The organism is Clostridium sp. AF02-29 (genome assembly GCF_934835585.1).
Lineage (GTDB): Bacteria > Bacillota > Clostridia > Lachnospirales > Lachnospiraceae > Otoolea > Otoolea fessa.
On sequence record NZ_CAKVZK010000002.1, the window covers coordinates 1 to 57,671 of the forward strand.

Sequence of the window (57,671 nt, forward strand, 5' to 3'; positions counted from 1 at the left end):
TGTCGCAAGCGACCGCGCTCGGCGCGAGAATGTGCCAAGGCACATTCTTTTTTATCGGATGCTATAAAAAACCAGAAAATATACCGCCATCAGGATCACTAGAAATCCCGCATTTGCAATCGTGAACCAGCGGAAGTAGATTCCTTTTTTCTCTGGGCAGGAGCGGACGATATATTTGTAAGAAATAAGACTCGCCATGGATGCGATCAGGGTGCCGAGACCGCCGAGGTTAGTTCCGATCAGAAGGGAAACTCCTTTTTCGGTAAATCCGGACAACAGGATGGCGGTCGGAACGTTGCTGATTACCTGGCTGGCCAGAACGGAGACTATCACTTCGTGTCCCGTGATCATACTGGAAAGCAGGGAGCTTACCGCAGGAATGTGTTTCAGATTCCCGATGAAGATGAAGAATCCGATAAAAGTCAGGATGAGAGAGTAATCTACCTGACAGAAGATCTTCGGGTCTGCCAGACAGCCAATCGCCAGAATGCAGATAAACAGGATTGGAAGCGGCAGAAGACCGGCTACGGTGCAAAGGCACAGGAAAAACATTCCCAGACAGCAGAAAAGGCAGCGTTTAGGAAAGGTCTCATCGGAGGTTGTATCTCTACCGGCTGTATCGAGTGAGATAGTCTCCCTTGGTGTAAACATTGTGACGAGCAGCAGCAAAACCAATGAAAGCAGCGAAAATGGACCGATGCTCCGGATGAATGTATCAAGTGAAAGCTCAAAGTGGGAATACAGATACAGGTTCTGGGGATTCCCCACCGGAGTTGTCATGCTGCCGAGATTGGCTGCCAGTGTCTGGCAGACGACAACCGGAACGATCCGGTCTTTGCGGTTTACCATCCGCAGTAGTTCCAGAGCAAATGGAACGAAGGTAATTAAGGCCACATCGTTGGTGATCAGCATGCTGGAAAAGAAACACAGAAGAATCAGAAGCTGTTCCAGCTGCCTGAGTGAATGGATTCGAAGCAGCAGTAATTCCCCGAGCTGTCGAAAGAAACCGATGTTTTGGAGACCTGTGGTTGCTGTCATCAGGCCAAAGAGCAGGATCAGTGTGTGCAGATCCAGATATCCCAGGTATCCGGCAGACGGTGGTATGATAAACATGGAAAGGACAGCCAGAGCCAGGGCGATGGTTAAAACAGTATCCTTTTTGAGAAAAGAACTTACTTTTTGTATCATGGTAAAATACTCCCTTGAAAAAGAAAAAGTGTAACTGTGGCCAGTAACGAAAATAGCGGAAACCCTCGTGAAAAGGTTTCCGCTATAAAATAAAAAGAGCGCGAGACGGGACTCGAACCCGCGGCCTCGACCTTGGCAAGGTCGCGCTCCACCAACTGAGCCACTCGCGCATTTCTGAAGCATCGCTTCAACGAGTTATATAATATCATAGGTCGGTTAATTTGGCAAGCGTTTTTTTAAAAAAAATCAAAAAATATAGAAAATTCATTACTGTTCACGGGTAGGCACTTTTGAAACCGGGAGAACCGTATGAAACTGATCAAGTTTTCATATTTTCCACTGGATGTGTTCCCACGGTCTGCACAAACCCGATGATCTGTCCGGACAGGAGTACCGTGAGGATGGAATATACCATGCGGTTTAACGGAATGTAGCTCAGTGAAAGCACCAGTACAGCAAAATCGGACAGGAGGTAGATCCACTGGATTTTGATGTGCGTCACGTGGGAAAGGCTCATCGCAAGCGCATCGTCTCCGCCCGGGGCACCGCCGATCCGCACGCAGAGCCCGGCACCGACGCCGACGAAGACCGCGCCGATCAGGGATGCGGCAAGCGGCATATCGGCAAGCTGCGGCCACAGGGGCGGAAACTGCTCACAGATGCGGTAAGACAGGGAGAAGCTGGCGCTGGAAAGAATGGAGTAGGCGATGAACTGCCTCCCCAGAAGTTTCCATCCCATCGCGTAGCAGGCGAGGTTCATGATGAAGCCGGACACGGATGGGGAGATATGGAACCAGTGATCAAGCAGAAGCGTCATTCCTAAGACACCGCCCTCGGTGACACCGGAAAAGGAATGGACGTGGTACAGGCCAAATGCCAGAAATGCACTTCCAAACAGTGCAATCAGGCAGGATTTTAGTTTTAAATCGAGGGAATGGAATAATTTCAGCAAAATAACAGGCTCCTTGTGAATGATTTACATATAAATAAAGGTTTTTCTATTCTAGTATGGAAACGGATTTGTGTCAAGATGGGCGGACTCTCTGCAGAAATGATGCAAAACGGGAGAAAGCAAAAAAAACATGTGGATTTACGGTTTCCATGAGCGTGAACAGCAGCCGTGTGAAATGTGAAAACGAAAAAATCCGGGTGGATTCATAGACAAAAATGTGGGATGTGCGTATACTGGAAGATAGGAAGACGGAAAGGGGAATGAAAACATGGTAGAAAATCATCCGGACATCCGGAAGCAGGAATACCGCGGAATTGCCTGCCTGGTGCTGTCTGCGTTCTGTTTTGCGCTGATGAGTATGTTTGTACATTTGGCGGGCGATCTGCCGTCGATGCAGAAGAGTTTTTTTCGCAATCTTGTGGCGGCGCTGTCAGCGGTTGTTTTGCTTTTGCGGGCGGGAGAGCCGTTTCGTATCCGCAGGGAAAATCTGCCGTATTTTCTGATGCGGTCAATTTTCGGCACGATGGGAGTGCTGTGTAACTTTTATGCGGTGGATCATCTGGTGCTGGCGGACGCATCGATTCTAAATAAAATGTCGCCGTTTTTTACAGTGCTGTTCAGCTGGCTGATCTTAAAGGAAAAAGTTATGCCAATTCAGCTTTCGCTGATCTTCGGTGCGTTTCTCGGCAGTATATTTGTGGTAAAGCCGACATTCTCCAATCTGGCACTTGTGCCGTCGCTGCTGGGCTTTTTCGGCGGCATCTGCGCGGGCGCGGCGTACACGATGGTGCGGAAACTGGGAGAGGCAGGAGAAAAGGGACCGGTGATCGTGCTGTTTTTCTCGGTATTTTCCTGTGTGGTTGTGCTGCCGTGGCTGATTTTTGACTATCATCCGATGACCTGGCAGCAGATGGGGATCCTGCTTTTGGCGGGCTGCGCGGCGGCAGGCGGACAGTTTGCGATCACGGCGGCATACCGCTATGCCCCGGCGAGCCGTATTTCCATCTACGATTATTCGCAGCTGATCTTCTCGACGATGCTCGGTTTCTTCATTTTCGGGCAGGTGCCGGACGGCTGGAGTTTTCTCGGATATGGAATTATCTGTCTGATGGCAATTTCCATGTTTGTATATAATAACCGGAAAAGAAAGAATACTCAAAAGCAGGCACTTTTGGAATCGAAAGAGCTGTCAGATGTAATAAAAATGTAAGGGAAAGTACCCGCCGATATGGTTTACAAGCGATGCCAAATTATATATACTGAAGATAAAGTCGGAGTGGTTTTCGTGTTCAGAAACGTGAATTTCAGGAACAAAAGCTGGGTTGCCGACACAGCTCGAAAATGGGTTATAGATAGGGCAGAAAGTTATATAGGGAAATACGACATAAGCCCGACAGCAGACAGGAGGAAACAGGGATGAAAAAATTAGCAACCGCACTTGTGAGTGCAGCAGCCATTATGACGATGTCAACAACCGCATTTGCAGCCGAAAATCCGGCGGAGGTATTTGACCGGGTGATGGAGAAGAACAATACGATTCAGTCCGCGGAGATTCAGAGCGGCGTCCATTCGGTCATACTTGCAAAGGATGTCATTCCGGACGGTCAGATGAAAGTTGATATGGCGATGCATGCAGAGATGGATATGCAGGATACCACCGATCTCAAGTACCTGGCACAGGTCGCTTCCTCGATTCTGGGACAGGACAGCTATTCACAGGTTTTTTATACGGACGGCTACTATTACGTAGATGCCAACGGTGTCAAACTGAAATACCCGATGCCATTAGAGCAGATCATATCCTCCGTCCAGACCGGAGTCAACACCAGCAATATGGAATCCAGCTATATGAAGGGCATTTCCTTAAACGAGGTCAATGGAAAACGTGTGCTGGCATATGAGGCAAATCCAAAGAAGCTAAACAAGAACGTCAAAGAAGCCCTCGGAACCGTGATGAACACACTCGGCACCGATATCAATCTGGACATGAACATCCAGGAAATGAAAGGCGCTTACGTGCTGGATGACAACGATTACATTATCTATATGACAAACTATATCGTATACAACATGGAAGTCCTCGACCAGCCGATGACCTGCATTACTCTGATGGAGACCGAAGTCCAGAACCCGGGCGAGCCGGTCGTAGTGACACTTCCATCCACGGATGGCTATGAAGACTTAATCGGTTTATACGATGGAGTCATTGAAAGCGAAGTAGAATAAAAAAACAGACAAAAACAAAAATAGACAATCAAAAGCCAGCCGAGCAAAGCAAAGGCTGGCAGGTAAAAGCGATCCATAACATAACAAGAGGAAAGTGGCGTCCGGGAATCTGTAGAGCCAGCGTTCCCGGACGCCTCTTTCCGCATCACGACAATCAATCAATCTATTACTGCATCTCATCCTCAATCATCCGATATCCAATCCCAATCTCTGTAAACACATACTGCGGTTCTGCTGGATTCTGTTCCAGTTTCCTTCGAATATGTGCCATATTCACGCGCAGAATACTGTTATCATCGTCCGCATACGGCCCCCAGATATTCGAAATAATCGTATCATACGTCATGACCCTGCCGGAATTCTGCGCCAGCAGGGAGATAATCTTAAACTCGATCTGCGTCAGATGGACATCCTTTCCATCAACCGATACCAGATGTTTTTCAAAATCGATCGTCAGTCCCTTTGCATGGAATGGGCGCTTATAAAGCGGAGAATCCGTGTTTAGGCGGTTGCTGTGGCGCAGGGCAGTCCGGATGCGCGCGAGAAGCTCGGAGGTGCCGATCGGCTTGGTCAGATAATCATCCGCGCCGAGGTCGAGCGCACGTACCTTTTCCTGTTCCTGCGTGCGGGCGGAGAGGACGATGATCGGGACGCTGGACCAGGTGCGGACCTGGCGGATGATCTCCATGCCGTCCATGTCTGGAAGCCCCAGGTCGAGGAGAATCAGATCCGGGCACTGGGACGTGATGATCGGAAGTGCTTCTTTTCCCGTGTGTGCGGTGGAAATGCGGTAATCCTGTGCGGACAGGGAGGTGGAGATGAAGTCGCAGATGTTTTTTTCATCTTCTACTAATAAAATAGAAAGTTTATGTGTCATGTTATTTGTCCTCCTTTGGAAGGGTAAAGTAAAATTCGGCACCGCGCGTGTGGTTGATTGCCTTGATTTCGCCGCCGTGGGCGAGAATGATCGTTTTACAGATGGAAAGCCCGATTCCCATGCCCTTTCGTCCATCCGGCGAAGTGCTGGTCGTCGAAGAAGAGCCGTCAAAGATGGTTGCCAGCTTCTCCGGCGGGATGCCGACGCCGTAATCGCGCACGTGGAAAACCGCATAGTCGGAAAGTGATTCCACATAGCACTCGATCGGCTCGGTGCTTTCAGCATGGACAACGGCATTTTCCAGCAGGTTGATGAGAACCTGTTCGATGAGGACGGCGTCCATCGGGACCATCAGGAATTCCTCCGGCACGCGCACATGGATATTGGCGTCTGGAAGTCTCTTTTTTAAGCGGATCATCGCCTCGGAGAGAACTTCCTCGACCGGTTCCGAGGTCTTAGTTACCTTTGCCGTCTCATTGTTGATACGCGTGACGGAGAGCAGGTTTTCAACCATGTTTAAGAGCCAGTTAGAGTCCTCAAGAATATGGCGCACCAGTGCATTTTTCTCAACCTCCGGGAGACTGCTGCCATTTTCCAGATATACGGTACTGGAACCGATGATGCTGGTAAGCGGGGTGCGGAGGTCGTGGGAGATTGCCCGCAGCAGGTTCGCCCGCATCTTTTCTTTTTCTGCTTCCATCAGCATCTTTTCACGTTCCGCCAGCACGCGTGCCTGCGTTTTCATGTTGCTTGTGATGGCGCTTGTAATGCTGGAAATTGAAAACATTGCCACGAAGGTAATCGGATAGCCGGCCATCGTGAAATCCAGCGCGAAATACGGATACGTGAACAGAAAATTGACGCAGACGACGCCGACAAAGGAGGAGAACAGGCCGAAGCTGTATCCGTCCGTAAAACGCGCTACCAAAAAGACCGCCAGAATGTAGGTCAGCGCGATGTTGGCAGTCGGGTTTTTGAGCGCATGAAAAAAGCAGAACGCGATGGTCGTGGCGGTACCCATGAAAAACAAGGTAAGTCCCCAGCTTTGTATGTATGTCGGAAGCGCACAGAATTTTTCGACGATCGGGCGGGTCCGGAACCAATTTTTTAAGGCGTCAATTTTGGATGGATGTGTTTCGCCGCCATTGGAAATGCTGGTATCCGGAGAGCTGGATTCGGCTGAGCCTTGAAGGCTGCTGGTTGATTCTGTTTTCGGGAAGGTTTCATTGGAAGTTCCAGGAACAGAAGGTTTGCTTGAATGTTTCATTAAATAAAGAAAGTCTCCTTTCAAAAAATTCATTTGGATGCTTCTATTATACAATGTTTCTTCTGAAAAATAGAGAGGAAGACTGTTAAAAAGTTGAAAAAATCGTGAAAATTTGGGATAAAAACAGAAAGACGGTGGACGGAGGAGAAAAATCGCGTTACTGGGCACACATGTGTGTGAACAGGAACATGATTATTGAGAATCTGGTTGGATAAGGGCGATTTCATTGCATTTTCAGCGTCAGTGTGTTAAACTCCAAACAGTCTCCCGATTGAGGGAAGCAGGCTGACCCGCCTGTTAGAGAGTGACAAACGGGCTGCCGGAGTGCAGGGCGAAAGGAATGAAAATAAGATGAAAAAATTAGGAAGAAATGATCTGTGCTGGTGTGGAAGTGGAAAGAAGTACAAACATTGCCATGAGGCATTTGATGAGAAGCTGATGGAGGCGGCGGATGCCGGACACCAGATTCCGGATCACGACATGATCAAGACCCCGGAGCAGATCGAGGGGATCCGCGAGAGCTGCAAGATCAATGTGGCAGTTCTGGATTATGTGGCTGAGCATATCAAGGCTGGCGTCACAACCGAGGAGATCGATCAGTGGGTATATAATGAGACGACCCGCATGGGCGGAATCCCGGCGCCGCTTGGCTATGAAGGATTCCCGAAGAGCGTGTGCACATCCATCAATGATCAGGTCTGCCACGGCATTCCGTCAGCGGATGTCGTATTAAAGGATGGCGATATCATCAACGTGGATGTTTCGACCATTTATCACGGCTATTATGCGGATTCTTCCCGTATGTTCTGCATCGGAAATGTCAGCCCGGAACATAAAAAACTGGTGGACGTTGTCAAAGAGTGCGTGGAATTAGGTCTGGAGCAGGTAAAACCGTGGGGCTTCATGGGCGATATGGCGGAAGCGGTCCAGAAGCATGCGGAAGAAAATGGTTATTCTGTGGTTCGAGAGATCGGCGGTCACGGCGTTGGTATCGAGTTCCATGAGGATCCGTGGGTTGGCTATATTGGTCAGAGAGGCACCGGTATGATGTTTGCTCCGGGTATGATGTTCACGATCGAGCCGATGATCAACGAGGGAACCGAGGAGGTATTCGTGGATGGCGACGACGACTGGAGTGTATACACGAAGGATGGAAAAGCATCCGCCCAGTGGGAGATCCAGGTGCTGGTAACTGAGGATGGTCATGAGGTGCTTTCCTGGTAGCTTGCAGAGTACATAAAAAGAGACGGCGTCAAACCGTCTCTTTTTTGTACCCAAGGTGGGCGTTCTTCACAGCCGAAGGGGGATAAAAAACTGTGAAGAAATATCTATATAAAGGAAATTGTTGTTAGTCGAGCCAGATAACAATTGCGCGCATTTCTTAGTGCCATCTGCCTCATTGATGTTATGCCATTATAATACTGGATAATTGTGTCCATATTTTGACCAATATCTAAAATAAATCTAAACGAGTATTACATAATTCGAAACTTTTTCGGAACTGTTTATGAGGCTGGCGCGCTTGAATTTTTCTTGTCGATTTCTTGGATGGGGTATATAATAAATCTGGTGATTAAAGGGGGGCGGCCTGACTGAATAGAAACCGCGTCCAGAACAAAGCAATTAAGAAGAAAGTGGCAGGAATTATATGGAAAATTTTTTATTTGCATTTAATACAGTCCTTCCGTTTCTGCTCTATATCGCATTTGGATATGGAGTCAGGATGTCGGGGCTGGCGGATGAGGATTTTATGAAGCGCCTGAATAAGGTGATCTTTCAGGCATTCTTTCCGATTCTGATGTTTAACAACCTGTATTCCATTCCGGAGAGAATGACATTAAATCTGCGTCTGGTGGCAGCCGCCATTATCAGCGTGCTGCTTTTGCAGGCGGTTCTGCTTGCTGTGGTTCCGCGTCTGGTAAAGGAAAATGAGCGGCGCGGCGTTATCATCCAGGCGATTTACCGCAGCAATTTCGTCCTGTTCGGCATTCCGCTGGCAACCAGCGTGTTCGGTGAGGAGGGAACACTGCTGGCGACGATGATGGTGGCGATCGTGATTCCGGTCTACAACATAACGGCGGTCGTGATTCTGGAATTGTTCCGGGGCGGCAAGGTCCCGGTTTCCGTTTTGATTAAGAATATCCTGAAAAATCCGATGATCCGCGGCGCACTCATGGGCTTTATCTTCCATATGTTAGGGATTAAATTTCCGGTTTCCGTGGAAGGACCGATCAAGCAGTTTGCCAATCTGACAACGCCGCTGGCCCTGTTCGTACTGGGCGGAACGCTGCATTTCAATGCGATCGGCGGCAATCTGAAATATGTGGTTCCGTCGATGACCGTCAAGATGGTGATCCTGCCGGCAGTGATTCTGGCGGTTGCGACGCTGCTCGGCTTTTCCGGTGTGGAACGTTTTGTTTACTTTGAAATGTACGCGACTCCGGTTGCGACGGCGTCCTATGCGATGGCGCAGAACATGGGCGGCGACGGCGAGCTGGCGGGACAGTTTGTCGTGCTGAGCACGGTCGCCTCGGTTGTGACGATCTTTTTGTGGGTCTATTTCCTTAATTCGATCGGATGGCTCGTATAAAAATAAATATATAATAGGGGACTGCCAGACAGTGGTTTGTGGAAGAGCAACAATTGTCTGGCAGCTTTTTTTGTGTAAACAAACACTGTTTTTCATGAGAACCGAAATTTTTTTTCATAAATTAAGATGTATGTATAATCTTTTCAAGATTAAAACATTTAATAGACAAAACTGATTGAAAAAGTTATAATAGTATACAAATGCGAGAAAACTTATTTATTTTCCATGTGCTTTTGATGCTTCGAATCAGCGAATTGTATGGAATGGGAGGATGTGAAACATAATAAGGATATTGCATTATTTCTGAAAAAAATTAGGGGAAAAGGTGGTGGTTCAATGATCAAGGAGACGATCCAGGCGGTCGAGGACGCAGAGGCGAAGGCATCGGAACTGGTCGCGCAGGCTTCGGAGGATGCACGTCGCGTTAAGGCGGAGGCGGAGGCAGAAGCGGATCGAATGCTCGCAGATGCACAGAAAAGGGGGAAAGAAGCAGCTGCGAAGCAGGAAGAAGAACTGACTCTCAGAGGGGAGGAGTACGTAAAACAGGCACTGGCAGAAGCCGAGGCGGAGTGTCAGACGCTCAGAGAGACGGCGGACAGACGGAAACCGGAGGTGGTTGACCGGCTCATAGCGGAACTGGTCTAATGAATGGAGGGATGTAGATATGGCAGTATTGCAGATGCAAAAGCTATGTATCTGTGCCCTGAAGAAGGACCGTAAGTCCCTGATGGAGTTTCTGCAGGCTGCCGGAGTGCTGGAGCTGACAGCGGAGGCGGAGCCGGACGAGGTATTTAAGCGGATGGACACGCTGGAGGATCGACAGAAGTTTGAGCGGAATGCGGCGACGGCGGACCGAGCATTGGAAGTGCTTGCCGCGGTGGTTCCGGAGGAAACATCGATGCTTGCTGGGCTTGCCGGAAAGCCGCTTGCAAAGGCAGGCGCGTACCGGGAGACGGAGGCGAACGCAGAGGCGCTTTTAGGTCAGGCGGAACGCATTTTGAACCTGCAAAAGCAGATCACGGAGGAAAAGACTGCGGCGCTTAGACTGCTGGCGGAGGCGGAAAGCCTGAAACCGTGGCAGAAGCTGGAGATTCCACTTGCGTATCAGGAGACGAAACGGTGTGCTATCTTAGTCGGCGCGGTCGGCGGAGGCGCTTATACGCAGGAAGAAATTTACGCTTCGGTGGCAAAACAGGAGCCGCAGCTTGAAAAATGGGAGCTGGAGGTTGTCGGAAGCGACGCCGACCAGACCTGCATTGCGGTAATTTGCCTGAAAGAGGACGAGGAGAAGCTGGAGACAGCACTCCGGTCGATTGGATTTGCCCGTCCGGCGCGTCCGGTGGAGGAAGTTCCAGCAGCTTACGCTAAGAAACTCAAAGCGCAGGCGGCAGAGCATGAGGGACGCGCGGCAGCGACGGAAGAAGAACTGAAACAGTGCGCTTCGGCGCGGGAAGATTTGAAATTGTTATCCGACTATTACCGCCTGAGGGCACAGAAGTATGAGGCGCTCGGCGAGATCTTACAGTCGGAAAAAACGTGTATGATCACGGGATTTATCCCGAAGCGCGATGCGAAAGGACTGGAGGAGAAGCTGAATAGCCGGTTTGAACTTGCAGTGGAAAGTTCGGATGTGCCGGAGGATGAGGAAGCACCGGTGCTTCTCTCCAACGGAACCTTCGCGGCGTCGGCGGAGGGCGTGACCGCATCCTTTGGCTTACCGGCGAAGGGGGAGATGGACCCGACCGGCATCATGGCAGCGTGCTATGTATTTTTGTTTGGTCTGATGCTTTCAGATGCGGCATACGGATTTATTGTATTTTTGATGTGCTTCCTGGCACTTAAGAAATTTCCAAGGATGGAAGAAAACCTGCGGAAATCACTGCGGCTCTTTATGTACTGTGGACTTTCGACCCTGTTCTGGGGCGTCATGTTCGGCGGTTATTTCGGAGATGCGGTGGACATCGTGAGCCGGACGTATTTTGGACATACGGTGACAATACCGGCGCTCTGGTTTGTCCCGCTAAATGACCCGATGAAGCTTTTGGTTTATTCGATGTTATTTGGCGTGATTCATCTATTTCTGGGGCTGGGACTGAAAGGATATATGCTCTTAAAGGATGGCAAGGTTGTGGATTTTATCTGCGACGTGGTACTCTGGTACCTCCTGCTTCTGGGGCTGATTCTGATGCTGCTTCCGACGGAACTGTTTGGTTCCATCGCGCAGATGAATATCGTATTCCCGCCGGTGCTTAATTCGCTGGCAAAGGGAATGGCGATCGTGGGCGCGCTGGGAATTCTGGTGATGTCGGCACGCGACAAGAAGAATCCGATCCTGCGGCTGGCGCTTGGCGCATATGATTTGTACAATATTACCGGATGGGTGTCGGATGTGCTTTCCTACTCGCGCCTTCTGGCGCTCGGACTGGCAACCGGCGTTATCGCATCGGTTATCAACCAGATGGGAAGTATGGTTGGAAATAATGTATTTGGTGTGATTGTATTTATACTGGTATTCTGCTTCGGACACCTGTTTAACCTGGCGATCAACCTGCTCGGCGCGTATGTGCATACCTGCCGTCTGCAGTACGTCGAGTTTTTCGGAAAGTTCTATGAGGGTGGCGGAAAGGCCTTCCGTCCGTTTAAGCAGATAACAAAATACGTGGAAATCAAGGAGGATTAAATATGAGCGGAATTGTATTTGCATTGTTGGGAGTTGCAGTGGCGGTTATTCTTGCAGGTATGGGTTCAGCCTACGGCGTAGGCGTGGCAGGTCAGGCAGCAGCCGGAGTCGTAACCGAGGATCCGGATAAATTCGCGAAGGTGCTTCTGCTCCAGCTGCTTCCGGGTACCCAGGGTATCTACGGTCTGCTGGTTGGTTTCATCGCTCTTTCTAAGATTGGTCTTCTTGGCGGCGGCGCTGACATGAGCATGTCGATCTCCCAGGGACTCTTATATCTGGCAGCATGCCTTCCGATCGGCGTGGTTGGTCTGGTATCGGCGAGACATCAGGGAAGAACGTCGGTTGCTTCCATCGGTATCGTAGCGAAGAAACCGGAACAGTTTGGTAAAGCGATGCTGTTCCCGGCGATGGTTGAGACCTATGCGATTCTGGCACTTCTGGTTTCGATTCTGGCAATCAATGCACTGTAATCTGGCACGGCGGAAAGAATCAAAATCAGTTAAGGAGTGAAGCGTATGAATGGATTAGATAAGATTATTGCTCAGATCCTTGACGATGCAAAACAGGAATCGCTTGCGATTCGGGAAAAAGCAGCCGGTGAAGCGGAGACGACTCTTGCGGCAGCCGGTGAAAAGGTAAAAAAGCTGGAGGAAGAGCAGGCGAAATCGGCGGCGCAGCGTGAAAAAAGCTATGAGGAACGGCTTCGTTCTTCGGCGGCGCTAAAGAAGCGCCAGGCGATCCTTGCGGCAAAGCAGGCGATCATCGAGGAAATGCTTGCGGCGGCATATAAGGAGCTGCTGGCAAAGCCGGATGAGGCGTATTTTGCATGGATGGAGCAGCTTCTTTCCCGGTTCGTGACGGATCGGGCAGGAGAAATCTATGTTTCAAAACGTGATTTAGAGCGGATGCCGGATGATTTTCCGGCAAAGATAGAGAAGACGGCGCAGGAAAAGGGCGGAAGTCTGGTACTGAAAAAAGAACCGAGGGAGATCGACGGGGGCTTTGTTCTGGTGTATGGCGGTGTCGAGGAAAATTGTTCTGCCGGGGCGTTGTTTGCGTCGCAGCGGGATGAGCTGGCGGACAAGGTACATGCGATGCTGTTTGGATAACGGCGGGAGAAGGTAAGGAGGGCTTATATGTCTGATACAAAATATGCCTACGCGGTCGCCCGGATCCGGGCACTGGAAAATGGGCTTTTTTCCTCCGCACAGATTGAACAGCTGCTGTCCGTAAAAAGCTACGAGGGGGCACTGCGTTTCCTGACCGAACACGGCTGGGGGGATGCAGACACACCGCTCAGCGCGGAGGCGATCCTGACCCGGGAGAAGACGAAAACCTGGGAGACGGTCCGCGACCTTTTGAAGGGCGACGACGCGATCCTGGCAGTGCTTTCCTACGGGGATCTCTACCACAATTTAAAGGCGGCGATCAAGGATGCGGCGGCGCCGGGCAGCCACGGCAATGTCTATTTTGACGACTGTGAGGTGGACGGCGTGCGGATGGCGAAGATCGTGGCGGAGAAGGACTGGCAGGCGCTTCCGGCACATATGCGGGAGGCGGCGAAGGAAGCCAGCGAGACATTTCTGCATACGAGCGACGGGCAGCTCTGCGATATCATCGTTGACCGGGCGGCGCTCGCAGCTATCTATGAGTGCGGAAAGAATGCGTCCGACGCGATCATCCGCGATTATGCCGAGACGACGGTCGCGGTGGCGGATATCAAGATAGCGGTGCGATCCCAGAAGACAGGAAAACATCTGGATTTTATGCGGCGCGCGATGGCACCGTGCGATAGCTTGAATATCGAGCGCCTGTCACAGGCGGCTCTTGGCGGCGCCGGCGCGATCTGCGAGTATCTGGAAGGAACCCGCTATGCGGGCGGCGCGCAGGCATTAAAGGAATCGCCGTCGGCGTTTGAGCGGTGGTGTGACAATCAGTTGATCGAGACGATCAAGCCGCAGAAATATAACCCGTTTACGGCGGGACCGCTGGTTGCCTATGTGCTGGCGAAGGAAAATGAGATTAAAACGGTCCGTATCATCCTGACCGCCCGTCTGAACGGTCTTGAGGAGGAACAGATTCGGGAAAGGATAAGGGAGATGTATGTATAAGGTTGCAGTAGTCGGAGATTACGACAGCATCTACGGATTTGCGGCGCTGGGACTGGAGACATTTCCGGTGTCCGATGTAAAAGAGACGGAGAAAGTATTTCTGGAACTGGCTTCTGGTTCCTACGCGGTGATCTATATCACCGAGGCGGCGGCTGCCGGGATTGAGGCAGCTATCGACCGCTACCGGGAACAGCCGCTTCCGTCCGTGATCCTGATTCCGGGGATTTCCGGGAATACGGGAAAAGGCGTGGAGTCGGTCAAGCATTCGGTGGAACAGGCAGTTGGATCGGATATTCTGTTTGGAGATGCATGATAGAAAGGTGGGTGAAACCTTCCAATGAGCAAAGGAACGATAAAGAAGGTAGCAGGACCGCTGGTTATCGCCAGCGGGATGCGGGATGCCAATATGTTTGACGTCGTCCGCGTCAGCGACGAACGTCTGATTGGCGAGATCATAGAGATTCACGGAGATGAAGCGTCGATTCAGGTATATGAGGAGACTTCCGGTTTAGGACCTGGCGAGCCGGTAGAGTCGATGGATGTGCCGCTTTCGGTTGAACTGGGACCGGGACTCCTGACGAGTATCTACGATGGAATCCAGCGGCCGCTGGACGATATCATGAAGGAGACGGGCAGCAACAACTTAAAGCGCGGCGTTGAGGTTCCGTCTTTAAAGCGTGATAAGAAATGGCAGTTTGTGCCGACCGTGAAAGCGGGCGACAGCGTGGAAGCAGGCGACATCATCGGTACCGTGCAGGAGACGCTGATCATTGAGCATAAGATTATGGTGCCGTATGGTGTAAAAGGTACCGTCAAAGAGATCAAGAGCGGTGAATTTACGGTGGAGGAAACTGTAGCGGTCATTGAGACGGAAAACGGCGAAAAAGAGCTTACAATGATGCAGAAATGGCCGGTTCGGCGCGGACGTCCGTACCAGACGAAGCTGCCGCCGGTAAAACCGCTGATTACCGGACAGCGTGTCGTTGACGCATTCTTCCCGATCGCCAAGGGCGGCGTGGCAGCCGTACCGGGACCGTTCGGAAGCGGCAAGACCGTCATCCAGCACCAGCTGGCGAAATGGGCGGAAGCGGACATTGTTGTTTACATCGGCTGCGGTGAGCGCGGCAACGAGATGACGGATGTTTTAAATGAGTTCCCGGAGTTAAAGGATCCAAAGACCGGGCACTCCCTGATGCAGCGGACCGTGCTGATTGCCAATACTTCGGATATGCCGGTAGCAGCCCGCGAGGCATCGATTTACACGGGTATCACGATCGCAGAGTATTTCCGCGACATGGGTTATTCGGTGGCACTGATGGCGGATTCCACCTCCCGATGGGCGGAGGCGCTGCGAGAGATGTCGGGACGTCTGGAAGAGATGCCGGGCGAGGAAGGTTATCCGGCCTACTTAGGAAGCCGTCTGGCACAGTTCTATGAGCGTGCCGGTCATGTCATCTGCCTTGGCAGGGACGGACGCGAGGGCGCGCTGTCCGCAATCGGAGCCGTATCCCCGCCAGGCGGCGATATTTCCGAGCCGGTTTCCCAGGCGACGCTGCGTATCGTCAAGGTATTCTGGGGACTCGATTCAGCGCTGGCATACAAGCGCCATTTCCCGGCGATCAACTGGCTGACCAGCTATTCCCTGTATGTGGACAATCTGGGAAAATGGTTTGATGAGAATGTATCGGATGAGTGGATGAGCTGCCGCCAGGGTCTTATGAGCCTTCTGCAGGAAGAGGCAGAGCTGGAGGAGATCGTAAAGATGGTCGGCATGGATGCACTGTCCCCGATCGACCGCCTGAAAATGGAAGCGGCGCGCTCGATCCGTGAGGATTTCCTGCATCAGAACTCCTTCCATGAGATTGACACGTATACACCACTGCAGAAACAGTTCCGCATGATGAAGCTGGTGCTGGCGTTCTATGAGCAGTCGAAGAAAGCGCTGGAAAGCGGCGCTTCCATCCAGAATCTCATCAAGATGCCGGTGCGCGAGCAGATCGGACGTTTTAAATATACGAAGGCAGAAGACGTGGAGAAAGAGTATCAGGCGGTCCTCGATGAACTTGCGAAAGAGGTTGCCGATGCGGCTGGAAAGGGGGCATTCTAAATGCCGAAAGAATATAGAACCATACAGGAGGTTGCAGGTCCTCTGATGCTGGTGCAGGGCGTGGAAAATGTTACCTATGACGAGTTGGGTGAGATCGAGCTGGCGAGCGGCGAAAAGAGACGCTGCAAGGTGCTGGAGATCGACGGCGGCAATGCGCTGGTACAGCTTTTTGAGAGTTCCACGGGTATCAACCTTTCAAATAGTAAGGTGCGTTTTTTAGGCAGAACGATGGAACTTGGCGTATCGGAGGATATGCTGGGACGCGTCTTTGACGGTCTGGGCAATCCAATCGACGGCGGTCCGGAGATCCTGCCGGAGGAACGCCGCGATATCAATGGTCTGCCGATGAACCCGGCGGCGAGAAGCTATCCGCAGGAGTTTATCCAGACGGGTGTTTCCGCGATCGATGGTCTGAATACACTGGTCCGCGGTCAGAAACTGCCGATTTTCTCGGCGTCCGGTCTGCCGCATGCGAATCTGGCAGCCCAGATTGCGAGACAGGCGAAGGTGCGCGGCACGGACGAACCGTTTGCCGTTGTCTTTGCGGCGATGGGTATCACCTTTGAGGAAGCGCATTTCTTTACCGAGAGCTTTAAGGAGACGGGCGCGATCGACCGTACCGTCCTGTTTATCAACCTGGCAAACGATCCGGCGGTTGAGCGTATCGCGACCCCGCGTATGGCGCTGACGGCTGCCGAGTATCTGGCATTTGAGAAAAATATGCACGTTCTCGTTATCCTGACGGATATCACGAACTACGCGGATGCGCTGCGAGAGATTTCGGCTGCCCGCAAGGAAGTTCCGGGACGCCGTGGTTATCCGGGTTATATGTACACGGATCTTGCATCCCTGTATGAGAGAGCCGGACGCCAGAGAGGCAAGAATGGTTCGATCACGATGATTCCGATCTTAACCATGCCAGAGGATGACAAGACGCACCCGATCCCGGACTTAACCGGATATATTACCGAGGGACAGATTATCTTAAGCCGTGATCTGTACCGCAAGGGCATCACACCGCCGATTGACGTACTTCCGTCGCTGTCCCGTCTGAAAGATAAGGGAATCGGCGAGGGCAAGACGCGTGCCGACCATTCTAACACCTTAAACCAGCTCTTTGCGGCGTATGCGCGCGGCAAGGAAGCGAAGGAACTCATGGTGATCCTGGGCGAGGCGGCATTGTCCGATGTTGACTTAATCTATGCAAAATTTGCGGACGCCTTTGAAAAAGAATATGTTTCCCAGGGCTACAATACGGACCGCGATATCGAGGAGACGCTGCGGATTGGCTGGAAACTGCTTTCCATCCTGCCGAGAAGCGAGCTGAAACGTATCGATGAGAAGTATCTGGATCTGTATTATGGGAAAGAGTAAAAATGCCTGTGCATGGCGGATGCGCTTGAAAACGAAGGTGGCGTGTCATAACGCGGCTGCGGGAGCTGGCGGATCTGTCGTGACAAAGTGATTGCAGGAGAGAGGTGGTACGCATGGCATCGACACAGGTCAACCCGACCCGAATGGAGCTTACGAGGCTGAAAAAGAAGCTGGCGACAGCCACGCGGGGACATAAACTGCTGAAGGATAAGCGGGATGAGCTGATGCGCCAGTTCCTGGATCTGGTCCGGGAAAATATGGCGCTGCGCCAGAAAGTGGAGGCGGGCATCCGGAGTGCAAATGTGAATTTCGTCATCGCTAAAGCCGGGATGTCCGAGCAGGCGTTAAATACCGCGCTTGCCGCGCCGAAACAGGCGGTTTATCTGGAAGCAGACAAGAAAAACGTAATGAGCGTCGATATTCCGGTGTTCCATTATAAGACCCGGACGGCGGATGAGAACGATATTTACTCGTATGGATTTGCGTTTACTTCGAGCGATCTGGACGGGGCAGTCAAGTCGCTGGCGGACATTCTGCCGGATATGCTGCGGCTGTCCGAGACAGAGAAAGCCTGCCAGCTCATGGCAGCCGAGATCGAGAAAACGCGCCGGAGAGTCAATGCGCTGGAACACGTAATTATTCCGGAGGCGCGCAAAAATATCAAATATATCACGATGAAGCTGGATGAAAATGAGAGAAGCACGCAGATCCGCCTGATGAAGGTGAAGGATATGATGCTGGAGGAGAAGCATCATTATAAGGAGAAGCGGGAGCTTTGTTCGTGATGATGAAAATGCCTCTTCTGGCGGCTTTAGGGCTGTCAGGGGAGGTTTTTTGCACATAGTTGTGAAAATGACGGGACGAGCCCACGAGGTTCGAACCGCCCTTTCGATATACCTTTGTTCGCTTGCTTTCACTATAGATGTTCGCCCATGACGGACTGCGTCCGCCCTGTTCGGACACCTGTGTTCAAGATGCGTACAAAGATATATGAAAGGCGGTTCGGACCTCGCGGGCTCGTCCCTGTGTATTGGAAAAATAAAAGAGACAGAAAAAAGTAAAGTATTTATTGGAAATATTTGGTAGAATAGGAGGAAATGAGGGGAGGAATTTTGCATGGCAAAGCAGGTACAGAGGGTGATCGGCTGGGTGGCAGCATTTCTTTTGGCGGTGGGGATGTTGTTCCTGCCGGTTTCGAAGGCGTATGCGGGTCCGGTATCGGGCGGCAGTCCTGGAAGTGGAGAGATGAGAGGTGTCTGGGTTTCGTATCTGGACTGGAATGGATGGGCGAAGGATGAGGCTGGATATAAGAAAGCGATGGATCAGACACTGGACCTCTGTGTACAGAAGGGGTTAAATGCGGTTTTCCTACAGGTTCGCCCGGATGGAGATGCGATGTATCCGTCACAGTATTTCCCGTGGTCGAAATTTGCCTCTGGAAAACAGGGAAAGAATCCGGGGTATGATCCGCTGGCATATGCGGTGCAGGCGGCGCATCAGCGGGGCTTGCAGCTTCATGCGTGGATCAATCCGTACCGTATCACGGGGTATCTGAACCGTTATTCGGATCTGTGTGCGTCAAATCCGGCGATCGCGTGGGCGAAGGACGGGGACAGTTCGAATGACCGGTGGGTATTGTGCCAGAATGGTGAGTATTATTACAATCCGGCGATTCCGCAGGTGCGCCAGCTGATTATTGACGGTGTGAAAGAGATCGTGACGAATTATGAGGTGGACGGCATCCATTTTGATGATTATTTCTATCCGAATCTCGATGACAGCAAGGCGGAAACATGGTTTGATTATCCGGAGTACCAGGCGGGCGGCACATCGCTGAGTGTGGCGGCGTGGAGACGGAATAATGTCAATGAGCTGGTAAGGGGCGTTTACAGTGCGGTCAAGTCGATCCGTCCGCAGGCATTGTTCGGTATCAGCCCGGAGGGATATTTACAGAACCTCCGAAAAGATACCCGCCAGTTTACAGATGTGGATGCGTGGATGACCCAGAGCGGCTATGTGGATTACCTGATGCCGCAGATTTACTGGGGATTTGAGGCGAAGCAGAACGGCCAGGCAGCGGGCTATGCGTTTGCAAACTGCCTGAATGAGTGGGTGACGCTGAAAAAGAAGGGCAATGTGAAGCTGTATGTCGGTCTGGCGCTCTATAAGACCGGAACAGATGCAGTGGACGGCAACGAGGTGCCGGAGTGGCAGCGGTATCATGATATCATGAAGCGCGAGGTGCAGGCCGGACGGGCAACCGGACAGGTGAGCGGTTACTGCTTCTATGATTTATCGTCCCTGACGCGTGCGGCGGCAGCGGAGGAAGTGGCGAATGTGACGGCGCTGTTCCATTAAGTGCTCCATGATAGTTACTGTTCACGCATACGTGCCCAGTAACGGAATTTGCCGTGGCTTCGCATTTAATTGTGGAAATGGAAACCCCTGTGGATGATTGCAACCACAGGGGTTCTGTGCTATACTGGACATACGATTGCAGTAAAAATGTTGTTGTTTACATAATGTTCAGATGGCAGCAAATATACGGACGAGGAGAGGGCAGATGAAAAAAACAGCACTTGTCATTATGGCAGCCGGAATCGGAAGCCGTTTTGGCGGAGGGATCAAACAGCTGGAGCCGGTGGGTCCGAATGGGGAGATCATTATGGATTACTCCATCCATGACGCGCTGGAAGCTGGATTTGACCGGATTATCTTTGTGATCCGTCATGATTTGGAAGAGGACTTCAAAGAAGTGATCGGGAACCGGATTGAGAAGATTGCGCCGGTGACATACGCATTCCAGGAGCTTTCGGATGTACCGGAGGGATTCAGTGTCCCGGCAGACCGGAAAAAACCGTGGGGAACTGGACAGGCGATTTTGAGCATACGCGGACTGGTCGAAGAGCCATTCCTGGTGATCAATGCGGATGATTATTATGGAAAAGAAGTGTTTCGAAAGATTCATACATACATGGTGGAACAGATGGACGTGAACGCACCGGTGTATGATATCTGCATGGGCGGCTTTATTCTGGCAAATACGCTCAGCGAGAACGGCGGCGTGACACGCGGCGTCTGTGAGGTGGGCGAGGGAGAGATTTTAAAACGCGTAACCGAAACCTACAATATCCAGAAGACAGCGGACGGCATGACGGCGACGGACAAAGAGGGGAATCCGGTTTCGGTACAGGAGAACCAGCATGTATCGATGAATATGTGGGGACTCACACCGGGCTTTGTGGAGGAGCTGGAAAAAGGATTTCCAGAGTTTCTTGCGGGTCTGAAAGAGGGCGACGTGAAGTCGGAGTACCTGCTTCCGACGATCATCGATCAGATGATCCACGACGGGCGCGCAAGGGTGAAACTTCTGGAGACGCACGACTGCTGGTTTGGTGTGACCTACCGTGAGGATAAGGAGAGCGTGACGGAGTCGATCCGGGCGCTGATCCGTGAGGGCGTGTACCCGGAAAAACTGTTTTGATAATTTGAGGAACAGTTTAAAGAAACAGAATTATTTAAAAAGATAAAACATCATGAGAACGATACTGCGAAATGGAACAGCTGATTCGGCTGTGCAGAGGATAACGTGAAAAACGGTACGTGAGAATAACATGATACGCATAAATCCTGCATAGGATACCATGTAAGCCTTGAATTAAGGGGGAATGGCAGTCCGATGCAGGATTTTGCATATTTTAAGAGTCTTTATCCGGCTGCATGTAAGCAGATGCAGCTTTGCGTGGAAGCGGTCTGTGATGAGCTGGAGTATGAGGGGAGTCCCATCTATGATGAATATCCGGATCGGATCTTTCTGGAAAAACTGACAAAACGGGCACTGGAAAAATGGCAGAAAGTTTATCCGGCTGGAACGGAAAGGACGGATACACTGACGACCTATATGAAGGCGGCGGACGTGGGCACCGTATCCACAGAAGAAGGAACGGCGATGGTGGAAAATTCCCTGAAAATAGATTCTCCTGGTGGAGAAAGAGAAGAGAATCTGGCGGGAACCAGCATACAGCCGCATCTTCCTGGAAATGATGTATGGTATGGACCACTTCGGGGCGAACAGAAGGGCGGAAACGCTGGATATATGGTGTGGGAGGCGGATGAGCCGAATCTGACCGCGCAGGAGCGCCGTCCATGGAGTCCGCCGCCGGGACCGCGTCCGGGAGGACCGGGAAATCCATGGGGACCGCCGCCCCCGCCGCCGGGACCGCGCCCGGGAGGACCGGGAAATCCGTGGGGCCCGCCGCCCCCGCCGCCGGGACCGCGTCCGGGGAGACCGGGGAATCCGTGGGGAGCGCCGCTTCAGGATTTTCTTCAGGTTTTATTAATGAATGAGCTGCAGGAGCGAAGACGGTGTCGGAAGTGCTGAAATGGCAATTTTCAGGTGTAAATTTTCTGAATTAAAATGCGGTAACACCCAGTTGTGACAACGAATTTTACCGATTTGGAAATACTGTTCACGGGTAGGCACTTTTGGAACCGAAAGTGCCGTAAGAAAACGTGGTGGCAGCAGGAATTTGCCGTATTTAAATGCGAAGCCACGGCAAATTCCGTTACTGGGCACGTATGCGTGAACAGTAACACAATCGGAGTTCTTACAAATCATAGAAATTCTGGAATTTGGAGCCTGCTTGTGTTATACTGAAACAAAGGCTGCCGCCGGGACAGATGGGTGCCTGCGGCAGTTTTTGGCGTGCATGACAAAACGGAAACAGTTCGGCGGGTAGATTTTCCTGTACCTGTGAAGATACGGAACTGGTATGGTGGAGCGATAAAAGGAATTGATTTGATATATGAAGAAAAACCTGAAAAAGATACTGATTTTACTGATCTTATTTGTGCTGGCAGCAGTCGGTTATTTTACCTGGTCCTGGATGCAGCTGCGGGAGGATGGGGCAGTCTATACCTCGATTGAGGACGCGAACCTTCCAGTCGCTTATGTGAATATTCTGGGGCGGCGGATGAACGAGCTGGACGGTTTCGTGGAGGACAGCCAGAAAGCGGCTGGACGCGGGGATCTGACGCTGCTTCCGGCAGACCGGAAACTGTCGGTGACGATCGACAAGCTGGACTCCCAGATTACGGGGATGCAGTATGAGATCCGCAGTCTGGACGGCGAACGTCTGGTAGAACGGACAACGCTTGACCACTGGGAACAGTCAGGGGAAGAGGTTTCTGCGGAGCTTCCGATCCAGAACCTTCTGACGGAGGAAAGCGAATACCGCTTAACGATTGCGATCGCGACGGAAAAGCACCCGGCGATCTATTTTTACACGCGCGTGATGTGGCAGCAGGAGAGCCGTGTGCAGGAGATGGTCGATCTGGCGGTGTCCTTTTCTGAAAAGACGTTTGATTATGATTCAGCGAGGGAGCTGACGACCTATCTGGAGACGGATCCGAATGCGGACAACAGTTCGTTGGGACATGTGACGTTAAAAAGTGATTTCAGCCAGCTGACCTGGAAAGGGCTTTCGATGGAGCGGGTCAGCGAACCGGAAATTCATCTGCGGGAGCTGCAGGGCATCATTGGGACGATCGATTTAAAGTATGCTGTAAGTGAGATGAAGGATGGCAAGGCGGCTGCTTATTACGATGTGATCGAGAGCTTCACGATGAAGCTGGGCGCACAGCGCATCTACATGATGAATTATGACCGCCGCGCGGACCAGATTTTTACGGGGGAGAGCAGCGCCTATTCTGGCGACCGGATTCAGCTGGGGGTTTCGGATGCGGAGGATCTGCAGTCAATGCAGGATGAAGCGGGGAAATACCGTGCCTTTGTGGCAAACCGGGCGCTCTGGATTTATGATACAGGAAAAAAAGAGAGCACAAAGGTATTTGCGTTCCGCAAGAGCGAGAATGATACGAGGGTCAATTATGATACCTACGGAATCAAGATTCTGGATGTGAGCGAGGCAGGCCAGATTGATTTTGCCGTGTACGGCTATATGAGCCGCGGTAACCACGAGGGAACGACGGGAATCGCGCTGTACCGCTATGAGAGTGCGGGAAATGCCCTGACAGAGCGGCTGTATCTGCCGGCATCGACCGATTACGGCAACCTGCGCCAGGATATCAACCAGCTGTGCTACTTAAGCGGCGGGCAGACGTTGTATGTGCTGATGAACCATGCGGTTTACAGTGTCGATCTGACGGGAAAAGAGTACATGGTGGTGGCAGATGGCCTGACGGAGGAAAATTTTGCAGTCAGCACGGATGCCTCCCGGATTGCGTGGCAGGATGGGGCGGATATTTACCGTTCGACCAAGCTGCATGTCATGAATCTGGAGACGGGCAAGAAGGATGAGATTTCCTTCCCGGATCAGACCGTGATCCGGCTGATCGGATTTGTCGGAACCGACTTAGTCTACGGGCTTGCCCATCCGAACGAGCAGCTTACGATGGACGGACGCGTGACGGGGCTTCCGCTGTATGCGGTCGAGATCGTTGGCAGCAATATGGAGATGGAGACCCGCTATGAGAAGCCGGGCGTCAGCCTGGTGGATGTGCGGATTCAGGACAGCCGGGTTCATCTGTCACGGATGCGCCAGATAGGAAGCGGCTATCAGCCGATGGACGAGGACACGCTGGTCTGTAATGAGGAAGTGTCGAAAGATCCACTGGATGGAATCGCTACGTTAAATGACAGTGCAAAGGGGCGTCTCTACTGCGTCAAGCTGGATGCAGGCAAGACGGCACGGAGCACGAAGGTGCATGTTCCGAAGCAGGTGGCAGCAGAAGAAAATGATGTGATTGTGCTTCAGAACAATGGCGCGGCTGCACAGCGGATTTACAGTGCCTACAGCGAGGGACGCCTGAAAGGCTCGTATGCGGAATTTTCCAGCGCGGTGCAGGCAGCTTACGATGGCATGGGACTCGTAACGGATGAAAATGACCGGGTTGTCTGGGTGAGAGCAAACCGGAGCGACGCGAAGACGATCCGAGACGTCCAGAATATGGCGGGAACCGTCAGCCGCTATCTGTCGGATATGGCGGACGGAAAGACGACCTCCTCGGATGGCACAGAGTTAATCGACGCACGCGGGCTGACGCTGAACCAGATTCTCTACTTTGTCTACGCGGGCATGCCGGTGGTGGCATATCTGGGAGACGGAAGCTATGGTCTGATCTGTGGATACGACGCGTACAACATCTCCTGTCTCTGGTATCCGGGCACGGAATTTGCCTACACGGATAAGATGGGACTCAACGATGCAGCGGCATTTTTCGAGGGAAACGGAGGCAATGATTTCATTTGTTTCCTTTCCAATTAAGGGAAAAACGGAAATTACTGTTCACGGGTAGGCACTTTTGGAACCGAAAGTGCCGTAAGAAAACGTGGTGGCAGCAGGAATTTGCCGTATTAAAATGCGAAGCCACGGCAAATTCCATTATTGGGCACATATGCGTGAACCATAATAAACGGAAAGCCAGTGCTTTACAAATTGAGATGTTATGATATAATCATGTAGATAACATGATATAAATTTAAGAAAATATTAAAGATTTGAGGCGCCGTCTGGCGCGTGTAAGTATCGTAAGATAATAGATTTTGAGGTGCAGAATGGAACAATTTATTATGAAGGGCGGAAATCCGCTGGTAGGCGAAGTGACTATCAGCGGAGCGAAGAATGCGGCGCTGGGAATCTTGGCGGCATCGATTCTGACTGACGAGGATGTTTTAATAGAAAATCTGCCGGACGTGCGTGATATCAACGTGTTTCTGGAGGCTGTTTCGGAGATTGGCGCGATGGTAGACCGGATTGACCGGCACACTGTCCGCATCAATGCGAAGGGGATTCATGCGATCCATGTGGATGACGAGTACATCCGCCGGATCCGAGCTTCCTACTATTTTATTGGCGCCCTGCTTGGCAAGTATAAAAGCGCACAGGTTCCGCTTCCGGGCGGATGCAACATCGGCAGCCGTCCGATCGACCAGCATTTAAAGGGCTTCCGTGCCCTCGGTGCGAAGGTACAGGTGGAAAATGGCGCGGTGCTCGCACATGCGATTGATTTAGTTGGTACCCATATTTATCTGGATATGGTGTCGGTCGGCGCGACGATCAATATCATGATGGCAGCGACGCTGGCAGAGGGCGAGACGATCATCGAGAATCCGGCGAAAGAACCGCATGTCGTCGATGTGGCGAACTTCTTAAACAGCATGGGAGCCAATGTCAAGGGTGCCGGAACCGACGTGATCCGCATCCGCGGCGTCCACAAGCTGCATGGAACCGAATATTCGATCATCCCGGACCAGATCGAGGCAGGTACATTTATGTGTGCGGCAGCGATCACCCGCGGCGACGTGATGGTACAGAATGTCATTCCGAAGCATCTGGAAGCAATTTCTGCGAAGCTTATCGAGATGGGCTGTGAGGTGACGGAGTTTGATGAGGCGGTTCGTGTTGTGGGACGCCCGAGCCATGTGCATACCGATATCAAGACACTTCCGTATCCGGGATTTCCGACTGATATGCAGCCGCAGATCACCGTGACACTGGCACTGGCAGAGGGAACCAGTGTGGTGACCGAGAGTATTTTTGAAAACCGTTTTAAATATGTGGACGAACTTGCCCGCATGGGTGGACGTATCAAGGTTGAGGGCAATACCGCGATTATTACCGGCGTGAAGAAGCTGACCGGAGCACAGGTGGAGGCACCAGATCTGCGCGCAGGCGCTGCCCTGGTCATTGCGGGGCTGGCAGCGGAAGGATATACGACTGTCGATGAGATCGGTTATATCCAGAGAGGCTATGAGCATTTTGAGAAGAAGCTGCAGGGACTTGGCGCGGTGATCGAGAAAGTCGATTCCGAGAAAGAGGCGCAGAAGTTCAGACTCAAAGTGGGCTGATAAAAAAGAATGCGGTGTCACATATTGCTTGACAGACACCGCGGAGTATGTTATCGTACTGTTGAAACTTTTAACAATTAAAAAGTTCGTATATATCCCTTATTCAGAGTGATGGAGATACAAAGGATCTATGAAGTCACGGCAACCCCGTTACATGGGACTGAAAATTGGTCTCAGCAGGGAACGGAAGGTGCCAGCCTGAGCGAGGAACCGGGAGATCGGTTTATCGAGCAATAAGAGGAGTTGATCGAGATAATCAAGTCCGTGTTGCTGCGGACTTTTTTTATGTCTTACGACAAACTTATCAAAGGAGGAAATATGGAGAGATTACTTTTTACATCTGAATCAGTAACCGAAGGACATCCGGATAAAATGTGTGATCAGATTTCCGATGCGATTCTGGACGCGCTCTTAGAGCAGGATCCGATGAGCCGTGTGGCTTGTGAGACGGCGACGACAACCGGTCTGGTTATGGTTATGGGCGAGATCACAACGAAAGGCTATGTGGACATCCAGAAGGTAGTCCGCAATACCGTTCGTGAGATCGGTTATGACCGTGCGAAATACGGTTTTGACTGTGATACCTGCGGCGTGATCGTGGCACTGGATGAGCAGTCCCCGGATATCGCGATGGGAGTTGATAAAGCGCTGGAGGCAAAAGAGAACAAGATGACCGACGAGGAGCTGGAGGCAATCGGTGCCGGCGATCAGGGTATGATGTTTGGTTATGCGACCAACGAAACGGATGAATATATGCCATATCCGATTTATCTGGCACACAAACTGGCACGCCAGCTGACCAAGGTCCGCAAAGACGGAACCCTGCGCTACCTGCGCCCGGACGGCAAGACACAGGTAACCGTAGAGTACGATGAGAACGGCAAACCATCCCGTCTGGATGCAGTGGTTCTTTCCACCCAGCATGACGAGGAAGTAACCCAGGAGCAGATCCATAAGGATATTAAAAAATATGTATTTGACGAGATTCTGCCGGCAGAGATGGTTGATGAGAATACAAAATTCTTTATCAATCCGACCGGACGTTTCGTTATCGGCGGTCCGCACGGAGACAGCGGCCTGACCGGACGTAAGATCATTGTGGACACCTACGGCGGCATGGCGCGTCACGGCGGCGGCGCATTCTCCGGAAAAGACTGCACAAAAGTGGATCGTTCTGCTGCATACGCAGCCCGCTATGTTGCGAAAAACATCGTAGCAGCCGGACTGGCAGACAGATGTGAGATTCAGCTTTCCTATGCGATCGGTGTTGCACAGCCGACCTCCATCATGGTAGATACATTCGGAACCAGCAAGTTGCGTGAGGATCAGCTGGTTGAGATGATCCGCAAGCACTTTGACCTGCGTCCGGCTGGCATCATCAAGATGCTTGACCTGCGCCGCCCGATCTACAAACAGACGGCTGCATACGGACATTTCGGCCGCGACGATCTGGATCTTCCGTGGGAGAAGCTGGATAAGGTGGATGAATTAAAGGCGTATCTGTAAGAGTTGGAAACACTGCAGGGATATCTGCCCGTAAAAAATCATAAGATCAGAACGAGGGGGCTGCCGCTTTTGCGGCAGTCTCTTTTATTACACAAAAAGGCACATGCTTTTTTATTTATAATACTTTTAGAGACGTAATCTGCAAAATATGATACACTATTTGTGGAAGATATCAGGAGCAAAAGCGCAGAAGTCCGACGCAGTTTTGCGGGAGAATTTTTGTAGGGGCAATCTGGTATCAGACCGGGCAATGACTGGAGGAAATAGGATGAAGATACGCACACGTCTGGCGATTGCTTTTGTGACGATTACGGTCGTTCCGATTGTGCTCATATTTGTGGCGGCGTTCGGACTCGTAAACTATCAGGAGCATCTGTTTCAGAAAACATACGGGCTGTCGGAGCAGATCGATCTGCTCTCCGGCAATCAGACACAGGTGTTTAACCGGCTGACGCAGGGAATACAGGAGGAGATCCGCGAGGCGGTCGGGGAAAATACAGATTTATTTGAAGAACCGGCTTATTTGAGCAAGGTCAATGAAGAACTGCGCGATAAATATTCGTATCTGGTCATCCGCAAGGGCAAGGACATCACATTCTGCGGAAGCGAGGATGGACGAGAGCTCTGCGAACGGCTGGCGCCGTACGGTGATCAGGGAAGTATGGCAGGCAGTATTTACATGGATGGCGAGGAACAGCATCTGGTCAAACAGATCGATTTCCGGTTTTCAGATGATTCACAGGGCAGTGTGTTCATCGTGACGAACGTCGGGAATTATGTGCCGGAGATCAAGGCGCTGCTCGGAGAGATGCTGCTTCTCGGCGTGCTGATCATCAGTTTTATGGGCGGTCTGCTGATCATGTGGATCTACCGTTCTCTGCTGCGTCCGCTGCACAAGCTGCAGGAGGCGACCAAGCAGATCCGGGATGGAAATCTGGACTTTACGCTCGATGTGGATGATGAAGATGAGATCGGAATGCTCTGCCAGGATTTCGAGGAGATGCGTCTGCGTCTCAAGGAATCGCAGGAAGAAAAACTCCAGTACGACAAGGAGAGCAAAGAGCTGATCAGCAATATTTCCCATGATCTGAAGACTCCGATCACGGCGATCAAGGGGTATGTGGAAGGTATTCAGGATGGCGTGGCTTCTTCACCTGAGAAATTGAATAAATATATTCGGACGATTTATAATAAAGCAAACGATATGGATCGATTGATTGACGAGTTGACATTCTATTCGAAGATTGATACGAACAAGATTCCGTACAACTTTTCAAAGATCAATGTGGCGGAATATTTTGGTGATTGTGTTGAGGAAGTTGGTCTGGATATGGAGACGCGTGGCATCGAGCTGGGATATTTCAACTATGTGGACGAGGATGTGGTCGTGATCGCGGACGCGGAGCAGATGAAGCGAGTGATCAACAACATTATCGGAAATTCGCTCAAATATCTGGACAAGAAAAAGGGTATTTTAAATATCCGCATCAAGGATGACGGCGATTTTATCCAGGTCATCATCGAGGACAACGGAAAGGGAATCGCGGCGAAAGATCTGCCGTATATTTTCGACCGTTTCTACCGGACGGATTCGTCGAGAAATTCGTCCAAGGGCGGCAGCGGCATCGGGCTTTCGATCGTAAAGAAGATTATCGAAGATCACGGCGGACGCATCTGGGCGACCAGCAAGGAAGGCATCGGAACGGAGATCCATTTCGTTTTGCGCAAGTATGTCGGGGCATAGTGATTTGAAGTTTGGTCGTTTAAATAAAAACAGCAGGAGGAATTCACAGATGAGCAGAATATTAATCGTAGAAGACGAGGAGAGTATTGCAGAGCTGGAAAAAGATTATCTGGAGCTTTCTGGTTTTGAGGTTGAGATAGAAAATAATGGAGAAACGGGACTGAAACGTGGCATGGAGGAAGATTTTGACCTTCTGATTCTTGATCTGATGCTGCCGGGGGTCGATGGCTTCGAGATCTGCAAGAAGATCCGGGAAGTAAAAAACACACCGATCATCATGGTATCTGCGAAAAAGGACGATATTGACAAGATCCGCGGTCTGGGACTGGGCGCGGACGATTATATCACGAAACCATTCAGTCCGAGCGAGATGGTGGCGCGTGTCAAGGCGCATCTGGCGCGTTATGAGCGCCTGATCGGCAGCGGTATGCCGGAAAACGAGATCATCGAGATCCGGGGACTCAAGATTGATAAGACTGCCCGTCGCGTTTACATCAACGGCGAGGAGAAGAACTTCACGACGAAGGAATTTGACCTGCTGACTTTTTTAGCACAGAACCCGAACCATGTATTTACCAAGGAAGAACTCTTCCGCGAGATCTGGGATATGGAGTCGTTGGGAGATATCGCGACGGTTACCGTGCATATTAAGAAGATCCGTGAGAAGATCGAGTTCAACACGGCAAAACCGCAGTATATTGAGACGATATGGGGCGTTGGATACCGGTTTAAAGTCTGATGACTGGGTAAGCCACATAAAAACGACCCTTGGGAAACGCAAACAGGAGCGCTTTCCAAGGGCCGTTTTATATTTCATAAGAAATTGCGTCCTATGAAATATAAAAGTTATTGTTCACGGGTAGGCACTTTTGGAACCGAAAGTGCCGTAAGAAAACGTGGTGGCAGCAGGAATTTGCCGTATTTAAATGCGAAGCCACGGCAAATTCCGTTACTGGGCACGTATGCGTGAACAGTAACATATAAAACGCTCCGCGAGGATGCGCACTCGCGCGAAGCAGAAACATGTCGCAAGCGACCGCGCGAGACGCCCGAATGTGCCAAGGCACATTCTTTTTCATCCCAACAGGATTTGGTTTGCCCGCTTCAGATCGTTCTCGTCCGGGATACGGATGTCGGACAGGGAATAGGGAATGCCAAGCGTTTCCCATTTATAGATGCCGAGTGTGTGGTAGGGGAGAATTTCTACCTTTTCCACATTTGAAAGTGTGTCCAGAAATGCACGGATTCCATGCAGGTTGGCCGGATCATCGGTAATGCCGGGGACTAAAACATGCCGGACCCACATGGGCTTAAGAATCTGGTCTAAAAACCGGGCAAAGGAAAGAATGGATTCGTTGGAGTGCCCAGTCAGAAGACGATGTTTTTCCGGATCGATGTGTTTCAGATCCAGAATAACAAGATCGGTGTGCTCTAAAAGCGTGGTCAGGCGGGAAAAGAAAGGTTCGGCGGTGGTAAATGGCTGTCCCGCGGTGTCCAGTGTGGTGTGAATGTGCTGTTCTTTGGCAAGCTGGAAAAATTCACATAAAAAGTCAGCTTGAAGGAGCGGTTCTCCGCCGCTGACGGTGATGCCGCCGCCCCCGCGCCAGTAACTCCGGTAGCGGAGTGCCTGGCGAAGAAGTGCTTCCGGGGTGATTTCCTGCGAACCGGTGTGTTTAGATGGACAAGAAACACCTTTGGAAAGAGCGGATGCGCCGGAAGTGCGGGTGGAGGCGTCCGGGAGGGGAAGTCCCTTTGGCAGTACCCATGTATCCGGATTGTGACAGTAGCGGCAGCGCATGAGACAGCCCTGCATGAATACCACGAAGCGGACACCGGGACCGTCTACGGAGCCGAAGGTATCGATGGAATGAATATAACCGGTATGCATCGTTACAGCACCTCGTGGCAGGTACGGGCGATCACGTCGAGCTGCTGTTCTCTGGTCAGATTGATAAATTTAACGGCATATCCGGAAACACGGATGGTGAAGTTGGCATATTCCGGTTTCTCCGGGTGTTCCATCGCGTCTTTCAGTTTTTCGATTCCAAAGACATTTACATTTAAATGATGCGCGCCCTGATCAAAATATCCGTCCAGGACGTGAACCAGGTTGTTTTTCCGTTCTGTCTCGGAGTGACCGAGCGCCCCCGGTGCAATCGTTTCTGTGTTGGAGATGCCGTCGAGCGCATATTCATATGGAAGCTTTGCGACCGAGTTTAAAGAAGCGAGCAGACCGTTCTGCTCTGCGCCGTAGGAAGGAGTTGCGCCCGGGGCAAACGGGGTGAATGCCGGCCGTCCGTCCGGAAGTGCGCCGGTTGCCCTGCCATATACAACATTGGAGGTGATCGTGAGGATCGAGGTGGTTGCCTCGGAATTCCGGTAGGTGTGGTATTTTTTTACTTTATGTAAAAAGGTTTTTAACAGCCATACGGCAATCTCATCGGCGCGGTCGTCATCATTTCCGTAGCGTGGGAAATCGCCTTCTGTCTCAAACTTGCGGGCGATGCCGTATTCATCACGGATGACCTTCACTTTTGCATACCGGATCGCGGAGAGAGAATCGACCACGTGGGAGAAACCGGCGATTCCGGTGGCAAAGGTACGCCGGACATCCGTGTCGATCAACGCCATCTCAGCGGACTCATAGTAATATTTATCGTGCATATAGTGAATCAAATTGAGGATATTCACATAAATGCCCGCCAGCCAGTCCAGCATCTGATCGTATTTATGCATGACTTCCTGATAATCGAGGTATTCGGATGTGATCGGCGCATACGCCGGACCAACCTGCATCGGACGTCCGTCTTTGGTAGTGTATTTCTCGTCTCTGCCTCCGTTGATGGCATAGAGAAGGCATTTGGCAAGATTGGCACGGGCGCCGAACAGCTGTATTTCCTTGCCTGTCTGGGTGGCGGAGACGCAGCAGCAGATGCTGTAGTCGTCCCCCCAGATCGGACGCATGACATCGTCGTTTTCATACTGGATCGAGGATGTGTTGATGGAGATTTTGGCAGCATATTTCTTAAATGCCTCTGGCAGGCGGGAAGAGTAAAGAACGGTCAGGTTTGGTTCCGGGGACGGTCCCATATTTTCCAGCGTATGTAAAAAGCGGAAATCGTTTTTCGTTACCATCGGACGCCCGTCTTGTCCCAGACCGGCAACCTCCAGCGTCGCCCAGACCGGATCGCCGGAGAAAAGTTGGTTGTAGGATGGGATCCGGGCAAATTTTACCATGCGGAATTTCATTGTCATATGGTCGATTAATTCCTGCGCCTCGGCTTCGGTCAGTGTTTGTTCGGTTAAATCCCGGTTGATGTAGATATCAAGGAAGGTGGAAATGCGTCCGACACTCATGGCGGCACCGTTCTGGGTCTTAACGGCAGCGAGGTAACCGAAGTAGAGCCACTGGACGGCTTCTTTGGCATTGGAAGCCGGACGGGAGATATCAAAACCATAGATGGCAGCCATCTCCTGAATGCCCTTTAGAGCGCGGATCTGCTCGGCGATCTCTTCCCGCTGGCGGATGATGTCATCAAACATGGCGCCATTTCCACAGCGTTCCAGATCCTTTTTCTTTTCCTGAATTAGGAAATCGATTCCGTACAGGGCGATCCGGCGGTAGTCGCCTACGATCCGGCCGCGTCCATAGGTATCCGGAAGCCCGGTGACGATATGGCAGTGGCGGGCGGTTTTCATTTCCGGGGTATATGCATCGAAGACGGCCTGGTTGTGGGTTTTATGGTATTCGGTAAAGATTTTATGAAATTTTGGATTGACATGGTAGCCGTAGATTTCGGCGGCTTCCTCCGCCATCTTGATTCCGCCGAACGGCATAAAAGCCCGCTTGAGTGGTTTGTCGGTCTGAAGTCCGACGATGCGTTCCAGATCTTTAAGCTCCGGATCGATATATCCCGGACCATAGGCGGTCAGGCTGGATACGATTTCAGTTTCGCATTCGAGCACACCGCCCTTTTCGTGCTCTTCCTTCTGAAGCTTTTGAAGGCGTTCCCAGAGCAGATGAGTGGCACTGGTCGGGGCAGCGAGAAAGCTTTCATCGCCATCATATTGCGTATAGTTGTTCTGGATGAAATCGCGGACGTTCACTTCGCCGGTCCATTTGGAGCCCAGAAAACCTCTCCAGGCCGTTTGAAAGATAGGTGTGTTTTGGAATGTTTGATACATAGCAGACATGTGTTTCCCTCCTGGTTGAAAAATTTCGATCCCAGCAGAGACAGTGAGAGTGAAAAAAAGTAAAAAAAATACCCACGGTCTGTGCTGTGACGCCCAGACGGTCGGCAATTTCCAGTCATACTTCATGTGGTTGATCCACTTATCCGTCAGTTGTATGACTGCTATGTTTAAGATATATCAGAACCGAAGAGGAATGTCAAGCTATATTTTGGGGAAGAGGTAACGGTTCAAATCCGTAGCTGTTCACAGTAACAAAAAGAGTGCCGGAAAGAGTGGACATTTGGCAAATGACTTGATAAAATGAGTGAAGTTTTAGGGTAGATAGGAATGAAAAAGGGATAAAAAGTTGCTGGGCACGATGCTTGAACAGTAATGATGAAACCTGAATTTGACAGAAATGACAGAAGAGAGGAAGGAAATGCTGGAAAAATTTTGTGTCGGGCTGGTGCGGATTTTGTTGGGAGGAATTCTTTTTTTCCTGACACTGCTCAGCGCGGTTGTGACCTGCCGGGTCTATGGAGGTTCTGAGATTGTACAGTATGGAAGGGACAGTCTGTTTCTGCACCTGTTTTTTGGTGCGGGAGTGATTGGACTGACGGTGTTTTACAGGCGGAGAAAGGAACGAAAGTGCCGGAAGAACCAGTGGCTTCTTTTAGCGGCTGCTGCTTATCTTTTTTGGATTCTCCTTGTCCCGTCCTGGGGCGGTTCTGACTCCCATCAGTGTATGGCGTCTGCGCAGGGACTTCTGCAGGGCGATTTCAGCGCCTGGGAGCCGGTGGCGTATTCATATGGGACAGCGGAAGGACCGCTTGGGTATGCGTACACTTATCCGTCTCAGAATGGGCTGATTCTCTATATGGCAGTGCTGGCATTTTTCTTTGGAGATGCGGCGTATGTAGTTTTCCAGATTTTAAATATCGGATTTTTTATTCTGGGAATCGTGAGCCTGCAGCGGATGACGGTCCGGGGAAACGAAAGGTGCAGCTTGCTTTTGTGGATGGCGTGCTGTCTGCCATTTTCTTTCTATATCCTCTTTGTGTACGGCACGATGCCAGGATTTGGACTTTCGTGTCTGGCGATGGAACGTCTGGTGCGGTATGTGGAAGAGGGGCGGGGAAGAGACTTCTGGATTGGCGCGGCAGCAGTAGCGGCGGCGGTGATCCTCAAGTCGAATTATGAGATTGTGCTGGTGGCGCTGTTTTTGTATCTGGCATCCTCGGGAGTCTTTCGAAGGAAAGCACGCCTGCTGGTGGCAGCGGTGCTTCTGATTACAGCGTATGTGATTGGAAACCGGGGGATTCAGACAGGAATTTCTTCCGTGACCGGACGCACGGTATCGGACGGTGCGCCGATGATTGCCTGGGTGCAGATGGGACTGGAGGAGAGCAAACGTGGACCGGGCTGGTACAATGGCTATCAGGTAAAACTCTTTCAGAAGGCAGATGGGGATGCGGATCTGGCGGCCGCATGGGCGCAGGCAGATTTGCGGAAAACGATTTCAGATATGGCAGAGGAACCGGCGAAAGCCGCAGATTTCTTTGTTCGGAAGATCGAGTCAATCTGGGCGGAACCGACCTTTCAGAGTCTCTGGATCCAGGAGGTGGGAAATACCTCCTGGGCGGAGGGAACCCCGCCATGGGAGCTTTTCAAGGAAGAAGGGGGTCTGAACCGGCTCTATGTTTTTGCGGCGAATCTGGTGCAGACGTTTGTGTATGCGATGGCATGTGTATGGGTGATTGTCGGGATGAGTGCCAAAGGAAGCCGAAGTAAGCATGTCCTGATGAAGCGAACATGGGAAAAGAGGATAGAAGCAGAAAAGGCAGAAAAAACTGTGAAAGCTGTGAAAAAACAGGGAATGGAAATGGTCTGGGAGAGGCAGGAACGTGGAGAACCGGACAGATGGGGGATGCTGCTTCCGGGAATCGTGTTTATTGGGGGATTCCTGTTCCATCTGGTCTGGGAGGCGAAGGGGCAGTATTCGGTGGTGTATTTTATGCTGCTGCTGCCGTATGCGTATCTGGGGATGGAAAGAGTGGCGGATGTGTTTTTAGACGTGACAGGTGCCGGGAAAGAATGATGCTTTGAGATAAAAAAGATACTGGGAACAGCCTGAAATAAGCCGTTTTCAGTATCTTTTTTATGGTTTAAAAGAGCTATGATTTCTAAAAATCCATTAAAAATTGCAATGATAAATCCGCTCCGCCGCCTGATAGAACACGGTTTCCCAGTATTTTTCCGGAATCAGCCGTTTCGTAATTTCAATGTAATCTTCATAGTTGGCGAGCGGCCAGTCGGTGCCGAACATGAGCTTATCATAGTCGCGGATGTAGGCAAGCCAGGTTTTCAGGGTGCTGATATACCCGCTCTGCTCTTCCAGAAACTCCGGAATGTCAAATTTGCCCTCTAAAAGCCCAGAGAGGTCGGCGGCGACATTTTCATTTTTCTCGACAACGGCGGCGGCATCCATCAGCCACGGGTTGCCGAAGTGGCACATGACGAACTGGACATCCGGATGGCGGACGGCGGCTTCATCGAGGGTCAGCGGATGGCTGTATTTGATGAATGCTTTGGAACCGGCGGTCTGTCCGGTGTGGATGGCAACCGGCTTTTTATACGCCTTGGCGAGGTCGTAGATCGGTTCGAAGCGCTCGTCGGTAACGTAGATGGAATCATATCCCGGATAGAGTTTGATGCCGACGCAGGTATTCCGTTTTAAGTTTTCTTCGACAAGATCGCATGTCTTCTGAATCTTTTCCGGCGTCAGTTTTCGTGCTTCGACGCCGACGCAATAGCGCAGAAAATCCGGGTATGTGTGATTATCCGGGTGAACGCCGCGGTTTCCCATGACGATGCCGCCGACGATATTATATTTCTGAAAGCATTCCCGCAGATGCTCTTCATTATTGATATGACCGGCTTCGATGGCAATCTCATCGAAATGCGGGTAACCGGGACAAAAGTGCAAATGTGAATCAATGATTTTCATAATGATAACAGGCGCCTGTATCAAAAACCTTTTGGAAAAAGAACGGCGCTGTCCTCCTTTCTGCTGTGATGTATGTCTGGAAGTTTTGAGAAAATCCGGTGCAACAAAACTTCGGGTGTATATAAATAAGAAATGCAGTGACAGTCCGGCAGGTTCATAGAGCATGCAGCAACTGTATGAAATCAACTGTTAGTGTAGTCCCAAATGGGGTGGATGTCAAATTTTTCTCCATCTGTTTGACATCCACACTATGATCTGGTATAGTGATAGCTATGCGTATTGCAAAGGGGCAAACTGCCTCTTTCTTTTTTTGTAAATATTCCGGAAGAATGAAAAAAAGATAACTAATATGATATATGAAATGTATCTCCGGAATGTGCAGACCGTTAATCAGACAATGAAAGGAATAGAATGGAAACAATCAGATTTGAAGATTTAGAGTTAGATGCAAAGATCATGCGCGCGATCACCGATATGGGATTCGAGGCGGCTTCTCCGATTCAGGGCCAGGCGATTCCGCTGGAACTGCAGGGACTGGATATCATCGGACAGGCACAGACCGGTACCGGTAAGACGGCTGCGTTTGGTATTCCGCTGTTACAGAAGATCGATCCGAAGAATAAGAAGCCGCAGGCGATCATTCTCTGCCCGACCCGTGAACTTGCCATCCAGGTATCTGAGGAGATCCGCCGCCTGGCAAAATACATGCACGGTGTCAAGGTTCTGCCGATCTACGGCGGACAGGAGATCGGACGTCAGATCCGTTCCCTCAAGGATGGTGTGCAGGTTATCATCGGTACGCCGGGGCGTGTGATGGATCACATGCGCCGCAAAACCGTCAAGATGGATCAGATCCACACGGTTGTTCTTGACGAGGCGGACGAGATGCTGAACATGGGCTTTTTAGAGGATATGGAAACCATCTTAAGCGCACTGCCGGAGGAGAGACAGACGCTGATGTTCTCAGCGACGATGCCGCAGGCGATTCAGCGGATCGCGGCGAACTTCCAGAAAGATCCGCAGATTGTGCGCGTGGTCAAGAAAGAGCTGACCGTTCCGAAGGTAACCCAGTATTATTATGAAGTAAAACCGAAGAACAAGCTGGAGGTTATGTGCCGTCTGCTGGATCTCTATGATCCGAAGCTTTCAGTGGTATTTTGCAACACGAAAAAGCAGGTCGATGAGCTGGTACAGGGCTTACAGGGACGCGGCTATTTTGCAGAAGGGCTTCACGGCGATTTGAAACAGGAGCAGCGTGACCGTGTCATGCGTGCATTCCGTACCGGACGGACGGACATTCTGGTGGCAACCGATGTGGCAGCCCGCGGTATCGACGTCGATGATGTTGAGGCGGTATTCAACTATGATGTACCGCAGGATGACGAGTATTATGTACATCGCATCGGACGTACCGGCCGTGCCGGACGCGAGGGCAAGGCGTTTAACCTCGTAGTTGGCAAAGAGGTTTACAAGCTGCGCGAGATCCAGCGCTATTGCAAGACCCGCATCATTCCGCAGGCGATTCCGTCTCTGGACGATGTGACCTCCATCAAGGCAGATAAGATTCTCGACCAGGTGGGCGAGGTGCTGCAGGACAGCGATCTGAGCAAGGTGATCGATATTGTAGAAAAACGTGTGCTGGAAGAGGACTACACGACGCTCGATCTGGCAGCAGCGCTGCTCAAAATGATGATGGGCGAAGAGGGCGAGGAGCTCTTAGAGGAGAACCGCCCGCTGCGTGAGCTGGAGGATCTCGAGGATGAGAGCCGCCGCAGCCGTGGTGGAAGAAACGGCAGAGGAAGCCGTGGCAGAAATGAGGACGTAGCGCGTCTCTTCATCAACATCGGAAAGAACCAGGGCATCCGTCCGGGCGATATCCTCGGTGCGATCGCCGGAGAATCCGGCATGCCGGGACGTATGGTCGGAAGTATCGATATGTTCGATAATTACACATTCGTCGAGGTGCCGAGAGAGCATGCGGACGTTGTACTGCAGGCGATGCGCGGTGCGAAGATCAAGGGCAAGAACGTGCATATGGAGAAGGCGAACCGGAAATAAATAGAATGAAAATAAATAGAAGAAAATAAAGATTGATTTTTGAATGGAAATAGCATATACTATAGAAAAGTAAAGAAATTTACTTGATAAGTGCTCTGCTACTTTGAGTGCAGGCCGTTAATTTAAGTGCTTCGCTGCTTTGAATGCGAGCCATTAATTTAAGTGCTTCGCTGCTTTGAATGCGATTCGTTAATTTTCAGGGAGATAATTTGGTTATCTCCCTGTTTTTCTATATGCGGAGGATAAACGTGGACTTTTACCGTATTGATGAGAAGTACTGTAAATTTTTACAGGAATATGAGAAAGAAAAAAGAGGACTGACAAAGGTTCCGAATATTCGATATACAGATCGAAATAAATTTGCATTTGGAGCAGTTATGCAAATTCATAATATAAATTATTATGTATCGGTTTCGTCTTTTGACAAAAAACAAGAGGCAAATATTTTGATTCGAGTACCAGGAGATAAAAAAGAAATTAAAGGTTCTCTTCGTTTTAATTATATGATTCCGGTTCCGGAAGAATGTATTGAAAAATTGATTATCCGGGAAGTTGAAGATGAAAAGTATCAGCAATTGTTGGATAAAGAGTATCAATTTTGTAAAAAGAATGCATTGCAGATTCAGAAGAAAGCAAAAAAAATTTATGAGATGGTAATATCGAACCGAAAACAAGTGCTTACGGACAATAGTTGTGCGTTCCTTGTTTTGGAGTCGGGATATAGAGAGTACGTTGATAGGTATCTAAAAGAATTATAAACAAGAAAATATCAAAATTTGCATTATGTAAAAAGGCATCTTTGAGGCGTTTTGTTTCTCTCAAAGATGTCTTTCCTTTTTGTTCTTGCAAATCGAACTCGAAAAAGAAAATATGTAACAAAAATGTAAGAAAAATTAAATTGAAAGAATATAATTGATATAATACAATGATTGTACCACAATAGAGGGCGCTGTGAAAGGCAGGAAGATTAAATCTGGTAGGACTTTTACCTCAAAAGGGGGTATGTATATGAAACGAATATATTATATCTTCTTCGTTTTAACCATGTGTTTTCTGTCTGCCTGTTCTGTTCGTGAAAAAAGCCGGATCGTGAGATTACGCAGGTGATGGAAAGATTCAGAGCATTGGGGAAATAGAAGATGGGATGCTGTGGAAGATGCAGTGAGAGGAAGCGGGAAATGAAAATCTGCGGAAAGGAGCTGTCATGAAAGCATATACGATATCGAATGGTTTTCGTCAGGGAAGAGAAGCGGCGTTTGGGGCGCTGTTGATGGAGTTGTGCATTGGCGGTGAAAGGATTGCCTCTTTTTTAGGAATACGAACCTGGTATGAATCCGTGGGAACATTTCGGATCATCCTTTGTATTTTGATTTTTGTATATTTTTATATTCTAAAAAAACCGAGGCTTTTGGATACGCCGGAATGGTACGAACTGGTGAAAAAAGATAAGGTAATTTACGTGATGTGGATGATCAATATGGTTGTGCTTGTCAGTGGGATAGGAACGTAACAAAAAGGTGTAAATTAAAACTGCGCCAATTCATTTTAATTTAGATTCCTAACGAAATCATAATTAAAATGAATTGGCGCAGTTTCTGTTATTTACAGCGCACTCTTACAGCTCCGCTGTAATAAAAATATCATAAATCGCTTTCACAGCCGCCTCGAAATCTGCGTTCTTCACGCCGATGATGATGTTGAGTTCACTGGAACCCTGGTCGATCATCTTGACGTTGATGCGGGCATGTGCCAGGGCGGAGAAGATGCGTCCGGCAGTGCCGCGGGTGGACTTCATGCCGCGTCCTACGACGGCGATGAGTGCTAAATCGGACTCAAGCTCGATGGAATCCGGCTGTACCGCGCGGTGGATGTTGGAGATAACGAACTGTTCATGCTGTTCGAATTCGGACTGGTGTACGAAGATGGTCATCGTATCGATTCCGGACGGCATATGCTCGAAGGAAATACCGCAGTCCTCGAAGACACCCAGAACTTTTCTCCCAAACCCAATTTCGGAGTTCATCATCGCTTTCTCGATGGTAACAGAGCAGAAACCAGTCTTTCCGGCGATACCGGTGATGGTGTATTTCGGCTTCCGGCAGGTATTCTCGACGATGAGTGTACCCGGATCCTCCGGCTTGTTGGTGTTGCGGATGTTGATCGGGATGCCCTCGCGGCGTACCGGGAAGATGGCATCCTCATGAAGGACGCTGGCACCCATGTAAGCCAGTTCACGCAGTTCTTTGTAGGTGATGGTCTCGATCGGAACCGGATTTTCCACGATGCGCGGGTCGGTTACCAGGAAACCGGATACATCGGTCCAGTTCTCGTAGAGGTCTGCGTGAATCGCGCGGGCTACGATGGAGCCAGTGATATCCGAACCACCGCGGGAGAAGGTGTGGATCGTGCCGTCCGGATTGGAGCCGTAGAAGCCCGGGATAACGGCGCGCTCAGTGTGCGCGAGGCGTTCGGACAGCTCTTCATTGGTTTTTTCGGACAGGAATGTACCATTCTCGTCAAAGAAGATTACCTCGGCTGCATCGATGAACTCATAGCCCAGGTAATGGGACATGATGATACCGTTTAAATACTCACCGCGGGAAGCTGCGTAATCGCTGCCTTTTTTTGCGATAAAGTTTTCCTCGATGGTCTTGAACTCATAATCGAGGTTTAAATTCAACTCCAGACCGTCGATGATCTGCTCATAGCGCTCTTTGATGGCGGAGAGAAGCTTGCCGTAGCTTGCGCCGGTGGAAGCTGCCTCGTAGCAGGCATAGAGCATATCGGTTACTTTGGTGTCATTTTTGTTGCGTTTGCCCGGAGCAGACGGTACAACGTAGCGTCTGGATTTATCAGCACGGATAATATCTCCGACTTTTTTGAACTGTTTTGCGCTGGCGAGGGAACTTCCGCCAAACTTTACTACTTTCTTCATGATGTTCTTTGTTCCTTCCTAAAGTAAATATTGGGTTAATTCAGTTTCTGGATCTTCGGAAAATACTGGAACAGTACCTTGGCAACCAGTTTGTCGCGCTTGACGTATTTGTGCATCCAGCGGCGGGCGTCGTTGGAATAGTTCCGGTTGTCGCCCAGCATGAAATAGCAGCCATCCGGCACTTCGTAGTGCTGCGGTTCCTCCGGTTCCATCGGTTCATGCAGATACGGCTCGTCGAGCGGTGTATCGGAATCATTTAAGTATACCTTGCCGTCCACGATGTCGATCGTGTCGCCCGGCATACCGATGATACGTTTGACATAGTACGTTTTGATGCCTTTCGCTTCATCATCCGGATAAATGAAAATGGCGATGTCACCCCGCTGCGGAGCTCCGAATTTGTAGCTTAACCGTGAGCCGATGACGCGGTCGCCAGCCATGATGGTCGTTTCCATCGAGCTGGTCGGGACTTCGCTGTTGGCGATGATGAAATGGTTGACGCAGAATGCGATAATAGCGGCGGCAACCAGGACCTGAATCCAGCTTATGACCTCGTCCTTGAGATTGAAGCCTTCCTTGCGGCTCTTGCCCTTCTTGGATTTTGCAGCATTTCCGGTACCTGAAGCGTTGTCGTTCTCTTCGGGCGTATCTTCCGAATCGTGTTCCGAAGAGTTCTGGCCCGGCTGGTTGATGCCGATTTTTCCGGCGCGGAGTTCATCGAGCATCTCATCCAGTTCCTGCTCGGAACGCCCGGAGAAATGGCTTCGGGACGAAATATGGTCTCTATCTTGATCTTCCATATATATCTCCTCTCTCTGCTGTTGCTGTCTGTGTGACGTTATCTTATGGCACTTTCAGTTCCAAAGGTGTCTGCTACGGCAGTAACGTTTGTGCAACGCATGAGCAGTAATAGGCTACTGTAATATGGTAACCTTCTGCCATAATAGTGTATATGAGATGCCTTGATTTATCAAGTTTTTTCACGAAATTTCGGGAAAATTCATAAATGTTTTGAAGTGTATGATTGTATTATTGGGCGCGGGATGCTAAAATGAAGCTAAAACCAAAAACCACAAAGGAACGCAAGGGGGCGTATGTATGGATAAAACATTATACGATCTGATGGACTGGGCTGGAATTGAAGAAATTGTCTATTCGGAAGCGGCAAACCCGCACCGGATGCTGGGAGCCCATATGACGCCGGAGGGAATGCTGGTACAGGCGTTTATTCCGACGGCGCGCGATATTACGGTCAAACTTTCGGCAACCGGCAAGCAATACCAGATGGAGATGGCGGACGAGACTGGCTTTTTTGCGGCGCTGATTCCGCGCAAGACTCTGGCGGATTATACCCTCCTTGTGTTTTATGATAATGGTACGTTAAGCGAGATACACGATCCGTATTCCTTTGCACCGCAGTTTACGGAATCGGATTTGAAGAAATTCGAGGCGGGCGTCCACTACAGCATTTATAATAAGATGGGCGCGCATCCGATGACGGTCAAAGGTGTGAGCGGCGTCTATTTTGCAGTCTGGGCGCCGGAAGCGATGCGCGTGAGTGTCGTCGGTGATTTCAACCTGTGGGATGGCAGACGCAGCCAGATGCGGCGGTTGGGAGATTCGGGCGTGTTTGAGATTTTTATCCCGGAGCTAAAAAAGGGCGCTGTTTATAAATATGAAATTAAGTTCAAGAACGGCGACCCGGCGCTGAAGGCGGATCCGTATGCGAACTATGCGGAACTTAGACCGAACACGGCATCCATCGTCTGGGATCTGGACGAATATAAATGGAACGATCAGGACTGGATGAAGAAACGGGCGGCGCTCGACACGAAGACGGCGCCGATGTCGATCTATGAGGTACATCTCGGTTCCTGGATGCGAAAACCGACCGAGGTGGATAAGAGAGGACGCGAGATTGTCGGATCGGAGTTTTACAATTACCGTGAGATCGCGGTCAAGCTGGCGGAATATGTGAAGGAAATGGGGTATACCCATGTGGAACTTCTGCCGGTCATGGAACATCCGCTGGATGCTTCGTGGGGCTATCAGGTGACGGGATATTACGCACCGACCAGCCGCTTCGGCACACCGGATGATTTCATGTATTTTATGGATTACCTGCACGGACAGGGGATTGGCGTTATTCTTGACTGGGTTCCGGCACATTTCCCGCGTGATGCATGGGGCATGGCGCAGTTTGACGGAAGCTGCCTCTATGAGCACAAGGATCCGAGACAGGGGGCGCATCCGCACTGGGGTACGCTGATCTACAACTACGGCAGACCGGGGGTTTCAAACTTCCTGATTGCGAATGCGATGTTCTGGGCGGACCGCTATCACGCGGACGGCATCCGGTTTGATGCGGTGGCGTCGATGCTGTATCTGGATTATGGCAAGAATCCGGGTGAATGGATTGCCAATATGTACGGCGGTCATGAGAATCTGGAGGCGGTCGAGTTCTTAAAGCATCTGAACTCTGTCTTCAGGGGACGCAAGGACGGCGCGATTCTGATTGCCGAGGAATCGACGGCATGGCCGAAGGTTACCGGTGACGTGAAGAACGGCGGTCTTGGCTTTGATTATAAATGGAACATGGGCTGGATGAACGATTTTCTGGGCTATATGGAGCAGGATCCATATTTCCGGTGCCACCACTACAATGAGCTGACCTTCAGCATGATTTACGCCTACAGTGAAAATTTCGTCCTCGTCTTCTCACACGACGAGGTGGTTCACGGAAAAGGTTCCCTGGTCAATAAGATGCCGGGACAGACGTTTGAGGACAAGTTTGCGAACCTGCGGGCGGCATACGGTTTTATGATGGGACATCCGGGCAAGAAACTCCTCTTCATGGGACAGGATTTCGCCCAGATGGATGAGTGGAATGAGAATGCATCGATCGAGTGGGAACTGCTGCAGTATCCGATCCACAGCCAGATGAAGGAGTATGTGAAGGAGTTAAATCACCTTTATACCAGCCATCCGGCACTCTATCAGAAAGATTATCAGACGGAAGGCTTCGAGTGGATCAACTGCATGGATGCAGCGGACAATATCATTGCATTTCTCCGGCGCGGCGCGGATGAGACACTGCTCTTTGTCTGCAACTTTGCCCCGCAGCTGCATGAGAAGCTGACGGTCGGCGTACCGTTTAAGGGAAAATACAAAGAGATTTTCAACAGCGATGCGGAGAAATTCGGCGGAAGCGGAAAGGTCAATCCGCGTATGAAGTCCTCGAAGGCAGAGGAATGTGATGGAAAGGAAAATTCCATCACGATCCAGCTGGCGCCGCTTGGCATCAGCGTATTCAGCTGCACGCCGATGGAGCCGGAGAAGAAAGAAAAACCGGCGAAGACGAAAAAGACGACCCACAGTACTAAGAGTGTAAAAGAAAAGGCTGAAACCGATCTCCAGAGCATGATGGCGGATGCAGCGGCGGCATTCAATGGAAAAGCAGGGGGGACAGCTGCTGCGGCAGCAGAACGCTTGGCGGGTATTTCAGATAAGCTGGCAGAGGCGAAGGCGGGGCTTTCCTCCAAGATTATCAGTCTGTCCTCGATTGCGAGACGACAGGCGGGATTGGAAGAAGGTCTGGATAAAAAGGTGGGAAAAGAGTAAGTACAGGAAGGAATGAAATAGATGGCAACAGCGGCAGAGCTGACAGGCGAGGAGATCGCGGCGGTAGCAGAGTCACTATCGGATCCGGCAAATTTGAACGTGGATACGATGGCTGCGATCATGCACCGGATTGGCCCGGGGCTTATGGCATTGGGACAGAAGGTACTGGTGGCGATCATCATTTTCCTGATTGGACGTAAGATCATCTCGATGATCGAGAAGATGCTGTCCCGCTCGATGGAGCATGCCGGTATGGATGTGGGTGTGACTCGTTTCCTGCGGGCGCTGACCCAGTTTGTGATGAATGTATTCCTGCTTTTTATGATTGCAGGGCAGCTTGGCATGGACAGCGCCTCGATTGTGGCGGTTCTTGGCGCGGCAGGTCTTGCGCTGAGTTTGGCGCTCCAGCAGAGCCTTGGAAACTTTGCGGGCGGACTCTTGATTTTAATTATGAAACCGTTCCGGGTGGGTGATTATATCATTTCCCCGTCCGGGGAAGGAAAGGTTTCGATGGTCGGGCTGGTTTACACGACTATCCTGACAACCGATAATAAAACAATCACCATTCCGAATGGCACCCTTTCAAACTCAACCGTGACCAACGTGACGGCGATGGACAAGCGGATGCTGGAACTCAAGGTCGGTATCGCCTATGAGGCAGATATCCGGACGGCAAAGGCAGTGTTAGAGCGCGTTTACCGGGAACATCCGATGGTGAAGAAGGACGAGGACATCAAGGTATTTGTGGACAGCCTGGGCGACAGCAGCGTGGTGCTTGGCATCCGGGGCTGGGTAGAGACATCCGATTACTGGCAGACGAGATGGGACATTCTGGAACGGATCAAGCTGTCATTTGACGAGGCGGGCATCGAAATTCCATACAACAAGATGGATGTACATTTAAAACAGTAGCAATCGTTTAAACAGTATAAGCAATATAGACAGAGGAACAACCATGATTGACAGAGCGGCAAAATTCGCAGAACAGGCGCATAAGGGCACACATCGGAAGGGAACCAGAATTCCGTATATCGTTCATCCGCTGGAGACGGCGCTGATTGCGTCGATGCTGACGAACGATGAGGAGATACTGGCAGCGGCACTTCTGCATGATACGATCGAGGACACGGGTGTGACCTACGAGGATTTGAAACAGGAGTTTGGCACCCGGGTTGCGGATCTGGTCGCGGCGGAGAGCGAGGATAAGTCCAAAACCTGGATTGAGCGCAAGGGGCACACGCTGGAACATCTGAAAACAGCGAGCCCGGCGGAGAAGATCCTGACGATGGCGGACAAGCTGAGCAATATCCGCAGCATGGCGCGTGACTATCTGTTGGTCGGGGAGGAGCTCTGGCAGCGGTTTAATATGAAGGACAAAGAGAAACAGGCGTGGTATTACACGTCGATGATAGACCTTTTGAAGGATTTGAATGAGACGCCGGAATATCAGGAATATGTGCGTCTCTGCGGCAAGGTATTTGGCGGGATCGCAGGGTGTTGTAGTTTACAAAAAATATGAACGGCAGCATAAAAACAACATAGGATGACAATGAGAAACTGCAGCAGCCAATCAGAAAGAATGGCTGTCGGAGAAGAGAAGGACGATAGGTTCTGGAATTTTGCGGAAACGGAAAGGTCATTCAGTTCAGTAAAAGGGGAAGAGACATGATTTTAAAAGATATTTGGATGGATGTAAAAGCGGTTCAGGAGCGAGATCCGGCTGCGAGAAATGCATTGGAGGTACTACTTTTATATCAGGGCGTACATGCCCTGATATGGCACCGGGTGGCGCACTGGTTTTATGCGCACCATATGTTTTTCATTGCGCGCCTGATTTCACAGGTGGCACGTTTCTTTACATTGATTGAGATTCATCCGGGTGCACAGCTCGGACACGGTATTCTGATTGACCACGGCTGCGGCGTTGTCATCGGTGAGACGGCGGTGGTCGGCGACAACTGTACGATTTACCAGGGTGTGACGCTGGGCGGTGTCGGAACACAGAAGGGTAAACGTCATCCGACGCTGGGAAATAATGTGACGGTTGGTTCCGGCGCAAAGATTCTCGGTTCTTTCGAGGTCGGTGATAACTGTTCCGTAGCGGCAAATGCGGTTCTGCTCCGCCCGCTCGAGGAAAATACCACGGCTGTCGGCATTCCGGCGCGTCCGGTCAAGAAGGACGGCGTGGCGCTGCCGAAGAAGCAGAAGATGATCATCGGCGAGGACGATCAGCGTATTTTAGAGCAGATCGACGCGCTCCGGAAAGAGCTTCAGGAACTTAGAGAAGAGTCGGCAAACCTGCGGAAGGAACTGGAGGCAGTGCGGGCAGGACAGGAGAAAGTCTGACACAAAATTATTCATAACGCCCCTTTCGGCTGCATAAATTTCTTTGAGAGAAATGCGTGCGGTTTGGAAAGGGGCGTTTTTTATGATAGAGCTGATCAAAAAAGAGATACATATGAACCGGCAGAGGGGGACGGCGGTGTCGCAGCTGACGCTGGATGATGATTTTATTGTGCCGGATGCGCTGGATGATGCGGTGCAGATACTGCTGTCAGACGGGGAGGTTCAGATAGAAAATTCACGGATTCAGGGGGAAAAGGTGCTGATCCGGGGAAAGCTTGTGTTCCGGGTGCTGTATCGCCGGGAGTCGGGCGGGCTGCAGGCGATGGGCGGGGAGATCCCATTTGAGGAAACGGTCAATGTGCCGGAGCTTTCGGAGCGCGACTATACGCAGATCGTATGGAATATCGAAGATTTGAATATTACCATGATTCATTCGCGCAAGCTGAGCGCCAAAGCGGTGCTGACGCTTACGGTGCGGGCGGAAAGCCGCGTCGATGCGCAGGCTGCCGCGGACGTCGAGACGGATGATGCGGGGCTGCAAGTCCTGAAGAGAAGCGTTCCGGCAGCGACGCTTGCAGTGCGGCGCAAAGATATCTACCGGGTCCGGGAGGAAGTAAGCGTATCGGCAAATAAGCCGAATATTGAGACGATTCTCTGGCAGGAGATGCGTCTTCGGGATGTTTCGGTGCGCCCGTTGGATGGAAAACTGCATCTGGACGGTGAATTGTCGGTGTTCCTGATTTACAGCGGCGAGGGTGAGCACACGCCGGTTCAGTGGTTGGAGGAGAGTATTCCGTTTTCTGGTGAAGTGGAACTCTCGGAGGCGGTGGAGGAGATGATCCCGGCGGTCGGGGTCCGGATTCTTCATGCAGAGGCGGACAAAAAGCCGGACAGTGATGGGGAGATGCGCGAAGTGGAAGTGGAGGCGGTGCTGGAGCTGGACATCCGCCTTTATAAAGAAGAATCAGTGGAACTTTTAAGCGATCTCTATTCGACCGGCTGCGAGGTCGTGAGCGAGCAGGGGGAGGTGTGCTTTGACCGGCTTTTGACGCGCAACAGCTGCAAAATGCGGGTGGGCGGAAGCGTTTCTTTTCAGAAACCGGAGCGAATTTTGCAGATTTGCCACAGCAGTGGGATTGTCCGGCTGGATGAGAGCCGCCCGTCAGAAAACGGTCTGGCGATCGAGGGAGTGCTGGAAGTCAGTCTCCTGTATCTGACGGATGATGACGCGGCGCCGGTCGGGGCAATTTCTGAGGTTCTGCCATTTTCCGGCACGGTCGAGGCGGAGGGGATCCGGGAAGACTGCGTCTGGCAGTTGAATCTGGGGCTGGAACAGCTCGGCGCGGTGATGCTGGGCGGCGGTGAGGCGGAGGTCAAGGCGCAGCTCACGGTGGAACTGCTTGTATTCCAGCCGATGCAGGAAGAGGTGGTTACATCCGTGCAGACACAGCCGTTCGATTTAAAGCGCTGGGAGCAGCAGCCAGGGATTGTGGGTTATATTGTGCAGCCGGGGGATTCTCTGTGGAAAATTGCAAAAAAATTCCACACGACGGTGGATCAGGTGCGGGAAATGAATGAAATCGACGGGGAGGAAGCCGGTGCAGGGGCGCGGCTGCTTCTGATCAAAGAGGTAACGGCGGGTAACTGTTCATAGGTAGGAATTTTAGAGAGAAAAAATCGTTTCTGTTCACGGGTGGGCACTTTTGGGACCGAAAGTGCCGTAAGAAAACGTGGTGGCAGCAGGAATTTGCCGTATTGAAATTCGAAGCCACGGCAAATTCCGTTACTGGACACGTATGCGTGTACAGTAACAAAAAATCCAGCCGGAATGGTTGCATTTGGGGGAAAACTTTATATACTATTATTATAACTGTTCAATATCTTCACAGTTACAAGCAAAAATCCATGCAGATTTGACTTTGACAAAGGATTTTTGCCTTGTAAGCCAGGAAAACGCATCCGGCCGGTGCTTGATGATAGATCCGGGGAAGGAGTTTCCCGAACCGGGCGGTGCCCGTGCATTGCAAGGCGCGGCGCCGTTTACATAGGGCGTCCGGATGCGTTTTCCTGTGTACTGAGAAATTTTTGTCGGGAGTGCGAACCATAAAGGCAGGATGGGCATGAATTATACATATCTTTTGCGCTGCGCGGACGGAACCTTGTACTGCGGGTGGACGAACCATCTGGCAGCGCGGGTGGCGGCGCACAATGCCGGGAAAGGTGCAAAATACACGAAAACCCGCCGTCCGGTAGTGCTGGCATACTATGAAGAATATGCGACGCGCAGCGAGGCGATGCGCCGGGAGGCAGCGATCAAGAAACTGACCAAAAAGGAAAAAGAGGCGATGGCAGCGCTGGGACGAACGGAGCTTCCGGTGGATGACGAGACGTAAATATATCGCGCCGGGGCAGATTATGTACGAAGAATTGGTACAAACAATAGCGGTAAAGGCAAGAAACAGCAGTGAAAATAGAAATTGAAAGATAGAGAGAAAACAGGAGCGGATAGGTACAGTGAGAAAAAGTAGAAGAAACAAAGGATGTATAGTGATGGCAACAGCCCTTCTGACAGCGCTGCTTGGCGGCTGTTCGTTTCTATCGAAGGAGGCAGACGCGACGGAGGTTTCCAGCGAGGCGGAAACGGAAAGTCCGGGTGCCACACAGGAGTCGGAGACTGAGACAACTGAGACAGAGGAGACACAGGAGAGCCATGAGGCTGCCGAAGACGAAGAAAGCGGGGAAGAGGAAACCGAGGACCATTTCGTGGAAAAGAAGATCGTGGTGGCAACGGATATGCACTATTTTGCCGAGAAACTGGCAGGAAACCGCTGTGATTCCTTTGTCGGAATGGCGAGGGGCGGAGATGGGCGCGTGCTGGAGTACGGCTGGGAGGTCATGGACGCCTTTCTCGATGATATGAAGGAGGAAGATCCAGACCTCCTGATTCTGAGCGGAGATTTGACGCTGGACGGAGAGAAAGCGAGCCATGAGGAACTGGCAGAACTTCTGGAAGGACTCAGCGAGGCGGGAATTGAGGTCGCGGTTATACCGGGAAACCACGATATCAATAACCCGGATGCCCGCCGCTATACGGCGGATGGAACGGAAAAGGTGGAGTCCATCACAGCGGATGAGTTCCGGGATATTTATGCTGATTTTGGCTATGTAGCGGCGGACAGCCGGGATCCGGCATCGCTGAGTTATCTTTATAAGATAGACAGTGCAAACTGGGTGCTGATGCTGGATTCCTGTCAGTATGAACCGAAAAATGAGGTCGGCGGCATGATCCGCCGGGAAACGTATGAGTGGATGGAGCCGATTCTGGAAGAGGCGGAGCGGGAAGGCGCCCGCGTGATATCCGTCAGCCATCATAACCTGCTGGATGAGAGCGGAGTGAGCCGGTCCTTTTATGACAACTGTACGATCGAGCACAACGAGGAACTGGTGCGGATGCTGTCGGATCATGGCGTGCGCCTGCACTTGAGCGGACATCTGCATATACAGCATTATAAGGAAGACGAGGACACGGGCATCTATGAGATTGTGACGGGTTCCATGGTGATGGCTCCGTGCCATTACGGGATTGTCCGCATCTGGAACGACGGGACCTACCAGTATGATGCGAAATCAGTCGATGTGGACGGCTGGGCGATACGCCACTCGTACCATAACCGCGATCTGGCAGATTTTACGGCTTATTCGGAGTCGATCCTGCGTCGGGCGGCAATCCGCGATGCAATTCGGGATCTGAATCGCCATATTGAGGATCGCCATGCATTTTTTACGGACGAGAAGAAACGGGAAATGGCTTCGTACTACGCGGATCTTTGCGTGAATTATTATGAAGGACGGATGTATCAGATCGAGGAAGCCGCAAAGGAAAATCCGGTGCTGGAAGATTGGAACAAGATCGGCTATGTCAGCGAACTGAGCGATTTTCTGCAGAATATCCTGGAGGACGAGGCGAAGGACTACGGGCATCTGAAGATTCCGAGCGTACATTAAATAAAAATGGAGGTACCAGGAGGCATGGGAGAGACAAAAAAACAGCGTTCGCCGCTGACAACGCTCTGCTACATTGAAAAAGACGATTCATATCTGATGCTGCACCGCATTAAGAAGAAACAGGATGTGAATGAAGGAAAATGGATTGGCGTCGGCGGACATTTTGAGGAGAATGAAAGCCCGGAGAACTGCCTGCTGCGCGAAGTGAAGGAGGAGACAGGGCTGACTCTGACTTCCTGGCGCTTCCGCGGAATCGTGACGTTTATCGCGAAAGGCTGGCCGACGGAATATATGTGCCTGTACACGGCGGATGGATTTGAGGGAACGCTTCGCGAATGTGACGAGGGCGAGCTTGCCTGGGTGGCGAAAAAGGATGTGCCGGCTCTGCGGCTCTGGGACGGCGATCGGATCTTTTTGAAGCTTCTGATTGAAAGGGATACGTTTTTTTCGTTGAAATTGTCATATGATGGGGACGAGCTGATAGAAGCTGAGCTGGACGGGGGAAAAATTACATACAAATAAGCACGCAACTGCGGGTTGGTTGGGGAACGAGGGTTCTGCAGTGCGTGCTCATGAGGAATAATCAATATATGGGAACCGATTTTGGGGAAAATCGGGGTGGTTGGCTATGCCAGAAAGATAAGAAGATGAATTATTTTCTCTTGTTCCTTATCTTTAACTTGATTATATATCATTCATCGTATATAATCAAATATAAATAAGAAAATAATTATTATAAATTTTTTGTTATAGAATCATAAGTGGACAAAAGTGCCGGAGACCCTGTAGATAAAGGGGAAAGAATGGAACGGAATGAGAATGTTCACGGGCGGGAGGTTTCGGGATGAAATATCCCGCAGGATGCAGCGATGAGAAAAAGCAGGGTACATAGGAGGAAACATGTTCGACGGAAAAGAGTATGTATACGCGGTCTACGAGGAAAAGAGTTTTTCGAAGGCGGCGCAGAAACTGTATATTACGCAGCCGGCGTTAAGCACGGCGATCAAGAAGGTGGAGAAAAAGATAGGAACTCCGATTTTTGACCGGAGCACCTCTCCGATCGGACTGACGCCGGGCGGTGAAGTTTATATCGACGCGATCGAAAAGCTGTTTGCGCTGGAACAGAACACGCTCAATCAACTGAATAACTTAAATGGGCTTCTGGCGGGCAAGCTGTCGGTTGGCGGAACGATCTTTTTTACCTCGTTTGTACTTCCGGGCGTGTTGAGCGAGTTTTCCCATCGGTATCCGCAGATCAAGATTGATCTGCAGGAGGGCACGACCACACAGCTGACCGATAAGCTGGTTGCCGAGGAACTGGATCTTCTGATCGATAACTCGGAACTGGATGACAAAAATTATGAAAAGTATTATTATAGCACGGAGAGAATTATTCTGGCTGTTCCGAAGAGTTTTCCGATCAATGAGGAGCTGACCCAGTATCAGCTTACCGCGGAAGATATCCGGGCAGGACGCCACAGTCAGGCGGAGTTTCCGGTACTGCCGCTGCCGCTCTTAAAGAGTACTCCGTTTATCTTCGTCAAAGAGGAAAACAGCATTTACAAGCGCAGCATGAAGATGTGCAGCCGCCAGAATTATTCGCCGAATATTATCATGAAACCGGACCAGGTTGTCTCTGCGTTCAACATGGCAGGACGGGGCGTGGGCGCGACCTTCATCCCGGATGGCCTGATCGTCAATCTTCCATATGAAGTGCCGCTGTGCTTTTACAAGATGAATGAAGAGCTGGCGGTCCGTTACGTTTATTTGTACAAGAAGAGAAATAAGTACCTCACGAAGGCGATGGAGGAGTTTATCCGCGTGGCAGTCGGCGACGAGGCGTTCCAGAAGGTACGGGAGCAACGGGAGAAAGAGAATCAGGAGAAGAAAGGTTCGGATAAGAAGGGGGATAAATAATGCGAAGAGGAGAACGTGCGATTGAGTCGAAAGACGGGCAGAAAGCCATTTTGGAACACTGCCGGGTGTGCAGTCTCGCCTTTTCCGGGGATGAATACCCGTATGTGATCCCGTTAAATTATGGTTTTGTGTGGAACGAAGACCAGGAGACGCCGGTGCTGTATTTCCACGGCGCTCCGGTGGGAACGAAGATTGAGCATATGGAGCGCGACAACCGGGTGGCATTCTGTGTGCAGAATGAAAAAGAGATAAAGATTCTGGAACCGGCATGCAGAAGCACGATGATTTATGAGAGTGTCTGCGGCACTGGACGGTTATCCCGTGTGGCTGATCCTGGGGAGAAAGGAGAGGCACTGACAAGGATCATGCAGCAGTATGACCCGGAGGGCGGACCGTATGAGTTTGCTCCGGAGGTGGCGGCGAGAACCACCGTCCTCTGCCTGCGTGTGGAAACTCTGACAGGTAAGAGCAATGCGCCGAAACCGGAGCAGCCATGAAACAGTTAAGACAGATATCAATTCTGGTGCGGGGGGCACAGCTTCTGCTGCTGGTCCTCGCACTTTTTCTGGTTGTATGGCTGGTGCCGGATGCAGGGAAAAAGCATGCATCCGGGACGGAAGCTTCGGAAGCTGAGACAGATGGCGGCGATGTGGCGGAGAATGAAAAAAATGGAGCCGCCGGGAATCTGAAGGAGGATGAATCATCCGTCGGGGAAGTGATACAGGATGATGCAGATGAGAACGCTTCGGATGGAGAAACGGCTTTAAAGCGCCGGACTTCCCGGAAACAGCTGTATAAAAGAAAAAAAGAGCCCCAGAAGGCACAGGAAGAGACAGTTTATATGCCGCCGACCATCTGGCTGGCGACGGATCTTCACTATCAGTCCCCGCAGATGACAGATTTCCAGTCGGCGTTTGATACCTATACGATGGGAAATGATGGGACGATCGTGCCGTATCTGGATGAGATCACGGAGGCATTTCTGGAGGAGGTGCGGACGGCGCATCCATCGGCACTGGTTTTGAGCGGAGATCTCTCCCAGAATGGTGAGAAAGCAAACCATGAAGCGCTTGCAGAGAAGCTAGAGCGGGTGCAGGCAGCGGGAATTCCGGTGCTGGTGATTCCGGGCAACCATGATATTAACCATCCGTGGGCGGCAACGTATTTTGATGATCAGGTATCTCCGGCAGAGGGAACAAGTTCGGAAGAGTTTTACCAGATTTACCATAAGTTTGGCTATGATCAGGCGGTGTCCCGGGCTTCGGATTCGCTGAGTTATGTTTACCGCCTGGATGAAAAATATTGGCTGATGATGCTGGACAGCTGCATGTGTGAACCGGTCCATGAGACGGGCGGAAAGCTAAGCGAAGAGACGGTTGCGTGGATGAAAACACAGCTGGAGGAGGCGAAAAAACAGGGTGTGACGGTCATTCCGGTTTCACACCACAATCTGCTGGATGAGAGTACACTCTATCCGGAGGAATGCACGATTGAAAATACGAAAGAAGTGACCGCGCTTCTGGAAGCATATGGAGTTCCGGTGTATTTGAGCGGGCATCTGCATTTGCAGAGAATCAAGAAGCATACGTCAAATCTGAACACACCGGGCGGATATGGAATCCGGGAGATAGTGACTTCTCCGCTTCCAATGGCGCCGTGCCAGTACAGTATCCTAAACTGGCAGGCGGATGGCAGTCTGTCCTACCATACAAAAAAGGTAGACATAGCAGGCTGGGCGCAGCGCTACGGGGAAGAAGACGAGAATCTTCTCAATTTTGATGCTTATGCGGATCAGTTTCTGGTAGATGTGATTTCGAAACAGGCGTTTAAGGCGCTGCAGTCGGCATCAAAGGATATCAAAGAAGAGATGGCAAGGCTCTATGCCGATATGAACCGTGATTATTGTTCGGGCACGAAGATTGATGTGGCAAAGATCAGAAAAAGCGAGGCATATCAGTACTGGATCCGTTATAGCGGCAATGATTTCTGGCTGGCAAGGCTGCAGGCGATCCTGCACGATGCCCGGACGGACAACACGGTGCTGGAGCTGAAAGCGGGCGTGGATTTCCCGCTGCCGGGGGAGACGATAGAAAACCCGGAGAATGCAGAAAATGAGGAAACTGCCGGAGCAGATGCGGGCAGTCCGGCAGAGGAGATACAGAAAAAGGAGGAATCATATGGACTACGAGGGAATTGTATACAGACCGCCGAGTGAGGCGCGCAGCCTGATCATTCAGGTGACGATCGGATGTGCACACAACACCTGCGGCTTTTGCAATATGTATAAAGAAAAGAAGTTCCGGATCCGGAGCCTGGCAGAGATTCTGGCAGATTTGACGGAGGTTTCGCACAATCCGTATGCGCCGTATATCGAGAAGGTATTTTTGGCGGACGGCGATGCGCTGGTTATGAAAACAGAGGATCTTCTGGTGATTCTGGATGCGATCCACCGCCTGTATCCGGGCGTGAAGCGGGTGGCTTCCTACGGAACGGCACAGGATATTTTGCGGAAATCGGAAGAAGAGCTGATCCGCCTGCGCGAGGCGGGACTCGGAATCGTCTATGTGGGCGCGGAATCCGGCGACAATGAGATTTTAAAATATATCAATAAAGGCGTGATGGCGGAACAGACCATTGAGGCAGGGCAGAAGCTGAAACGCTGCGGCATCGCGACCTCAGTGACGCTGATTTCGGGGCTTGGCGGACGCAGCAAGGTGGAGGAACATGCCTTGTCCTGTGCGAAGCTCATCACGGCGATGAACCCGGAGTACGCATCCTTCCTGACGCTGCGCCTGTACGAGGGCACGCCGATGTATGCAGATGTCGTGGAAGGGCGGTTCCAGCGGATAACCCCGGATGAAATTGTGGATGAAATGGAAATTTTCCTGAAAAATGTGGATTCTCCGGGCACTGTATTCCGGACGAACCATGCGTCGAACTACGTGATTCTGGCGGGAACCTTAAACGGGGATATCCCGGCCATGCTTAAAAAACTGGAGGAGGCAAAGAGAACGCATCATTACCGGAAATTCCGGGAGACCGGCGATCTCTTATAAGTAGGTATGATTTATCTGATTTTTGCGATTCTTTTCAGCGCGTCCCTGGCGCTGGCGCTGCGGATCAGTGAGACGTTCAGCGATAACCGGTATGGGATTTTGGTTGGAAATTATGTGACCTGCCTGGTGGTGGCGTTTGTTCTGCTTCCAGATAAAAATATCTTTGCGGCAGGCAGCCGGACGGCGGTTCTTACGGGAATCGTGAATGGATTTTTGTTTACAGGAAATCTGGTTCTAATGCAGAAATGCATCCGTGAAAATGGGGCAGTTCTGTCGTCGGCATTTGCGAAGCTTGGTATCGTGATTCCAGTCACGGCGAGTATCCTGTTTTTAGGTGAGATCCCAACGCTGTTCCAGCTGGTGGGGATCGTGCTGGTTATTGTGGCGATCTGGGTCATCAACAGCGAGGGGGACCGCGGCTGCGGACGCAGACGGAGGATGGGTTCGGCGGGACTTCTGCTCGTTTTATTTGTCGTCAGCGGTATGGCAGACGGGATGTCCAAGGTAACGGAGAGGATCGGCGAGAGACGGTTTGATGCGCTGTTTCTGTTCTATACGTTCCTGACCGCACTGGTTCTGACTGTGGTTCTGGCATTTCTCGAGCAGCAGAGAACCCGCCGCAAGATTGGAAAGATGGACTTTTTGAGTGGTGTGGCAGTCGGATTTCCAAACTATTTTTCAACCTCGCTGCTGCTGGCGAGTGTGTCGAGACTGCCGGCGTTTATCGTGTATCCGAGCTTTAGTGTCGGCACGATCCTGGTGGTCAGCTTTGTGAGCGTGCTGGTGCTCGGGGATCCAATCAGCCGGAGACAGATTGGGGGATGCGGGATTATTTTGGTGGCGTTGGCGCTGCTGAATCTTTAGGATTTTCCGTTTCGGATGCTGCGCTCATAATAAAAGATATACTGCTGCATTACCCCTGCGTATCCTTTATAGCTTCCAAAAAAATCCTGGATAATAGTAGTGTACAGGCGGCTTTTTGGAAGGCGGCGGTAGCGGATGGGGTGTTTGGGAAGGTATTCTTTGGTCAGGATCTGTTCGATCCAGGTATCGACGGGGAAG

General features: G+C 51.0%; 48 protein-coding genes, 1 tRNA gene and 2 riboswitches (1 of these 51 running past the window's edge). Of the genes, 38 read left to right on the forward strand and 11 right to left on the reverse strand.

From position 1 onward, the window contains the following. Window positions 1-51: 51 nt before the first annotated feature. The 3 genes from PUQ60_RS00765 to PUQ60_RS00775 form a co-directional block, all read right to left on the reverse strand. On the reverse strand, window positions 52-1,188 hold the full coding sequence (locus tag PUQ60_RS00765; RefSeq protein ID WP_273401079.1) for an SLC13 family permease: 1,137 nt from the start codon (window positions 1,186-1,188) through the stop codon (window positions 52-54). A 97-nt stretch (window positions 1,189-1,285) separates the two neighbouring features. Next, window positions 1,286-1,358 (reverse strand) — tRNA-Gly (locus tag PUQ60_RS00770). A gap of 149 nt (window positions 1,359-1,507) precedes the next feature. Further along, window positions 1,508-2,140, reverse strand: a complete 633-nt coding sequence (locus tag PUQ60_RS00775) for a YitT family protein (protein ID WP_273380464.1) — start codon at window positions 2,138-2,140, stop codon at window positions 1,508-1,510. A gap of 268 nt (window positions 2,141-2,408) precedes the next feature. Here PUQ60_RS00775 and PUQ60_RS00780 point away from each other — a divergent pair, with 268 nt between their 5' ends. Beyond that, window positions 2,409-3,350, forward strand: a complete 942-nt coding sequence (locus PUQ60_RS00780; RefSeq protein WP_022359219.1) for a DMT family transporter — start codon at window positions 2,409-2,411, stop codon at window positions 3,348-3,350. 206 nt (window positions 3,351-3,556) lie between these two features. Further along, window positions 3,557-4,366 (forward strand): hypothetical protein, encoded by an 810-nt coding sequence (locus PUQ60_RS00785; RefSeq protein ID WP_273380467.1) that lies wholly within the window; start codon window positions 3,557-3,559, stop codon window positions 4,364-4,366. A 166-nt stretch (window positions 4,367-4,532) separates the two neighbouring features. Here the strand turns inward: PUQ60_RS00785 and PUQ60_RS00790 are convergent, their stop codons facing one another. Together PUQ60_RS00790 and PUQ60_RS00795 are read right to left on the reverse strand one after the other, a co-directional pair. Then, window positions 4,533-5,243, reverse strand: a complete 711-nt coding sequence (locus PUQ60_RS00790; RefSeq protein WP_118523443.1) for a response regulator — start codon at window positions 5,241-5,243, stop codon at window positions 4,533-4,535. A 1-nt stretch (window position 5,244) separates the two neighbouring features. After that, complete coding sequence (locus tag PUQ60_RS00795; protein WP_273380469.1) at window positions 5,245-6,510, reverse strand: DUF4118 domain-containing protein; 1,266 nt, start codon at window positions 6,508-6,510, stop codon at window positions 5,245-5,247. Between the two features lie 351 nt (window positions 6,511-6,861). Between PUQ60_RS00795 and PUQ60_RS00800 the strand changes: the two genes are divergently transcribed. The 19 genes from PUQ60_RS00800 to PUQ60_RS00890 all read left to right on the forward strand — a co-directional run bounded on the left by PUQ60_RS00800 (window position 6,862) and on the right by PUQ60_RS00890 (window position 30,230). Continuing rightward, window positions 6,862-7,734, forward strand: coding sequence for a methionyl aminopeptidase (locus PUQ60_RS00800; RefSeq protein WP_022358671.1), 873 nt, complete (start codon window positions 6,862-6,864; stop codon window positions 7,732-7,734). Between the two features lie 424 nt (window positions 7,735-8,158). Next, the gene (locus PUQ60_RS00805) at window positions 8,159-9,100 is read left to right on the forward strand and encodes an AEC family transporter (protein WP_273380471.1); all 942 of its coding nucleotides are present in this window, start codon (window positions 8,159-8,161) and stop codon (window positions 9,098-9,100) included. Window positions 9,101-9,373: 273 nt separating this feature from the next. Next, on the forward strand, window positions 9,374-9,745 hold the full coding sequence (locus tag PUQ60_RS00810) for a hypothetical protein (protein ID WP_273401077.1): 372 nt from the start codon (window positions 9,374-9,376) through the stop codon (window positions 9,743-9,745). A gap of 19 nt (window positions 9,746-9,764) precedes the next feature. Continuing rightward, the gene (locus PUQ60_RS00815; RefSeq protein ID WP_273380475.1) at window positions 9,765-11,780 is read left to right on the forward strand and encodes a V-type ATP synthase subunit I; all 2,016 of its coding nucleotides are present in this window, start codon (window positions 9,765-9,767) and stop codon (window positions 11,778-11,780) included. 2 nt (window positions 11,781-11,782) lie between these two features. Next, entirely contained in the window at window positions 11,783-12,250 is a 468-nt protein-coding gene (locus tag PUQ60_RS00820; RefSeq protein WP_022358667.1) for a V-type ATP synthase subunit K, read from the forward strand. Between the two features lie 45 nt (window positions 12,251-12,295). Further along, complete coding sequence (locus PUQ60_RS00825; RefSeq protein ID WP_273380478.1) at window positions 12,296-12,889, forward strand: V-type ATP synthase subunit E; 594 nt, start codon at window positions 12,296-12,298, stop codon at window positions 12,887-12,889. 27 nt (window positions 12,890-12,916) lie between these two features. Further along, the gene (locus PUQ60_RS00830; protein WP_022358665.1) at window positions 12,917-13,891 is read left to right on the forward strand and encodes a V-type ATPase subunit; all 975 of its coding nucleotides are present in this window, start codon (window positions 12,917-12,919) and stop codon (window positions 13,889-13,891) included. Beyond that, complete coding sequence (locus PUQ60_RS00835) at window positions 13,884-14,204, forward strand: V-type ATP synthase subunit F (protein ID WP_273380480.1); 321 nt, start codon at window positions 13,884-13,886, stop codon at window positions 14,202-14,204. Before PUQ60_RS00830 ends, PUQ60_RS00835 begins: the two co-directional genes overlap by 8 nt. Before the next feature lie 24 nt (window positions 14,205-14,228). Further along, entirely contained in the window at window positions 14,229-15,998 is a 1,770-nt protein-coding gene (locus tag PUQ60_RS00840; protein WP_022358663.1) for a V-type ATP synthase subunit A, read from the forward strand. Next, entirely contained in the window at window positions 15,999-17,372 is a 1,374-nt protein-coding gene (locus PUQ60_RS00845; RefSeq protein WP_022358662.1) for a V-type ATP synthase subunit B, read from the forward strand. Window positions 17,373-17,485: 113 nt separating this feature from the next. Further along, window positions 17,486-18,157 carry a V-type ATP synthase subunit D gene (locus PUQ60_RS00850; protein ID WP_022358661.1) on the forward strand — a complete coding sequence of 224 codons (672 nt, stop codon included), beginning with the start codon at window positions 17,486-17,488 and terminating at the stop codon, window positions 18,155-18,157. Window positions 18,158-18,488: 331 nt separating this feature from the next. Continuing rightward, entirely contained in the window at window positions 18,489-19,730 is a 1,242-nt protein-coding gene (locus PUQ60_RS00855; RefSeq protein WP_273380484.1) for a family 10 glycosylhydrolase, read from the forward strand. 205 nt (window positions 19,731-19,935) lie between these two features. After that, complete coding sequence (locus PUQ60_RS00860; protein ID WP_022358659.1) at window positions 19,936-20,856, forward strand: NTP transferase domain-containing protein; 921 nt, start codon at window positions 19,936-19,938, stop codon at window positions 20,854-20,856. Window positions 20,857-21,051: 195 nt separating this feature from the next. Next, window positions 21,052-21,753, forward strand: coding sequence for a hypothetical protein (locus PUQ60_RS00865; RefSeq protein WP_227589442.1), 702 nt, complete (start codon window positions 21,052-21,054; stop codon window positions 21,751-21,753). A 424-nt stretch (window positions 21,754-22,177) separates the two neighbouring features. Continuing rightward, entirely contained in the window at window positions 22,178-24,658 is a 2,481-nt protein-coding gene (locus tag PUQ60_RS00870; RefSeq protein ID WP_273378940.1) for a hypothetical protein, read from the forward strand. A gap of 290 nt (window positions 24,659-24,948) precedes the next feature. Beyond that, on the forward strand, window positions 24,949-26,241 hold the full coding sequence (locus PUQ60_RS00875; protein ID WP_022359474.1) for a UDP-N-acetylglucosamine 1-carboxyvinyltransferase: 1,293 nt from the start codon (window positions 24,949-24,951) through the stop codon (window positions 26,239-26,241). Window positions 26,242-26,337: 96 nt separating this feature from the next. Then, window positions 26,338-26,481: riboswitch (SAM riboswitch) on the forward strand. Window positions 26,482-26,559: 78 nt separating this feature from the next. Continuing rightward, window positions 26,560-27,747, forward strand: coding sequence for a methionine adenosyltransferase (metK, locus tag PUQ60_RS00880; protein WP_022359473.1), 1,188 nt, complete (start codon window positions 26,560-26,562; stop codon window positions 27,745-27,747). Between the two features lie 268 nt (window positions 27,748-28,015). Then, entirely contained in the window at window positions 28,016-29,491 is a 1,476-nt protein-coding gene (locus tag PUQ60_RS00885; protein WP_273378950.1) for a HAMP domain-containing sensor histidine kinase, read from the forward strand. A 49-nt stretch (window positions 29,492-29,540) separates the two neighbouring features. Continuing rightward, on the forward strand, window positions 29,541-30,230 hold the full coding sequence (locus PUQ60_RS00890; RefSeq protein WP_022359471.1) for a response regulator transcription factor: 690 nt from the start codon (window positions 29,541-29,543) through the stop codon (window positions 30,228-30,230). Between the two features lie 336 nt (window positions 30,231-30,566). Here PUQ60_RS00890 and PUQ60_RS00895 read toward each other — a convergent pair whose 3' ends face one another. Both PUQ60_RS00895 and pflB read right to left on the reverse strand, forming a co-directional pair. After that, entirely contained in the window at window positions 30,567-31,379 is an 813-nt protein-coding gene (locus tag PUQ60_RS00895) for a radical SAM protein (protein WP_273378953.1), read from the reverse strand. Between the two features lie 2 nt (window positions 31,380-31,381). Further along, complete coding sequence (pflB, locus tag PUQ60_RS00900; protein WP_273378955.1) at window positions 31,382-33,685, reverse strand: formate C-acetyltransferase; 2,304 nt, start codon at window positions 33,683-33,685, stop codon at window positions 31,382-31,384. Window positions 33,686-33,769: 84 nt separating this feature from the next. Continuing rightward, a riboswitch (ZMP/ZTP riboswitch) is annotated at window positions 33,770-33,849 on the reverse strand. 254 nt (window positions 33,850-34,103) lie between these two features. Here pflB and PUQ60_RS00905 point away from each other — a divergent pair. After that, window positions 34,104-35,762: a hypothetical protein gene (locus tag PUQ60_RS00905; RefSeq protein ID WP_273378956.1), complete on the forward strand. Its 1,659-nt coding sequence runs from the start codon at window positions 34,104-34,106 to the stop codon at window positions 35,760-35,762. Between the two features lie 96 nt (window positions 35,763-35,858). Here the strand turns inward: PUQ60_RS00905 and PUQ60_RS00910 are convergent, their stop codons facing one another. Then, on the reverse strand, window positions 35,859-36,671 hold the full coding sequence (locus PUQ60_RS00910) for an amidohydrolase family protein (RefSeq protein WP_022359467.1): 813 nt from the start codon (window positions 36,669-36,671) through the stop codon (window positions 35,859-35,861). 411 nt (window positions 36,672-37,082) lie between these two features. Between PUQ60_RS00910 and PUQ60_RS00915 the strand changes: the two genes are divergently transcribed. The 3 genes from PUQ60_RS00915 (at window position 37,083) to PUQ60_RS00925 (ending at window position 40,239) form a co-directional block, all read left to right on the forward strand. After that, on the forward strand, window positions 37,083-38,729 hold the full coding sequence (locus PUQ60_RS00915; protein WP_117796518.1) for a DEAD/DEAH box helicase: 1,647 nt from the start codon (window positions 37,083-37,085) through the stop codon (window positions 38,727-38,729). A 248-nt stretch (window positions 38,730-38,977) separates the two neighbouring features. Then, window positions 38,978-39,487 (forward strand): type III toxin-antitoxin system ToxN/AbiQ family toxin, encoded by a 510-nt coding sequence (locus PUQ60_RS00920; protein WP_273378962.1) that lies wholly within the window; start codon window positions 38,978-38,980, stop codon window positions 39,485-39,487. 446 nt (window positions 39,488-39,933) lie between these two features. Continuing rightward, on the forward strand, window positions 39,934-40,239 hold the full coding sequence (locus tag PUQ60_RS00925) for a hypothetical protein (protein ID WP_273378964.1): 306 nt from the start codon (window positions 39,934-39,936) through the stop codon (window positions 40,237-40,239). A 105-nt stretch (window positions 40,240-40,344) separates the two neighbouring features. Here PUQ60_RS00925 and PUQ60_RS00930 read toward each other — a convergent pair whose 3' ends face one another. Beyond that, window positions 40,345-41,664 carry an aspartate kinase gene (locus tag PUQ60_RS00930; RefSeq protein ID WP_107000817.1) on the reverse strand — a complete coding sequence of 440 codons (1,320 nt, stop codon included), beginning with the start codon at window positions 41,662-41,664 and terminating at the stop codon, window positions 40,345-40,347. Window positions 41,665-41,699: 35 nt separating this feature from the next. Further along, a complete protein-coding gene (lepB, locus tag PUQ60_RS00935; protein WP_273379037.1) occupies window positions 41,700-42,212 on the reverse strand; it encodes a signal peptidase I in 513 nt (170 codons plus the stop codon). Between the two features lie 550 nt (window positions 42,213-42,762). Between lepB and glgB the strand changes: the two genes are divergently transcribed. From glgB to PUQ60_RS01000, 13 genes are all read left to right on the forward strand, one after another. After that, the gene (gene glgB, locus PUQ60_RS00940) at window positions 42,763-45,285 is read left to right on the forward strand and encodes a 1,4-alpha-glucan branching protein GlgB (protein ID WP_273378969.1); all 2,523 of its coding nucleotides are present in this window, start codon (window positions 42,763-42,765) and stop codon (window positions 45,283-45,285) included. A 21-nt stretch (window positions 45,286-45,306) separates the two neighbouring features. Next, complete coding sequence (locus tag PUQ60_RS00945; RefSeq protein ID WP_273378971.1) at window positions 45,307-46,197, forward strand: mechanosensitive ion channel family protein; 891 nt, start codon at window positions 45,307-45,309, stop codon at window positions 46,195-46,197. Window positions 46,198-46,240: 43 nt separating this feature from the next. Beyond that, the gene (locus PUQ60_RS00950) at window positions 46,241-46,804 is read left to right on the forward strand and encodes an HD domain-containing protein (protein WP_273378974.1); all 564 of its coding nucleotides are present in this window, start codon (window positions 46,241-46,243) and stop codon (window positions 46,802-46,804) included. A gap of 146 nt (window positions 46,805-46,950) precedes the next feature. Then, window positions 46,951-47,631: a serine O-acetyltransferase gene (gene cysE, locus PUQ60_RS00955; RefSeq protein ID WP_273378976.1), complete on the forward strand. Its 681-nt coding sequence runs from the start codon at window positions 46,951-46,953 to the stop codon at window positions 47,629-47,631. Between the two features lie 82 nt (window positions 47,632-47,713). Next, window positions 47,714-49,285 (forward strand): SPOCS domain-containing protein, encoded by a 1,572-nt coding sequence (locus tag PUQ60_RS00960; RefSeq protein WP_022359458.1) that lies wholly within the window; start codon window positions 47,714-47,716, stop codon window positions 49,283-49,285. Between the two features lie 466 nt (window positions 49,286-49,751). Next, on the forward strand, window positions 49,752-50,024 hold the full coding sequence (locus PUQ60_RS00965; RefSeq protein ID WP_022359457.1) for a GIY-YIG nuclease family protein: 273 nt from the start codon (window positions 49,752-49,754) through the stop codon (window positions 50,022-50,024). A 157-nt stretch (window positions 50,025-50,181) separates the two neighbouring features. Further along, window positions 50,182-51,636, forward strand: coding sequence for a metallophosphoesterase (locus PUQ60_RS00970; protein ID WP_273378981.1), 1,455 nt, complete (start codon window positions 50,182-50,184; stop codon window positions 51,634-51,636). Window positions 51,637-51,660: 24 nt separating this feature from the next. After that, complete coding sequence (locus PUQ60_RS00975; protein WP_273378983.1) at window positions 51,661-52,158, forward strand: 8-oxo-dGTP diphosphatase; 498 nt, start codon at window positions 51,661-51,663, stop codon at window positions 52,156-52,158. A 378-nt stretch (window positions 52,159-52,536) separates the two neighbouring features. Further along, complete coding sequence (locus PUQ60_RS00980) at window positions 52,537-53,553, forward strand: LysR family transcriptional regulator (RefSeq protein ID WP_022359453.1); 1,017 nt, start codon at window positions 52,537-52,539, stop codon at window positions 53,551-53,553. Beyond that, window positions 53,553-54,050: a pyridoxamine 5'-phosphate oxidase family protein gene (locus PUQ60_RS00985; protein WP_022359452.1), complete on the forward strand. Its 498-nt coding sequence runs from the start codon at window positions 53,553-53,555 to the stop codon at window positions 54,048-54,050. The genes PUQ60_RS00980 and PUQ60_RS00985 overlap by 1 nt, the downstream gene beginning before the upstream one ends. Beyond that, window positions 54,047-55,768, forward strand: coding sequence for a metallophosphoesterase (locus PUQ60_RS00990; protein WP_273378986.1), 1,722 nt, complete (start codon window positions 54,047-54,049; stop codon window positions 55,766-55,768). Before PUQ60_RS00985 ends, PUQ60_RS00990 begins: the two co-directional genes overlap by 4 nt. Then, window positions 55,731-56,609: a radical SAM protein gene (locus PUQ60_RS00995; RefSeq protein ID WP_273378988.1), complete on the forward strand. Its 879-nt coding sequence runs from the start codon at window positions 55,731-55,733 to the stop codon at window positions 56,607-56,609. The genes PUQ60_RS00990 and PUQ60_RS00995 overlap by 38 nt, the downstream gene beginning before the upstream one ends. A gap of 6 nt (window positions 56,610-56,615) precedes the next feature. Then, complete coding sequence (locus tag PUQ60_RS01000) at window positions 56,616-57,473, forward strand: EamA family transporter (protein ID WP_022359449.1); 858 nt, start codon at window positions 56,616-56,618, stop codon at window positions 57,471-57,473. On the opposite strand, the gene PUQ60_RS01005 is transcribed toward PUQ60_RS01000, so the two are convergent. After that, window positions 57,470-57,671 carry the final stretch of a DNA glycosylase gene (locus PUQ60_RS01005; RefSeq protein ID WP_273378991.1) on the reverse strand. It continues 746 nt past the right edge of the window, so only the last 202 of its 948 coding nucleotides appear in the window; its start codon lies beyond the right edge, outside the window; it ends in the stop codon at window positions 57,470-57,472. The two genes, PUQ60_RS01000 and PUQ60_RS01005, sit on opposite strands and share 4 nt — an antisense overlap.

What these genes read in the sequence shown, in the direction of transcription:
- PUQ60_RS00765 (WP_273401079.1), bottom strand. Translation starts at nt 1,188, where the DNA reads ATGATACAAAAAGTAAGTTCTTTTCTCAAAAAGGATACTGTTTTAACC.
- PUQ60_RS00780 (WP_022359219.1), top strand. Translation starts at nt 2,409, where the DNA reads ATGGTAGAAAATCATCCGGACATCCGGAAGCAGGAATACCGCGGAATT.
- PUQ60_RS00785 (WP_273380467.1), top strand. Translation starts at nt 3,557, where the DNA reads ATGAAAAAATTAGCAACCGCACTTGTGAGTGCAGCAGCCATTATGACG.
- PUQ60_RS00790 (WP_118523443.1), bottom strand. Translation starts at nt 5,243, where the DNA reads ATGACACATAAACTTTCTATTTTATTAGTAGAAGATGAAAAAAACATC.
- PUQ60_RS00795 (WP_273380469.1), bottom strand. Translation starts at nt 6,510, where the DNA reads ATGAAACATTCAAGCAAACCTTCTGTTCCTGGAACTTCCAATGAAACC.
- PUQ60_RS00800 (WP_022358671.1), top strand. Translation starts at nt 6,862, where the DNA reads ATGAAAAAATTAGGAAGAAATGATCTGTGCTGGTGTGGAAGTGGAAAG.
- PUQ60_RS00805 (WP_273380471.1), top strand. Translation starts at nt 8,159, where the DNA reads ATGGAAAATTTTTTATTTGCATTTAATACAGTCCTTCCGTTTCTGCTC.
- PUQ60_RS00815 (WP_273380475.1), top strand. Translation starts at nt 9,765, where the DNA reads ATGGCAGTATTGCAGATGCAAAAGCTATGTATCTGTGCCCTGAAGAAG.
- PUQ60_RS00820 (WP_022358667.1), top strand. Translation starts at nt 11,783, where the DNA reads ATGAGCGGAATTGTATTTGCATTGTTGGGAGTTGCAGTGGCGGTTATT.
- PUQ60_RS00825 (WP_273380478.1), top strand. Translation starts at nt 12,296, where the DNA reads ATGAATGGATTAGATAAGATTATTGCTCAGATCCTTGACGATGCAAAA.
- PUQ60_RS00830 (WP_022358665.1), top strand. Translation starts at nt 12,917, where the DNA reads ATGTCTGATACAAAATATGCCTACGCGGTCGCCCGGATCCGGGCACTG.
- PUQ60_RS00835 (WP_273380480.1), top strand. Translation starts at nt 13,884, where the DNA reads ATGTATAAGGTTGCAGTAGTCGGAGATTACGACAGCATCTACGGATTT.
- PUQ60_RS00840 (WP_022358663.1), top strand. Translation starts at nt 14,229, where the DNA reads ATGAGCAAAGGAACGATAAAGAAGGTAGCAGGACCGCTGGTTATCGCC.
- PUQ60_RS00845 (WP_022358662.1), top strand. Translation starts at nt 15,999, where the DNA reads ATGCCGAAAGAATATAGAACCATACAGGAGGTTGCAGGTCCTCTGATG.
- PUQ60_RS00850 (WP_022358661.1), top strand. Translation starts at nt 17,486, where the DNA reads ATGGCATCGACACAGGTCAACCCGACCCGAATGGAGCTTACGAGGCTG.
- PUQ60_RS00855 (WP_273380484.1), top strand. Translation starts at nt 18,489, where the DNA reads ATGGCAAAGCAGGTACAGAGGGTGATCGGCTGGGTGGCAGCATTTCTT.
- PUQ60_RS00860 (WP_022358659.1), top strand. Translation starts at nt 19,936, where the DNA reads ATGAAAAAAACAGCACTTGTCATTATGGCAGCCGGAATCGGAAGCCGT.
- PUQ60_RS00865 (WP_227589442.1), top strand. Translation starts at nt 21,052, where the DNA reads ATGCAGGATTTTGCATATTTTAAGAGTCTTTATCCGGCTGCATGTAAG.
- PUQ60_RS00870 (WP_273378940.1), top strand. Translation starts at nt 22,178, where the DNA reads ATGAAGAAAAACCTGAAAAAGATACTGATTTTACTGATCTTATTTGTG.
- PUQ60_RS00875 (WP_022359474.1), top strand. Translation starts at nt 24,949, where the DNA reads ATGGAACAATTTATTATGAAGGGCGGAAATCCGCTGGTAGGCGAAGTG.
- metK (WP_022359473.1), top strand. Translation starts at nt 26,560, where the DNA reads ATGGAGAGATTACTTTTTACATCTGAATCAGTAACCGAAGGACATCCG.
- PUQ60_RS00885 (WP_273378950.1), top strand. Translation starts at nt 28,016, where the DNA reads ATGAAGATACGCACACGTCTGGCGATTGCTTTTGTGACGATTACGGTC.
- PUQ60_RS00890 (WP_022359471.1), top strand. Translation starts at nt 29,541, where the DNA reads ATGAGCAGAATATTAATCGTAGAAGACGAGGAGAGTATTGCAGAGCTG.
- PUQ60_RS00895 (WP_273378953.1), bottom strand. Translation starts at nt 31,379, where the DNA reads ATGCATACCGGTTATATTCATTCCATCGATACCTTCGGCTCCGTAGAC.
- pflB (WP_273378955.1), bottom strand. Translation starts at nt 33,685, where the DNA reads ATGTCTGCTATGTATCAAACATTCCAAAACACACCTATCTTTCAAACG.
- PUQ60_RS00905 (WP_273378956.1), top strand. Translation starts at nt 34,104, where the DNA reads ATGCTGGAAAAATTTTGTGTCGGGCTGGTGCGGATTTTGTTGGGAGGA.
- PUQ60_RS00910 (WP_022359467.1), bottom strand. Translation starts at nt 36,671, where the DNA reads ATGAAAATCATTGATTCACATTTGCACTTTTGTCCCGGTTACCCGCAT.
- PUQ60_RS00915 (WP_117796518.1), top strand. Translation starts at nt 37,083, where the DNA reads ATGGAAACAATCAGATTTGAAGATTTAGAGTTAGATGCAAAGATCATG.
- PUQ60_RS00925 (WP_273378964.1), top strand. Translation starts at nt 39,934, where the DNA reads ATGAAAGCATATACGATATCGAATGGTTTTCGTCAGGGAAGAGAAGCG.
- PUQ60_RS00930 (WP_107000817.1), bottom strand. Translation starts at nt 41,664, where the DNA reads ATGAAGAAAGTAGTAAAGTTTGGCGGAAGTTCCCTCGCCAGCGCAAAA.
- glgB (WP_273378969.1), top strand. Translation starts at nt 42,763, where the DNA reads ATGGATAAAACATTATACGATCTGATGGACTGGGCTGGAATTGAAGAA.
- PUQ60_RS00945 (WP_273378971.1), top strand. Translation starts at nt 45,307, where the DNA reads ATGGCAACAGCGGCAGAGCTGACAGGCGAGGAGATCGCGGCGGTAGCA.
- PUQ60_RS00950 (WP_273378974.1), top strand. Translation starts at nt 46,241, where the DNA reads ATGATTGACAGAGCGGCAAAATTCGCAGAACAGGCGCATAAGGGCACA.
- cysE (WP_273378976.1), top strand. Translation starts at nt 46,951, where the DNA reads ATGATTTTAAAAGATATTTGGATGGATGTAAAAGCGGTTCAGGAGCGA.
- PUQ60_RS00960 (WP_022359458.1), top strand. Translation starts at nt 47,714, where the DNA reads ATGATAGAGCTGATCAAAAAAGAGATACATATGAACCGGCAGAGGGGG.
- PUQ60_RS00965 (WP_022359457.1), top strand. Translation starts at nt 49,752, where the DNA reads ATGAATTATACATATCTTTTGCGCTGCGCGGACGGAACCTTGTACTGC.
- PUQ60_RS00970 (WP_273378981.1), top strand. Translation starts at nt 50,182, where the DNA reads ATGGCAACAGCCCTTCTGACAGCGCTGCTTGGCGGCTGTTCGTTTCTA.
- PUQ60_RS00975 (WP_273378983.1), top strand. Translation starts at nt 51,661, where the DNA reads ATGGGAGAGACAAAAAAACAGCGTTCGCCGCTGACAACGCTCTGCTAC.
- PUQ60_RS00980 (WP_022359453.1), top strand. Translation starts at nt 52,537, where the DNA reads ATGTTCGACGGAAAAGAGTATGTATACGCGGTCTACGAGGAAAAGAGT.
- PUQ60_RS00985 (WP_022359452.1), top strand. Translation starts at nt 53,553, where the DNA reads ATGCGAAGAGGAGAACGTGCGATTGAGTCGAAAGACGGGCAGAAAGCC.
- PUQ60_RS00990 (WP_273378986.1), top strand. Translation starts at nt 54,047, where the DNA reads ATGAAACAGTTAAGACAGATATCAATTCTGGTGCGGGGGGCACAGCTT.
- PUQ60_RS00995 (WP_273378988.1), top strand. Translation starts at nt 55,731, where the DNA reads ATGGACTACGAGGGAATTGTATACAGACCGCCGAGTGAGGCGCGCAGC.
- PUQ60_RS01000 (WP_022359449.1), top strand. Translation starts at nt 56,616, where the DNA reads ATGATTTATCTGATTTTTGCGATTCTTTTCAGCGCGTCCCTGGCGCTG.